This window comes from Massilia sp. LXY-5, from assembly GCF_059801075.1.
This window is the reverse complement of record NZ_JBNNEH010000003.1, coordinates 850,871-908,361: the sequence shown is the minus strand read 5'-3', so window position 1 is coordinate 908,361 and position 57,491 is coordinate 850,871. Positions and strand designations below refer to the sequence as shown.

Here is a 57,491-nt window from a genome sequence, read left to right as displayed (position 1 = left end):
ACCGGCATGAACAAGTCGGTCGCGCTGGCGTCCTGGTACGGCCGGCTGTGGACGGCCGTGTCGCTGGTGGCGCTGATCTGCCTGACCCTCGTGTTCCTGGCCTGGCGCGTGGCGCGCGATACGCGGCAACAGCATGCGCTGATCGCCCGGCTGGAGGCGAGCGAGGCGCGCGCCGGCCGCAGCGCCGGTTACCTGGCGGCGATCTTGAATGCCGTGCGCACGCCGATCTGGGTGCTCGACAGCGCGCGCCGGCTGGTGATGTGGAACGATGCCTTCACCCGCTTCGTCGGGCGCGCGCCGGCGGAGATGGCCGGGCATCTCGAAGGGCAGGTGCTCGACCCGGGCGGCGCGGCCGAGCGCGAGCGGCGCTACGCGCTGGTGATGGGTAGCGGCCGTACCGACGAGGCGCTCGCCACGGTCAGGGACGGCAGCGGCGACGCGCGCAGCGTGATCCAGCAGACCGCGCAGCTGCTGGACGCGTCCGGACAGGTGCAGCTCGTCAACTTGCTGACCGACATCACCGAACGCGAACGGGCCGAGGCCCACCTGGCCTACCTGGCGAACTTCGACGCACTGACCGGGCTGCCGAACCAGAACCATTTCCGCCACCTGCTCGGGGGCGAACTGGCCGATGCCGCCGCCAAGGGCACCCTGCTCGGCACCCTGGTGGTATCGCTGGCGCGCCTGCACGAGATCAGCGACCTGCTCGGCCACGAAGCGGGCGAGGCCGCCCTGCGCGAGGTCGGCGCCCTGTTCCAGTCCCAGCTGCCGCGCGCGGCCGGCGTGGCGCGCATCAAGGGCAACGAGTTCGCCGTGGTCGTGCATGCTCACCACGGACGCGGCGAACTGGAGGAATTCGCGCAAGCGCTGCACCGCCGGCTCTCGAGCGCGCTTACCGTCAACGGCCGCGAGTTTTTCCTCGGCCCGCGCTTCGGCGTCTCGGTCTTCCCCGAAGACGGGCAGACGGCGGACGAATTGTTCCGGCGCGCCGAGAGCGCACGCAACCGCATCGACCTCGAGGGCGACGCCATCCATTTCTTCTCCGAGAGCGCACAGATCGACCTCGACGAGCGCCTGACCGTCGAGGCCCAGCTGCGGCGCGCCCTCGAGCGCGGCGAATTGCGCATGGTGTACCAGCCGAAGGTGGCGCTGGCGTCGGGGCGCATCGTCGGCTTCGAGGCGCTGCTGCGCTGGCGGAACGCGGAACTGGGCGAGATGTCGCCGGTGCGCTTCATTCCGCTGGCGGAACGCACGGGACTGATCGTGCCGATCGGCGCCTGGGTCATGCACGAGACCTGCCGCCAGCTGGCGCGCTGGAACGCGGGCGGGGCGCGGCTGAAGGTGGCACTCAATTTGTCGCCGCGCCAGTTCGACCAGAAGGACCTGGTGCCGATGATGCAGCGCTGCATCGAGGAGACCGGCGTCGATGCCGGCTGCCTGGAATTTGAAATTACGGAAACGGCCCTGATGAGCCGGGAGGTGGAAGTCGACGCCCTGCTGCACGCGATCCGCGCGCTCGGCGTCGAGCTGTCGATCGACGATTTCGGGACCGGCTACTCGAGCCTGGCGGCCTTGAAGCGCTTCCCGGTGCAGCGCCTGAAGATCGACCGCGCCTTCATCCGCGACCTCGGCCGCGACGAGGACAGCGCCGCCATCGTGCGCTCGATCGTCAACCTGGCGCGCAACCTGAAACTGGCAGTGGTGGCCGAAGGCGTCGAGACCGAGGAGCAGCTGGCGATCCTGCGCAGCCTCGCCTGCGACGATTACCAGGGCTTCCTGTTCAGCCGCCCGGTCGAGGCCGACGTGGTGCCGGCGCTGATCGAAGCGAACCGCGCGGTGCTCGCCTGAGCTCCGGCGAGCACGCCCTGCTTGCTTAGAACTCTTCCCAGCCGTCGGCCGCGGTCGTTGCGGCCGCTTCCTTTTGCAGCGGACGCGGCTGCGCGCGAACGGTGGGCGCGGCCGGTTTCGCGAGCTGGGCGCGGGCCGGCGCCTTCGGGGCCGCCGCACGCGCCGGCGCCGCTGCCGGTGCCGCTGCGGGCGCGGTCATGCTGCCTCCGATCCGGAACGCGCCCACCGTGCGCGCCAGCGCAGCCGCTTCGTGCTGCAGCGACTGCGCCGCCGCCGAGGCCTGCTCGACCAGGGCCGCATTCTGCTGGGTGGTCTGGTCCATCTGGACGATCGCTTCGTTGACCTGGGTGATGCCGGCCGTCTGTTCCTGGCTGGCGGCGCTGATCTCGGCCATGATGTCGGTGACGCGGCTGACGCTGGCGACGATTTCCTTCATCGTCGCGCCGGCCTGGTCGACCAGCGCCGAGCCATGCTGCACCTTGCCGACCGAATCGTCGATCAGGCTCTTGATCTCTTTCGCCGCCGCCGCGCTGCGCTGGGCCAGGTTGCGCACTTCGCCCGCCACGACCGCGAAGCCGCGGCCCTGTTCGCCGGCACGTGCGGCTTCGACGGCGGCGTTCAGCGCCAGGATATTCGTCTGGAAGGCGATGCCGTCGATGACGGCGATGATGTCGACGATCTTGCCGGCCGAGGCGTTGATGCCGCCCATGGTCTCGACCACCTGCGCCACGACTTCACCGCCCTTGCCGGCGATCGCCGATGCCGAGCCGGCCAGCGCGTTCGCCTGGCGCGCATTGTCGGCGTTCTGCTTGACCGTCGAGGTCAGCTCTTCCATCGAGGACGCGGTTTCTTCGAGTGAACCGGCCTGCTGCTCGGTACGCGAAGACAGGTCCAGGTTGCCGTCGGCGATCTCGCTCGATGCGGTGGAAATCGTGTCGGTGCCGGCGCGGACCCGGGTGACGATGTCGACCAGCGACCCGTTCATGTCGCGCAGGGCGGCCATCAGGCGGCCGGTTTCGTCATTAGCGCGCACTTCGATGCGCTGGGTCAGGTCGCCCTGGGCCACGGCGCCGGCAATCTTCACTGCCTCTTCCAGCGGACGCACGATGGCGCGCACCAGCAGCCAGCCCAGCCAGGCGGCCATCGCCAGGCCGAACACGAGGCCGGCGAAGCAGACCAGGCGCACCAGCTCCACGACTTCCTGCGAGCGCTTGAAATCCGCGGCGGCGACGTCGGTCTGGATCTTGACCAGGCCGGCCAGATGCTTGCCCATCGGGATGGCCAGGCTGTGCATCGGTCCATTCATGCGGGCGGTGGCGCGGTCGACGTCGCCTTCCTTCAGGGCGGCAACGATCGGCTTCATGGCCTGCTCGAGGAAGCGCGCGCGCGATTCCGCAAATTGTTCGCTCAGCTTCTTCTCGTCGTCGTCCATTTTGGTGAGGGCGTAGGCTTGCCAGGACTTGTCCGCCGCGGCCGTGTTCGCCTCGACCTGCTCCAGGATCGGTGCCGCCGGCGCCCCGGTCGAGATCGCCTTGGCGACCAGGATCTGGTTCAGCATGATCGAGCGCTCCACGTCTTCGAGCTGCGACAGCGCGACCAGGCGGTCGTCGTACATGCTCTTCATGGCGTCGTTCGACTTTTCCAGGTTCAGGATGCCGACGGCAAAACCGGCAATGAGTTCGATCGCGAGGAAGCCGATCACGAAGATCAGGCGGGTCCTGATGGTGAGGTTCTTGAACATGATTCGCTTGCAGTAAGTTGTCGTAGGAGGGCACGCGGCCCTGGTAATTGAATTATAGAAACTTCCGAATCTCTCAGGAAAGAGTATCAACTTTCCGTACGTGATTCCCCGTATTCGTCGTCTGAGGACAACGAAACGATAACAAGCCGGCATGCGCCCTGAACAAAACGGCAAGCCTGTCCGCCTGCGGCGTCGTGCGTTTGCCTATAAAATGCTGTGAATAAATTTCTATCGCGCCCCGCGCATAAAGGCCGTCCATGACTTTGCCCCTGATCCTGAACCTCGTCGTCGCCCTGCTGGTCTGCGCCCTGCTCTACCGCCTGCAGGCGAGCCACGCCTCGTTTACCAGACGCGTGTTCACGGGCCTGGGCCTGGGCGTGCTGCTGGGCGCGGCGCTGCAGGCGGTGTATGGCGCCGGCTCACCCGTCATCAACGCCACCAACGCCTGGCTCGACGTGGTCGGCAGCGGCTACGTGAAGCTGTTGCAGATGATCGTGATTCCCCTGATCATGGTCTCGATCATCGGCGCCATCCTGAAATTGCGCGACGCGGCCTCGCTCGGCAAGATCAGCGCGCTGACGATCGGCATCCTGATCGCCACCACGGCGGTCGCGGCCATGATCGGCATCCTGATGGCCAAGCTGTTCGGCCTGACCGCCGTGGGCCTGACCGCCTCGGCGGCGGAGGTGGCGCGCGGCGAATACCTGCAGGGCTCGCTGTCTACCGCCCAGGACATCTCGCTGCCGAAGATGCTGCTGTCCTTCATTCCGGACAATCCCTTCCTCGACATGACGGGCGCGCGCAAGACCTCGACCATCGCGGTCGTGTTCTTCTCCGTTTTCGTCGGTATCGCCGCGACCGGCATCGCGCAGAAGAAGCCGAACGAATTCGCTTCCTTCAGCCACTTCGTGCACGTCGCCCACACCATCGTGATGCGCATGGTCACCCTGGTGCTGCGCCTGACGCCCTACGGCGTGTTCGCGCTGATGACGAAAGTCGTGGCCGGCTCCAGCCTGCAGGACATCCTCAACCTGCTCGGTTTCGTGCTTGCTTCCTACAGCGCCCTGATCCTGATGTTCTGCGTGCACCTGCTGCTGGTTGCCCTGTCGGGCCTGAATCCGGCGCGCTACCTGAAGAAGATTTTCCCGGTGCTGGCCTTCGCCTTCACCTCGCGTACCAGCGCCGGTTCGATTCCGATGAGCGTGGCGACCCAGACCACGCGCCTGGGCACGCCCGAAGGCATCGCCAACTTCGCCGCCTCCTTCGGCGCCACCATCGGCCAGAACGGCTGCGCCGGCATCTATCCGGCCATGCTGGCGGTGATGATCGCGCCGACGGTCGGCATCGACCCGTGGGCCGCAAGCTTCATCCTGCCCCTGCTGGCCATCGTCGTGTTCGGCTCCATCGGCGTGGCCGGGGTCGGCGGCGGCGCCACCTTCGCGGCCCTGATCGTGCTGTCGGCGCTCGACCTGCCGGTGGCCCTGGCCGGCCTGCTCATTTCGATCGAACCGCTGATCGACATGGGGCGCACCGCACTCAACGTCAGCGGCTCCATCACGGCCGGCACCCTGACCGCGCGGGTACTCGGCGAAACCAATATCGCGGTATTTAATAGCGACGTGGAAACCAATCTGGATAGCGAAGAACAAGCCGCCTAAGGGACAAAAAAAGTTAATAGTTTGCGCACGGAATCGTGCGCGGCCCACTTGCCGAATCTGTCTATGATGATGACATGTCAACATCAACGGCGGGCAGGTAATGGAACAGAAGTGGCCACAGGAAATCTGGCTGATCAGGCATGGGCAAAGCGCGGGCAACGTTGCACGTGATGTCGCCGAAGCCGCTGCCGGGCACGAAATCGACATCGCCGAACGCGACGTAGACGTCCCCCTGTCCGAACTGGGCATCCGCCAGTCCGAGGCCCTCGCCTCCTGGTTCGCAAGCCTGCCGCAACATGAGCGCCCGAACGTCGTCCTGCATTCGCCCTATGTGCGTGCGGCCGAGACCGCCAAGATCCTGATCCGCCGCCTGGAGCGCGAGTCGCTGCTGGCGATTAACGCCGACGAGCGTCTGCGCGAAAAGGAATTCGGCATCCTCGACCGCCTCACCACGCACGGCATCGCCCACAAATATCCCGACCTGTACGCCCAGCGCCAGCACGTCGGCAAATTCTATTTCCGCCCGCCCGGCGGCGAAAGCTGGTGCGACGTCATCCTGCGCCTGCGCAGCGTGCTCGACACGCTCAGCCGCGACTGGTGCCACGAGCGCGTCGTGATCGTTGCCCACCAGGTGATCGTCAACTGCTTCCGCTACCTGATCGAGCGCCTCGACGAAGCGAGCATCCTCGCTTTCGACCGGGCCGGCGACGTCCCGAACTGCTCGGTCACCTCGTATTCCTTCGATCCGATCCAGGGCAAGCACGGCCGGCTGGTCGTGCGGCTCGTGAATTTCGTGGCCCCGCTCGAAAACACCGGCACCCCGGTCACGGTCGGCAAAGACGTGCCGACCGCACCGAAGGCCTGAGGCTCCCACCATGAATGCCATTCACGACGCTCCCGCCGTGCACGAGGTCACCACGCAGCTGCTGCGCGACTGGCCGCTGCCGATGCCCGGTGCCGAGGGGGACAAGGAAGAGCGCGGCCATGTGCTGGTGCTTGGCGGCTCGCGCGAAATGCCGGGTGCCGTGATCCTGGCCGCCACCGCCGCGCTGCGCGCCGGGGCCGGCAAGCTGACGGTGGCCACCGGTGCCAGCGTCGCCCAGCTGGTCGCGCTGGCCATGCCGGAAGCGCGCGTGATCGGCCTGGCCGAAACCGAGGCCGGCGGCTTCCTGCCGGAGGCAATCGCCAGACTCGACCCGCTGGCCGACCGCGTCAACGCCATCCTGATCGGACCGGGCATGCAGGACGAAGCAGCCGCCGCCGAACTGGTGCACGGCCTGCTGGAACGGATGCAAGGGAGTGATACGGCCGTGGTGCTCGACGCCTGCGCCATGGGCACGCTGCTGCATGCGCCGGCCGGCTGGGCGCCGGGCGAAGCCTTCCGCTTCCGGCAGCCGGTGATCGTCACGCCGCACTGCGGCGAGATGGCCCACCTGACCGGCATCGAAAAGGACGACATCGTCTCCGGCCCCGATGCGCGGGCGCTGGCATCAAGCGCGGCCTGGAACGCGGTCGTGGCACTCAAGGGAGCGCGCACCGTGATCGCCTCGCCGCAGGGAGAAATGTGGGAACACGAAGGCGGCAATGTGGGCCTAGCCATTTCCGGCTCGGGCGACACGCTGGCCGGCATCATCGCCGGCCTGGCCGCGCGCGGCGCAACGCTGGAACAGGCCGCCTGCTGGGGCGTGGCCCTGCATGCGCGCGCCGGCGAACGCCTGGCCGAGCGCATGGGCGTGCTCGGCTACCTGGCGCGGGAGATCCCGAACGAGATCCCGGCGCTACTCGAATCTATTGCCGGCCGCGAGGCGGGCAAGTCAAAGGAGCCCTGAACAAAGAGGGCTTCTGCAAAGGCCATCCGGCTGAACGTCGGGGGACCGGATGGACGGGAAACCGTTTGACCGGTATCAAACTCCGCAAGCAGTATCGCGGGACAAAGCAAGAAGGTCACGTTTCGACGAACTGTCGGTAGTCACGACAGTCTAAATTTTTCAGTCGAATTCGTGCACTGAATTGGGGCCGCGTGTTGCGTCGGTTCCCTGGTGGCTCGGCCAATGAACACAAGGGTGCATCGATGGCGATGTTTCCGACAGAGGTTCATGGTCGAGCCGAACTAGCGTCGTTGATCTCCACCGCCTCACCTGGAGACTTCGGCACAAGATAGACGTGAACGAGGAGTGTACACAATGAACGCAATGACCAAAGCACCAAAAATCCTGTTGACCGCAGCCCTGCTGGCATCGATGCTCGGTGCCTGCAAGAAGCACGACACCGCTGGCACCGCCGGCAGTGGCGACACCTCGGCAACCTCGCCGAGCTCGACGTCGGGCACGAGCGGCACCACCGGCACCACCGGCAGCACCGGCACCACGGGTGATACCGGTACCGGCGCAACCGGCACTGGCGCCACCGGCACCGGCGCAGCAGGCACCACCACGACGACGACGACCACGGGTACCGGCACCATGACCGACCAGTCTGGCGCCGGCGCAACCGGCACCACGGGCACGGGCGCAACCGGCACGACCGGCACCTCGGGCACCAGCGGCACGTCGGGCACCACGGGCACCACCACCTCGGGCGGCACCACCGGCAACACCGACTCGTCGGGCACCGGCACCACCGGCACCGGCACCACGGGTACCGGCCGCTAATCGGCTTGTCCGCCCACAAACCGGAGCCCCACAACGCGGGCTCCGCGTTTGCGCCTGGCCGGCGGATTTCAGCCGGCGTTTCGCTGCCGGCGTTCCGCAACAACGCCAGCTTTCGGGCCGGTCCTGCTTCGCCCTTCCGTTTCGCCTTTCGATTTCCCCACGTTGCGCCTTCGCTCTTGTGGTGGCCGTTCGCGCCACGGCCGCGCACCCTGTCGTTGCGCCGCCACCCTTTCCTTCCCTTCCTGCCGCCTGCGCCGCCTTTGCTGTGTCGCTCTGTCAAACAGCGCACAGTGAATCGCACACGGCCCATGACACAATCAAACCCAGTCCCCGCGCCGCCTGCCTTGACGCATGCGGCGGCGGCAAGCCATCGAACAAGGAGTCCCACCATGCACACCATGAATACCCTGCCGAAGATCGTACTGACCGCCGCCTTCCTCGCCGCCGCGCTCGGCGCCTGCACCAAGAAGGACTCCGGCCTCGGCGGCAACGGCGACGCCGCCCACGTGACGAGCCGGACCGAAGGCTCGGGCACCGGCGCGGCCGCCGGCGTGAGCGGCGCCACCGGCAATTCCGGCAACGCCGGCCTGTCGTCCACCGAGTACAACACCAACAACACGCCGCGCACCGTCGGCAACGGCGAGAGCACGAAGGAAACCAGCCTCGGCGCCAGCGGCGGCGCCAGCGGGGTCGACGGCGTCAAGCCGATCGACGGCAGCGGCAACACGACCGGCGGCGCCAATCCGGGCGGCTCGCCGATGCAGGCGGCACCGGCCGCGGGAACGCATACCTCCGGCCACACCGGCAATACCACCGGCACCGGGCCGGCGTCCACCAAGCCGGGCGCGGGCCAGTGAGCGGCAAGCACACGATGCCATAAAAGAAAAGCCTGCTTGCGCAGGCTTTTCTTTTTCCGTCAGGGCGAGTCCCGGAGCGGGAACCGGATCGGCCTTCAGACCCCTTCGGTCACCTTGGCAACCGGCGCCTTCGCCAGCGGCACCGTGGCCGGGCGGCCGCGGCCGGTGGCCTTGTGCACGCCGCGCATGATGACGCGGAAAATCAGGCGCACGAAGACCAGGGTCAGCACCGCTTCCACCAGGGTTGCCAGGAAGGCCGGCAGCGCGTGCCAGCGCTCGGCCCGGCGATGGAACTTGGCCACCATGCGGTCGCGCGCGATCTCGATGCTGTCGTAGAAGGTCGGCACGACCAGCAAGGTCAGGAAGGTCGAGGTGATCGTGCCGCCGATGATGGCGACGGCCAGCGGCTGGTAGAACTTGCCGTCCGGGCCGAGGGCCAGCGCGACCGGCAGCATGCCGGCGATCAGCGCAAAGGTCGTCATCAGGATCGGACGCAGACGCATGCGGCCGGCCTTCATCAGCGCGTCCTCGCGGTCGTAGCCTTCCGCTTCCAGGCCGCGCGCCGCATCGAGCAGCAGGATCGCGTTCTTCGCCACCAGGCCCATCAGCATGATGATGCCGATAAAGCTCATCAGGTTCAGCGTGCCGCCGGTGATCAGGAGGGCCAGCACGACGCCGATCAGGGACAGCGGCAGCGACAGCATCACGCCCAGCGGGGCCGTGAACGAGCCGAACTGCATCACCAGGATCAGGTACATCAGGCCGATGCCGCCGAGCAGCGCGGTGAACATCGCGCCGAACAGTTCCTGCTGGTCCTTGCCCGCGCCGCCCAGCGCCAGGCCATAGCCCGGCGGGAAGTCGAAGGTCTTGGCCAGTTTCATGGCGTCGGCCGTGACTTCGCCGGAGGAGCGCCCCTGCGCGTTGGCCGAGACCGTGATCACGCGCTTGCCGTCCTTGTGCACGATTTCCGACGGACCTTTACCCATGTTGATGCGGGCGATCTGCTCCAGCGGCACCATCATGTTGGTGCCGGCAATCGCGATCGGCAGACGCTCGATGTTCTCGATGTTGACGCGGTCTTCCGGATGCAGGCGCACCGCGACGTCGCGCGTCTCGCCGGTCGGGTCGACCCAGTCGCCCACTTCGATGCCGGCGAAGGCCACGCGCAGCGCGGTGGCGGCGTCGCCGACCGACACGCCCATCGAATTGGCCAGGCCGCGGTCGAGTTCGATCTGCAGCTCGTTCTTCGGATCCTGCTGCGACAGCGTGACGTCGACCGCACCGGGCACCTGGCGCAGCTTGTCCATATAGGCCGTGGTCAGCTCCATGAGCTTGCGCGAGTCGGAACCCGTGAACTCGATCTGCACCGGCTTGCCGCCGCCGTTCAGGTCGTCGAGCACGGTGTACTCGGCGCCCACCAGCTGGGCCACCTTGGTGCGCAGTTCGGCGCCGATCGCGGCCGCCGTACGCTGGCGGGTGTTGCGCTTGCCGATCTCGATATAGATCGAACCGCCGTTCGGACGGATGACGCTGTCGGTGGCGCGGGTTTCCGGGATGGTACGCGCCAGTGCCGCGGCCTGTTCCATCTTGAGCTTGGCGTACTGCAGGCTCGACGAGGCCGGGGTGCGCACGTCGATCATGATCTTGTTGCCGTCGCCCTTGGGCAGGAAGCTGGTGCCGCCGGCCTTGACCTGCAGCCCGATCGCGGCAGCGAAGCTGAGCACGGCAATCGCGCCCATCCAGCGGCGGTGGTGCAGCGCCCAGGCGATGACGTTGCCGTAGCGTGCAGCCTGGCGGTCGAACCAGTCGTTGAAGCGTCCCAGCACCTTCGAGATGCCCTTCTTCGGCGCATGGTGGTGGCCCGGAGGGTCGCCCCAGTAGGCCGACAGCATCGGATCGAGCGTGAACGAGATGCCGAGCGAGACCAGCACCGAGCAGGTGACCGTGAGCGCGAACGGACGGAACCATTCGCCAGCGATGCCCGGCATGAAGGCCACCGGGATGAACACGGCCATGATCGAGAAGGTGGTCGAGGCGACCGCCATGCCGATCTCCGAGGTACCGACCAGTGCCGCCGTGCGGCGGTCGGCGCCGTTTTCCATGTGGCGCACGATGTTTTCCCGCACCACGATGGCGTCGTCGATCAGCACGCCGATCGCCAGCGACAGCCCGAGCAGGGTCATGAAGTTGAGCGTGAAGCCGCACAGCCAGACCGCGATGAAGGCCGCCAGCACCGAGGTCGGCAGCGAGAGCGCCGTGATCAGGGTCGAGCGCCACGAGTTCAGGAAGGCGTACACCACGAACACGGTCAGCACGGCGCCGAACACCAGCGACTCGATCACGTTGTTCAGGCTGCTCTGCGCTTCGTTGCCGCCGTCGCGGGTGATGCTCAGGGTGCTGCCCTTCGGCAGTTCCTTGTTGATCTCCTCGACCAGCTTGCGCACGTCCTTGGCGATCGACACGGTCGAGGCGTCGCGGGTACGGACGATCGAAATACCGACGTTCGGCGCGCCGCTGTGGATCGAGGCGCTGTCGATGTCGGCGAAGCCGTCGCGGATCTCGGCCACCTGGTTCAGGCGCACGATGGTCTCGCCGCTGCGCTTGACGACGACCTGCGAGAAGTCTTCCGGACGCTCGATGCGGCCGATCAGGCGGATGCCCTTCTCGTCGAGGGTGCCGCGCACCTTGCCCACCGGCGCATTCGTGTTCTGGTTGCGCAGGGCGTTGGCCACTTCGCCCACCGAGACGTTGTATTCGCGCAGTTTATCCGCGCGCAGCAGGACCGACAGCTCGCGCCGCAGCGAACCGTTGACGTTGACGGTCGAGACGCCGTTGATCGCACGGAAGCGGTCGGCCAGCACGTCCTCGGCCAGGCGCGACAGTTCGGCATGCGACTGGCCGGTCGAGGACAGCGCCAGCTGCATGATCGGCTGCGAGGCCGGATCGACGCGGCGCAGGATCGGTTCGCGCATTTCCGTCGGCAGCTTGTAGCGCACCGCCGAGATGGCGTTGCGCACGTCGTCCGAGGCTTCGATCAGGTTGCGCTTGAAGTCGAACTGCAGCACCAGCGTGGCGCTACCCTCGTTAGCATACGACTCGACTTCGGTGACGCCCGGTACGCTGAGCATCTGCTTTTCCAGGCGGTTGATGATCTCGCGCTCGCTCGTCTCGGGCGAGGCGCCCGGATACGGGATGTTGACGACGATGACCGGGATCTCGACGTCCGGGTTCTGGTTGACGCGCAGTTTCGACAGGGCCAGCAGGCCCATGGCCATCATGCCCAGGATCAGCACGACCGTCGCGATCGGCTTTTTGACGGAGAAATTGGAGAGGAACATGGCTTAGTTTCCCTCAGTTACTTTTAGCCGGCGCATTGGTGGCGCTGGCGACGGTCTTGCCGGCAACAGGCGCGCTGGCCGCGAAGACGACCTTCTGGCCGTCCTTCAGGTTCGAGCTCGGGTTGCGCAGCACGGTGTCGCCGGCGGCCAGGCCCGCCTTGATCTCGATGTTACCGGTACGCTGGTCGCGCACGCCGGTCTGCAGGTCGACTTTCGACAGCTGGTTGGCCTTGACGCGCCAGGTGTAGGTCTTGTCGCCGGCCTTCACCAGCGCACTCTCGGGCAGCATCAGCACGTTCGAGCTCTCGGCGTCGATGCGGCCTTCCGCATACAGGCCGGCCACGCGCGGCTGTTCGCCGGTCAGGCCGACCAGCACTTCGACCTGGCGCGTGATGTCGTTGGCCGAGGCATCGATGCGGCGCACCACGCCGGTGAACTGCTGGGTGCCGTAGCCGTTGATGTGGTACGAGACCTTCTGGCCGACCTTGATCGTACTGATCTTGTCGGTCGAGACGCGCCCTTCGAAGCGCATGCTGGTCGGATCGATGACTTTCACGAGTTCCTTGCCGACCGTGGCGGTGTCGCCGCTCGAGACCTTGCGGTCGCTGACGATGCCGTCGAACGGCGCACGCACCATCGTGCGCGCGATCTGCTGGCGCGCCAGCGCCGCACGGCTTTTCGCGGCCGACACTTCGCTCAGCGCGGTATTGCGGCGCACTTCGGCTTCGTCCTGGGCCGCGGCCGAGGTCATGCCCGAGGCACGCAGGGTTTTCAGGCGCTCGAGCTGGCGATTCGCCTGGTCAAGGGCCTGGCCGGCCGCGCGCACGGCGGCGTCGGCGGAGACCAGGGTGTCGCGGATCGCCGTCTCGTCGAGTTTCACCAGCAGGTCGCCGCGCTTCACCGGCTCGCCATTTTCCTTGAGTACCTGCAATACCACGGCCGACACCTCGGCGCGCAGGTCGGCGCGCCGTTCCGGCTGGATCGAGCCCGTGATCACAGGACCGGAGGCCAGCGCATCGCTCGAGACCGTCAGCAGGTCCTGCGGGGCGACCAGCAGCTGGCTCGGCCGGGTGTCCTTCTGGTTGGCGCCGGCGACCGCCTTGTCGTCGGGCTTGGCCGGATCCTTGGCCTCCTTGCTGCAAGCGGCCAGGGCGGACGCGATGGCAAGGACAAGTAGAGTGTTACGCAGCATTGAGGAATCTCCCGAATTGGACCGACGACGTATTTATAAAATTTAGATGAAACCTGTCAGCGCGCAGTATCCCGGAGGCGGCCCCACCCGTCAATTGAGGATCCCGTCCGTTGCTATTTTGGATGGATGAACTGCGAAATGCTGCGACGAACTGCAGACGCTCACGATTAAACGCCCGACCGGCAGCGATATGGCGCCCTGGTTGACATCCGTCGTCCCCGTGGGGACGACCCAGGGCACCGCCCCGGACTGGAACGCTGATTACCCGCCGAACAAATTGAACACGAGGAAACCCATGCCGATGCCGGTGGCGATGCCGCCGCAGATCTCGACCAGGGTATGTCCCATGCGTTCGCGCAGGGTGGTGTGATCCGCGGCACCGGCGGCGAGGCGGTTGATGGCGGCAGCCTGGCGGCCCACGTGCTGGCGCAGGCTGTTGGCGTCGATCATCACGATGAAGCAGAGCGTCACGGCGACGCCGAAGGCCGGGTGGCCGATCCCCTCGCGCAGTGCGATCAGGGTCGCCATGCTGGTGACGACCGAGCTATGGTTGCTCGGAAAACCGCCATTCCCGACGAGGTTGAAGGCCCAGCGCCGCTGGCGCGCGCTGTTGATCAGGAATTTGATGGGGCCGACGATCAGCCAGGTCAGGAAGGGGGTGATGAGGTAAGCGTAGTCCATGGAATCCTTGTCGCTAGATAAGTGCATATGCCGGCCGGAATTATCGCAGAAGCAATGCTCTACGGCGAACTGCGCTGCGCCACAGCACCCCGGCTGCGGTTAAGATACTGAAAACTGTGGCATTTCAACCAATATTAGAATTTCGGGGAAACCAATATGCGTCATTTCAGGCTGTCGTTTGCCGTTACCGTGGTGCTGATGTGCCTGTCGGGCTGGTGGGGTTACCAGCACGGCGGCACGGCCGGGCTGGTCAACGCCTTGTGGATCACGGCGGTACTCGGGGTGCTCGAGGTCTCCCTGTCCTTCGACAACGCAGTCGTCAACGCGTCGGTACTGCGCCACTGGAACGAATTCTGGCGCAAGCTCTTCCTCACCGTCGGTATCGTCGTCGCCGTGTTCGGCATGCGCCTGCTGTTCCCGCTCGTGATCGTCTCGGTGGCGACCGGCCTCGGCCTGCTCGACGTCTGGGACATGGCGATCCAGACTCCGCAGGAATATTCGCGCCACCTGACCGAGCACCATGCGGAAGTGTCGGCCTTCGGCGGCGCCTTCCTGCTGCTGGTCTTCCTGAACTTCCTGTTCGACGAAGAAAAGGAGCTGCACTGGCTCGGCTGGATCGAGCAAAAGGTGGGCCAGTACGGTTCCGAAGGCCTGGCCATCCTGCTGACCCTGCTCGCCGTGTTCGGCGCCATGAGCCTGATGCCCGAACAGCGCAAGCTGGCGGTGCTCGTTTCCGGCGTGGTCGGGGTACTGGTGTATGTCGGCGTCGACTGGATCAGCGGCCTGCTCGAGGAAGAGGAAGAAGATCCGACCATCGGCAAGATGATTTCCCAGGGCAGCATCGGCGGTTTCCTGTACCTGGAAGTACTGGACGCCTCGTTCTCCTTCGATGGCGTGATCGGGGCCTTCGCGATCACCAATGACGTCGTCATCATCATGCTGGGCCTGGCGATCGGCGCGATGTTCGTGCGCTCGCTGACCGTGTTCCTGGTCTACAAGGGCACGCTGCAGGAATTCGTCTACCTCGAGCACGGCGCCCACTACGCGATCGGCATCCTGGCGCTGATCATGTTCGCCAGCGTGCATTACGAGATTCCGGAATGGTTCACGGGACTGTCCGGGGTGGCCTTCATCCTGGTCTCGCTGTGGTCCTCGATCCGGCACCGCAGGCGCGTCGCGCTGGAAGAAGCGCACGACAGGGCCGAGATCGCCTGATCGGCGCCCCTCCCCCTTAAGCGGTACTTAAAAGGCGGGGCCGGTGTGCCCTGCCATTTTGACAATCGAGGCGTGCGTGGCAGAATGGGGCCGACCGCGCCGCTGAGCGCCCCTTTTACCTGACCGAACCGGAAATCATGCCGAAAGCCCTGCCGCAACGCGCCATCGCCATCCTGCTGTCCCTCGTCGCCGCCCTGGTCGTGATCGGCGGGCTGTACACCTGGTTCACGCTGACCTGGTCGTACTCTGAGGGCACGCGCGCCGGCTACCTGCAGAAATTCTCGAAAAAGGGCTGGCTGTGCAAGACCTGGGAAGGCGAAATCCTGCTTTCGAGCATGCCAGGTGCGATTCCCGAGCGTTTCGCCTTCACCGTGCGCGACGATGCGCTGGTGCGGAAACTGCAATCGACCATGGGCCAGCGCGTCGAGATCGGCTACAAGCAGCACAAGGGCGTGCCGACCAGCTGCTTCGGCGAGACCGAGTATTTCGTGAATGAGGTCAACACCGGACCGGCTTCGCCGGTAGCGCCGAGCGACGCGCCGAACGTGGCGCGCTGATGCGTCAATCGTAGGGTGGGCGGGGGACCCGCCCGATGAAACCGTGGGCGAGGCCATTGGCCTCGCTCCCCCCCTACTCGCTGGACTTCCTCTGGTTCATGATCACCTCGGCCAGCCGTGCAGCGGCCTGCTGTGCCGATGGCATGTTCTTGAGCCGCCCCAGCACTTCGCGCGTAATGTTTTCCGAGGCCGTACGCTGACGCGCTTCGGCCTTGCGCTCGTTGACGGCGTCCTCGGTGGCCGACAGCTCGGCCGCCTGCTCTTCCAGCCGTTTCGTTTCCAGGGCCAGGAGCTCGCGCCGGGCGTCGGCCATCTGCTGGGTAGTGGCGGCCGTGCGGCGCTGCATTTCGGCGTGGGCCTGGGCGTGTTCCAGCAGGGCGCGCTGGGCGTCGCGCTTTTCCAGTGCGGCCTGCGCCGCTGCGGACTCGGCCTGCTCCTGCTCGCGCGCCAGGCGCGCCGCTTCTTCCTCGGCCTCGCAGCGCACGCGTGCGGCCAGCGCGGTTTCTTCTTCGGATGCGAGGCGCGCCGCCGCCGCCGCGTTGGCGCGCGTGTCGAAATCGAGCTGCTGGCGCTGCGCCGCCAGTTTCTGTTCGGCCAGCGCCAGCGCTTCGGCCGCGGCCGCGGCCGCCTCGCGTTCGGCCTCGAGCGCCGCTTCGGTTGCCGCCAGGCGCGCCTGTTCGGTGGCGGCCCGCTCGGCCTGCATGCGCGCCAGTTCGCTTGCTGCAAGCGCCTCGGCCTGGGCGGCGGCAGCGGCGGCTTCTTCGCTCGCTGCCGCTTCAAGCAGGCGCGCAGTCTCGGCCCGTTGCGCTTCCAGTGCCGCCTGCGCGGCCCCGGCAGCGCGCCGCTCGGCCTCCACGCCCTCGTGCAAGGACGCCATCTGCCCCGCTTCGGCCTCGGCACGGGCGTTGGCGGCCTCGCTCAGGGCACGTTCGGCCTGCAAGGTTTCCTGCGCCTGCGCCAGCGCTGCGCTTTCGGCGTCGAGGCGGGCACGCTCGGCGGCAGCCAGTTCGAGGGCTTCCGCGGCGCGGCGTTCGGCCAGCTCGGCTGCGGCCTGTTCGTGTTCGAGGGCGGCGCTCGCCTGCGCCACCTCGGCTTCCTGCGCCGCGTTGGTCCTGGCCCGGGCATCGGCCGCGGCTTGCGCCAGCATCGCGCGTTCGGCGGCCAGCGCACGTTCGCGCTCCTGCTCGCGCGCATCCTGCTCGGCCGCCGCTGCCGCCAGGCGGTCGGCCTCGGCGCGCGCCCGGGCGTGTTCGGCGGCCTCCGATTCGGCCTGCAGGCGGGCTTCGACCTGCATGCCCGCTTCGTGTTCGGCTTCGGCGCGGGCCAGCGCGACTTCGCGCAGCTTGCGGTCGGCCTCGATCCGCGCTTCGGTCGCGGCGGCGATGCGGGCCTCGGCCTCGCGCCGCGCTTCGGCGGTGGCGGCGGCGCTTTGCTCCAGGCGTTCGCGGTGGATCGCGGCGTCGCGCAGTTCCTTCTCCAGCTGCAATCTGGCACGCAGGGTGTCGGCGGCGATCCGGGCCGAGTCGGCCTGGGACTGGGCGATCGATGCGCGTTCGTGTTCGACGTGGGCCAGGGCGCGCGCTTCTTCCAGCGCGCGTGCCTCGGCGGTGGCGCGGGCAAAGGCCGAGCTGAGGGCGACCTGGTCGGCGCGCTCGCGCTGCAGGGCCAGTTCCAGCGCCTCGGCTTCGACCTGGGCCAGTTTTTCGGCGGTCTGGCGCGCGGCCTTTTCGGCCCGCTCGCGCTCGCGCGCCAGCACGGCGACCCGGGCGTCGGCGCTGGCGCTATGCAGCACTTCTACGCGCGCGGCCTGGACGGCGGCGACGCGCTCGGCCGCCTGGCGCCGCGCTTCCTCGGTCTGCACCAGCAGCGCTTCGGCCGCCTGCGCGGCTTCCTGCGCCATCGTGGCCTCGGCTTCGATCTGTTCGGCGGCGCGGCGGCGCGCTTCCTCGGCCGCGCGCGAGCGCGCCTCGACCGCGAGGCGCCCTTCGGTGTCGGCCTGCACCCGCGCGCGCAGCTCGGCCGTCTCGAGGCGCATCGCCTCCAGCCGTTCGTTCGAGGCCTGGGCGGCGGCCTTCAGGGTTTCCAGGCGATCGCGGTTGAGTTCGATGACTTCTTCCGAGGCCTGGGCATTGGCCAGCGCAGCGGCCGCGGCGGCGGCGTCGAGCGCGGCGCGCTCCTCGGCCAGCGAGCGGGCGCGCGCTTCGGCATGGGCGCGCGTCTCGGCGGCCACATTCGCCTTTGCCTCGGCTTCCACACGGGCGATGCCTTCCTTGATCGCCATCTTCTCGACGGCGCCGCGGTCGGCCGCCGGCACCGCCGGGATGACCGGGGTGGCCTTCCCTGCAGGCAGGTCGATCGTGAAGTCGGTATCGTCGTGTGGTACTGGTTCCATGGTGGTTCTCTGATCTACAGGCATTGCGAAGCGCGCATCTGCATTATCAGGCAAACCCGACAATCACGGCACGCCGAACTGCGCGATCAAATGGGCGCAATTCCCCGCTTAGACCGGCCAGAGCGGCGGCTCATCCATTAACGCGACCTGCTCGCGCAGCTCGAGGATCCGGTCCTGCCAGTAGCGTTGCGTGTTAAACCAGGGGAAAGCCGCCGGGAAAGCGGGGTCGTCCCAGCGCATCGCCAGCCAGCCGGCGTAATGGATCAGGCGCAGGGTGCGCAGGGCTTCGACCAGGTACAACTGGCGCGGGTCGAAATCGCAGAAGTCCTCGTAGCCGGCCAACACGTCGCTCATCTGGCGCACCATGTCGATGCGCTCGCCCGAGAGCAGCATCCACAAATCCTGGATCGCCGGCCCCATGCGGCTGTCGTCGAAGTCGACGAAATGGGGGCCGTCGCCGGTCCAGAGCACGTTGCCGCCATGGCAGTCGCCGTGCAGGCGCAGCAGGGGCAGGCTGCCGGCCCGCTCGTAGCAGCGCGCCACGCCGGCCAGCGCCTGTTCGACCACGCTGGCATAAGTGGCGCGCAGCTCGGGCGGAATGAAGTCGTGCCTGACGAGATACTCGAAGGGCTCGCGCCCGAAGGTGCGTGGATTGAGCTCGGGCCGCAGCGCATACGGTTTCACTGCGCCCACGGCGTGGATGCGGCCGATGAAGCGCCCCATCCATTCCAGGGTGTCCGGATCGCCCAGCTCCGGCGCCCGTCCGCCGCGGCGCGGGAAGACGGCGAAGCGGAAGCCGTCGAACTCATGCAGGGTGCGCCCATCGATGGTCATGGCCGGCACCACCGGGATTTCGTGCTCGACGAGTTCGGCCACGAACGCGTGCTCTTCCAGGATGGCCGCATCGCTCCAGCGCCCGGGGCGATAAAATTTGACCACCACCGGCTCGCCCTCGTCGCGCCCTACCTGGTAGACGCGGTTTTCATAGCTGTTCAGGGCCAGCAGGCGGCCGTCGCCGTGCAGGCCGACGCTGTCGACGGCGTCGAGCACGCGTGCCGGATCGAGGCGGGAGAACGGGTGCGCCGCATTTGTGTCGGAAGAAATAGACTCGTTGTGCATATCGTCATTGTACGGCGCGGCGCGTTATTTCGTATGCCTGGCGCCCGAGAGGCGTTAAACTGCCGGACTTCACAGAAAAGAGCACCCCATGCAACTCGAACAGCCCCTCACCGAAAAAGAATTCGACGAACTCGACCAGTTCCTCCTCTCCGAGCGCAGCCCGGAAGACGCGATGACGATGGACACCCTGCACGGCTACCTGACCGCGATCGCGATCGGCCCGGAAACCATCATGCCGGCCGAATGGCTGCCGCGCGTCTGGGGCCAGGAAGAAGGCGCCGCGCCGAAGTGGAAGAACGCGAAGGAAGAAGAACGCATCATCAACCTGATCATGCGCTTCATGAACGAAGTCCTGATCACCTTCGAAGTCGCACCCAAGGAATTCGAGCCGCTCTACTGCGAGCACGAGCACAAGGGCCAGACCTTGATCGATGCCGAAGCCTGGTGCTGGGGCTTCTGGGAAGGCATGGAATTGCGTCCGGGCTCCTGGGAGCCGATCTGGAAATCCGAAGTCGCCGAACTGATGCGCCCGCTCTATCTGCTCGGCGCCGACGAGATCGAGGAAGCCGAACTGCCGCTGGTCGAAGACCCGGTCAAGGCACATCATCTCGCGCTCGAGATCGAGGCGAACCTGCCGGCGATCTACAAATATTGGTTGCCGCTGCGCAAGGCTGCGGTGGAAACGGTGCGCCACGAGACACCGAAGGTCGGCCGCAATGACGACTGCCCTTGCGGCAGCGGCAAGAAGTTCAAGAAGTGCTGCGGCGCGGAGACGACGTGACGACATAAACCGGGGCAACCCGGTTTTTTTTCGCGAATCGTCCGGGTTTACACGCAGGCACGCCCGTTTTGCGCCGCAACATCGCGTGCGCGGCCGCCGGGCGCGTATGATCGTTTCTTTCTTTTTCGACCAGACTCCCATCCGATGAACGCGCCCTTGCCTGCCCGTACCGACCTTGATCGCCTTGCGGTGCTGAACGCCTACGGCATCCTCGATACGCCCCCGGAACGCGCGTTCGACGACATCGTCCGCCTCGTGGGCCAGCTGCTCGAGGCGCCGATCGTCGCCGTCAACCTGCTGGCCGAGGGCCGCCAGTGGTTCAAGTCGGAGATCGGGCTCGGCACGCGCGAGATGCCGCTGGACGACTCGATCTGCAAGTTCGCGCTGCTCCAGCAGGGCCGGATGGTGGTGCCCGATACCCGCCTCGATGCCCGCTTCAATTGCAACCCGCTGGTGACGGGCGCGCCGGGACTGCGTTTCTATGCCGGCGAATTGCTCACCACTCCCGAGGGCGTGGCGCTCGGCACCCTGTGCGTACTCGACCTGGAACCGCGCCCTCAGGGCTTGACGGCGCAGCAGGAAGCCGTGCTGGAAACGATGGCGCACCAGGTGATGCGCCTGATCGAACTGCACAAGGCCTTGAGCGACCAGCAACGGCTGCTGGAGCAGCAGCAGGCGATTCAGGAAGAACTGCAGCGCGAGCGCGAAGCATTGCGCGACAGCCAGGCGCAGGCGCTGGCGGTGGCCGGCCAGGCCGAGCGCGAACGCCGGCGCCTGGACGCCCTGCTGCAGGCGGCGCCGGTCGGCATCATCGTCGCCGAAGCGGGCGGCGCCGTGGTGCACGTGAATGCGGAAAACCGCCGCATCTGGGGTGCGCATCCGATGTCGCGCGACATCGCCGCCTACGCCGAATGGAAAGGCTGGTGGGCCGACGGCTCGGCGCGGCACGGACAGCGCCTGCGCGAGGACGAATGGGCAATGAGCCGTGCGCTGGCCGGCGAGGACGCGCCGCGCCACGTGATCGAGATCGAGTCCTTCGACAGGCCCGGCGTGCGCCGCATCATGCTCAATTCCGGCGCGCCGATCCGTAACGAGACCGGCGAGATCGTCGGCGCGGTGGTGGCGCAGATGGACGTCACCGAACGCGTGAAGGCCGAGGAAGCGCTGCGCCAGGCCGACCAGAAGAAGGACGAATTCCTGGCCATGCTGGCGCACGAGCTGCGCAACCCGCTGGCGCCGATCACCTCGGCCGCGGCGATCCTCTCGAACCACGCGGTCGATGTGGCGACGGTGCGCCGTACCAGCGCCATCATCGCGCGCCAGGCGAAGCACATGACCGGCCTGATCGACGACCTGCTCGACGTGTCGCGGGTGACGCGCGGCCGGGTCGACCTGACGACCGCGGAACTGGACATCAAGGACATCATCGCCGACGCCATCGAGCAGGTGCGTCCGCTCGTCGAGAAGCACCAGCACCGGCTGCTGCTGCAGCTGGCGCCCGCCCCTGCCATCGTGCTGGGCGACCGCAAGCGCCTGGTGCAGGTGATGACGAATCTCCTCAGCAATGCCGCGAAATACACGCCGCATGGCGGAGCGATCGACGTGCTGCTGGAGTCGGGATGCGGTGAACTCGCGGTCACGGTGCGCGACAACGGCATCGGCATGACGCCGGAACTGATCGCCGACGCGTTTGAACTCTTCTCGCAGGGGAAACGCGGGCTGGACCGCAGCCAGGGCGGCCTCGGGATCGGACTGGCACTCGTCAAAAGCCTGCTGCAACTGCACGGCGGCACGGTGAGCGTGCATAGCGAAGGGCCGGACCGCGGCAGCAGTTTCGTGGTGCGCCTGCCCGCCGTGGCGCGCAGTGCGGAAGCGGCTGCGGGGACGCCGGCACTGCCGGCCGGCGCGGCGCCGGGGCTGCTGCGCATCGGCATCGTCGACGACAACGAGGATGCGGCGGCGACGCTGTCGATGTTCCTGCAAGCCTACGGCCACGAGGTCTCGATCGCGCACTGCGCAGAACACGCCCTGGAGCTGCTGCCCGCCTTTGCGCCCGATGTCTGCCTGCTCGACATCGGCCTGCCGGAGATGAGCGGCTTCGAGCTGGCGCGCGCCCTGCGCTCACAGCCGTCCCTGCGCAGCGCGGTGCTGGTCGCGATCACCGGCTATGCCCAGGAAAAGGATCGCCAGGAAGCGCGCGGCGCTGGCTTCGACGACCTGTTCGCCAAGCCGGTCGACCTCGGCGCCCTGAACGCCCTGCTGACCCGGGTCGCGCAGCACAGGCCGCGCTGATGAGCGGCTGAGGTTCCTGAACAGGGCCGGTCTAGGCAGCCGCTTCCAGCCGCTCCTCGCACAGCGCGGCCAGCAGGTCGGACTGGCTGACGAGCCCCACCATCGCCCCGTCCCGATCGATGATGGCCACCTGGTGATAGCCGCCGTCGCGCAGCAGCGGCACCAGTTGCGCCAGCGGCGCGCCGGCGTCGAGCGCGACCACGCGCTGGCGCATGGCGTCGGCCACGCGCAGCGCGGCGCCCGGCACCAGTTGGCGCAGGCGCGCGCCCCAGCCGGTGTGGCGCAGCAGGTCTTCCTGGGCGATGACGCCGCGCAGGTGGCGCGTTTCGTCGAGCACCGGCAGCGACTGCAGGCGGTAGCGCAGCAGCAGTTCGCGCGCGTGCTCGAGGGTGTCGTTCGGCGCGGCGAAGACGATGTGGGTCGACATCAGTTCGGCGCAGGTGCGTTCGTTGAAATGACGGTGCAGCGCGAGCTGGCGCGCGTCGTCGACGATCGCCAGCAGGTCGTCGCGGCTGACGTCGAGCACCTCGCCATAGCGCGCCAGCGCCGCTTCCAGGTCGGTCTCGGTAATGCCGAGGCGCGCACCCGGCGCCGGGTCGCCGGTGGCGTGGACATTCCGGTCGGCCGCATGCTGGGCGTGCGGATAGCGTCGTCCGGTGAGGTTGTTGTAGAGCAGCGCCGCGATGACGATGATGATCGAATTCAGCGCCACCGGGCTGAGGGCGAACAGGAAGCCCGCCTCGTGCACGGCCTGCCCGCCGAGGACCGTCGTCAGGGCCACCGCACCGCCGGGCGGATGCAGGCAGCGCAGCGCGAACATGGTGCCGATCGCCAGCGCGCCGGCCAGCGGCGCGGCCAGCAGCCAGTCGGGAACGAGCTGGACGCAGGCGACCCCGATCAGGGCCGACACGGTATTGCCGCCGACCACAGACCAGGGCTGGGCCAGCGGACTGGAGGGCACGCAGAACAGCAGCACGGCCGAGGCGCCCATCGGGGCGATCAGGTAAGCCGCAAGGTCCGGGGCCAGCATGTGGGAGGCCAGCGCGGTCACGAACAGGCCGATGCAGGCGCCGATGCCGGCACGCACGCGCTCGGTGTTGCCGGCAGGGAGAGGCTGCGGCAGGAAGCCGTGCAGCCATTGGGTGAAGGTGGCGCGCATAAAGATGAAACCGCGTTGAAACAGGCAAAGACTGCAATTACACCACAAGGACTCCTGCCCTGCAGGCGCGGCCGTACTTCCGGCCCCTCGGCACGGACTGCCGCGTCGTCAATTTCGTCAATGCGCGTCAACGCACGGACGGGAATATTTTCATCTGCGACCCTGATCGTCAGTAATCACGGGCGGCGCGCCGCGCTGCATGATTAAAAATTGACGAAAAGGAGTCTTTCATGAAAAAAGCCCTGCCATTGACGCTGCTCGCCGGCGCTGCCCTGCTCGCCACCAGCGCCTGGGCCAAAGACGCGGCCAAGCCGCCGAAAGCCGAACCGCACATGCAGAAGGTGCTCGACGCCCACGCGGCGCTGAACCCGAAACCGATCGAGACGCTCACGCCGGAAGAAGCGCGCAAGCAGCCGACCCCGGCCGATGCGGTGAAAAAAGTCCTGACCGACATGAAGAAACCGACCGCGCCGGAACCGGGCGTGACGGTCAAGACGATGACGGTCGGCAGTGGCGCCGCCGGCTTCCCGGTCCATATCTACACCCCGGAGGGCAAGGGCCCGTTCCCGGTCATGATGTATTACCACGGCGGCGGCTTCGTGATCGCCGACACCAAGGTCTACGACGCCAGCCCGCGCGCCCTGGCGAAGATGGCGAACGCAATCATGGTTGCGGTCGACTACCGCCAGGCGCCCGAACACCCCTTCCCGGCCGCGCCGGACGATGCCTTCGCGGCTTACCAGTGGACGCTCGAACACGCGAAGGAATTCAACGGCGACCCGACGCGTGTGGCGGTCGGCGGCGAGAGCGCCGGCGGCAACCTGGCGACCGTGGTCTCGATGATGGCGCGCGACAAGAAGGTCGCCCTGCCCGTGCACCAGCTGCTGGTGTATCCGGTCGTGAACGACGACATGAACACGCCCTCCTACCAGAAGAACGCGAACGCCAGGCCGCTCAACAAGGCGATGATGGGCTGGTTCTTCAAGCACTACCAGGGTGACCCGAAGAGCCCGTATGCGCTGCCGATGAAGGCGGACTCGCTGAAAGGCCTGCCACCGGCGACCATCATCGCGGCCGAGATCGACCCGCTGCTGTCCGAAGGCAAGGCGTATGCGGACAAGCTGAAGAAGGATGGCGTCGCGGTGAGCTACAAGGAATACACGGGCGTGACGCACGAGTTCTTCGGCATGGGGGCGGTGGTGCCGAAGGCGAAGGAAGCGGAGCAGTTTGCGGCGGACGCGTTGAAGAAGGCGTTTGCCGCGAAGAAGTGATCGCCCCGGCGTGAATGGCGCAGCGCGCGGCGTCCCGGCGCCCGCGCGCTGCCGGCTCTTGCATGCCCTCCCCTGCCTTGATGTACGATATGTAAGCCTGTCATTTCGACCATCACTTCACCTACGGAGAACGAATGAAACACACCGCCCTGTCCCTGCTCATGGCCGCCCTGGTCGCTACCCCCGCCTTCGCCGCCGCGCCGATGGCGAAAACCCAGGCGCCCGGCTATTACCGCATGATGCTGGGCGACTTCGAAATCACGCCGCTGTCCGACGGCACGGTCGACCTGCCGGTCGACAAGCTGCTGACGCAAAAGGCCGACAAGACCAATGCGGCGCTGGCGAAAGCCCACCTGAAGGCCCCGCTCGAGACCTCGGACAACGCTTACCTGATCAATACCGGCAGCAAGCTGATCCTGGTCGACACGGGCGCCGGCATCCTCTTCGGGCCGACCCTCGGCAAGCTCCAGGCAAGCCTGAAGGCGGCCGGCTACACGCCGGAACAGGTCGACGAAATCTACCTGACGCATATGCACAGCGACCACCTGGGCGGCCTCCTGGTCACGAAGGGCACGCCGGCTTTCCCGAACGCGGTCGTGCGCGCAGCCAAGGCGGAAGCCGACGAATGGCTGAGCCAGGCGAAGATGGACAAGGCAAAGGAAGACGACAAGGGTTCCTACCATAATGCGATGGCCGCGCTCGACCCCTACGTCAAGGCCGGCAAGTTCAAGACCTTCGAGGGCGACGTCGAGCTCGCGCCCGGCATCCGCGCCCAGGGCGGGCATGGCCATACGCCGGGCCACACGACCTATGTCGTCACGAGCGGCGGCCGGAAGATGGTCATGATCGGCGACCTGATCCACGTGGGCGCGGTGCAGTTCGAGGACCCGGCGGTGACGATCGGCTTCGACGGCGACCAGAAGGCGGCAGCGGCGGCGCGCAAAAAGCTGTTCGATGCGGCGGCCAGGGATGGGGCGCTGATCGGTGGCGCGCACCTGCAGTTCCCGGGCGTGGGCTATCTGCGCACCGAGGGCAAGGGGTACCGCTATATCCCGGTCAACTACACCCGCATGCCATAAACTGTAGGGTGGGCTCCGCCCACGCGGTCGTACCTTTGCATACCACGACGCTTCCAGAAGCCATTGCGGTTTGCACAGGCCGTACCGCGTGGGCGGAGCCCACCCTACAAAATCAGGCGCTCTTCAGGTGCGTGGCCCGGCGCACCGTGGCCAGCACCGCGTTTAACGCGTCCAGATCCACCGGCTTGACCAGGTGATGGCTGAAACCCGCCTCCAGCGCCGCCCTGCGGTCGCTCTCCTGCCCATAACCCGACACCGCGATCAGCACGCTGTGTGCCGTCTCCGGCTGCGCCCGCAGGCGGCGCGCCAGTTCGTTGCCGTCGATGTCGGGCAGGCCGATGTCGAGCAGGCAGGCGTCGGGCCGGGCGCTGCGTGCCAGTTCCAGCGCGCGCAGCGATTCGTGTTCGATGTAGACCGCGTGGCCGGCTGCTTCGAGCAGCATCGCCAGCGTCGTGGCGGCATCGACATTGTCGTCCACCACCAGCAGGGTCAGTCCCGTCGCGCCGGCGGCGCCCGTTCCCGGCGCCGGCTGGCTGGCCGCCGCCTTCGCCGCCAGCGGCAGCGTCACGGTGAAGGTACTGCCCTGCCCCAGGCCCGGACTGGCGCAGGTGACGCTGCCGCCGTGCAGCTCGACCAGGTTGCGCACCAGCGCCAGGCCCAGGCCGAGGCCGCCCTGGGAGCGGTCGGAGCTGCGCTTGGCCTGGGCAAACAGGTCGAAGGCGCGTTCGGTCAGTTCGCGTTCCATGCCGATGCCGTCGTCGCGCACGGCCAGCACCAGTTTGCCCCCGTCCGCCCCGGCATCCACCTCGATCGCGCCGTCCTCGGGCGTGTACTTGACTGCGTTGCCCAGCAAATTCGACAGCACCTGCACCAGGCGCGCGCGGTCGCCCTCGGCCACCAGCGGCTGCGCCGGCACATGCAGGGCCAGGCGCTGGCGCCGCGCCGCCAGCTGCGGGCGCACCTGTTCCACGGCTTCGTCGACGATGGCGCGCACGTCCAGCAGGGTCCGATCGAGTTCGATCAGGCCGCGCGTGACGCGCGAGACGTCCAGCAGGTCGTCGACCAGGCGCGTCATGTGGCGCACCTGGCGCCCGATGATGGCGCTGCTCTGGCGCACCCGGGTTTCGTTGAGCGCGCCCATGTCGAGCAGCATGGCGGCTGCGCTGATCGGCGCCAGCGGATTGCGCAGTTCGTGCGCCAGCATGGCCAGGAACTCGTCCTTGCGCTGGTCGGCCATCTTCAGGCCTTCCTCGGCCAGCTTGCGGTCGGTGATGTCGCGGAAGAACACGGCGATGCCGCCGTCCTGGGTCGGAAAGGCGCGGACCTCGTTCCAGCCCCCGCGCCCATCGGTGTCGGACAGCCGGTGGTCGACCGCGCCGGCCGCGCGCGTTTCCATCGTCCGGTGCAGCATGGCGGCGACCTCGGTACCGGCCACTTCGGGGAACAGGGCCCAGTAGTTGCGGCCGATGACCTGCTCCGCCGCCATCCGGCAGATGCGCAGGCCTTCGGCATTCATGGTGGCGATGGTCCAGTCGGCAGCCATCAGTCCGAAGCCCTCGGCAATGGTATCGAAGATGTAGCGGCTGCGGTCGCGCTCGGCCCGCAGCTCGGCCTGGGCGCGCGCCGTTTCCAATGCGGCCCAGGTGCGTTCGGCCGTCGCGCGCGTGAAGCGCACCTCGGCGTCGCGCCAGTGACCGGGCTGGGCGCGGTTCAGGCTGAGGAAGCCGGCCAGGCGGCCGCCGCGCATCAGCGGCACGGTCAGCACGGCCGCCGCCCCTTCCGCGCGGAAGAGCGCGCGGCAATCGCTGCAGCGCGGATCGGTCTCGACATCGTCGACGACGAAGGTTTCGCCGGCACGCGTGAGCGCGGCGATCGTCGGGCCGAAGCCGTCGAGCGGGTACACCGCGCGCGACAGTTCGTGGGCGCCGCCGGCGTTCCACTGGTGGCGCACGGTAAATGCGCGGCCCGCGTCGTCCACCTCGGCATAGGTGGCACGGCTCAGTCCCAGCTCCTCGCCCAGCAGGGCACTGGCCGTGGCCAGCACCTCGTCGGGCGTGCCCAGCGGGTGCAGGGCATCCGAGAGCTTCAGCTCGAGCGCGGCGCGCCGTTCGGACTGGACCCGGCTGGTCGTTTCCATGACCGTGCAATACATGCCGGCCACGCGCCCCGCGCCGTCGTGCAGCGGCGAATACGAGAAGGTGAAATAGCCCTGTTCCGGAAAGCCCTGGCGGTGGATCACCAGCGGCAGGTCTTCGTGGAAGGCGGATTTGTTCGACAGTGCGCGGTCGATGATCGGCACCAGGTCGGTCCAGATCTCGGCCCAGATCTGCCGGAAGGGCTGGGCCAGCGCGGCCGGATGCTTGGCGCCGAGGATGACCGCATAGGCATCGTTGTAGAAGAAGCGCAGGTCCGGCCCCCAGGCCACGAACATCGGAAAGGCGGAATTGAGCGACATGCCGACGGCGGTCACCAGTTCCGGCGGCCAGGTGTCGGGGTGTCCGAGCGGACAGCTGCGCCAGTCGTGCGCGGCATACAGCGCGCGCACGCCCGTCAGTGGGGTGCTTGGGTCGTTGGGGAGGAAGCCGGGCATACCCCGATTGTCCCACAGTCAGACAATTGCCGGAGCATAACTAGCTCCGGCTCGTGGCGCCGATTACAGCCTGCGCATTACAGCTTGCGCATTACAGCTTAATGAAATGCTCGCGGTAGTACTTCAGCTCTTCGACCGACTCGATGATGTCGGCCAGCGCCGTGTGTTTCTGGTGCTTCTTGAAACCGGACGCCAGTTCCGGCTTCCAGCGGCGGCACAGTTCCTTCAGCGTCGACACGTCCAGGTTGCGGTAGTGGAAAAAGGCTTCCAGCTTCGGCATGCCGCGCGCCATGAAGCGGCGGTCCTGGCAGATGGTGTTGCCGCACATCGGCGATTTGTTCGCCGGGACGAAATTCTTCAGGAAGGCGATCAGCGCCACTTCGGCGTCGGCTTCGGTCACGGTCGAGGCGCGCACGCGGTCGATCAGGCCGGACTTGCCGTGGGTGCCCTTGTTCCAGTTGTCCATCTTGTCGAGCGTTTCGTCCGACTGGTGGATCGCGAAGACAGGCCCTTCGGCCAGCACGTTCAGGTGCATGTCGGTGACGACGACGGCGACCTCGATGATGCGGTCGGTGTCCGGGTCGAGCCCGGTCATTTCCATATCGACCCAGACCAGGTTCATGTCGTTGGGACGCTGGGCGGTGGAGGAGACTGCGGAATCGGTTGGGTGTGACATAATTCTCTCTTTGCCTAATCAATCCTGCATTTTCTCACAGGCACTGAATGTCTTCACTCGCGTTTTCGGTTTTGTTCGTCGTTTTCTTCGTGCTCACGCTCGGGCTGCGCTTCTGGCTGGCCAACCGCCAGATCCGCCACGTGCTGCGCCACCGCGCCAGCGTGCCCGCGGAGTTCGCCCCCAAGGTCTCGCTCGAGACCCACCAGAAGGCGGCCGACTACACGGTCGCGAAAACCCGCTTCGGCATTGCCGCCCTGCTCTGGGGCGGCCTGACCCTGGTCGGCTTCACCCTGCTCGGCGGCCTGCAGGCCCTGTCGACTGCGCTGCTGCACGTCGCCGGTCCGGGAATGCTACATCAACTCCTGCTGGTGGCCGCGTTCGCGATCCTCACGGGCCTGCTCGACCTGCCCTTCGACTGGTACCGCCAGTTCGTGCTGGAACAGCGTTTCGGCTTCAACAAGATGAGCGTCAGGCTGTGGCTCGCCGACATGGTGAAAGGCGCGCTGGTGGGCATGGTGATCGGCCTGCCGCTGGTGTGGGTTGTACTGAAACTGATGGAATCGGCCGGTTCGCTCTGGTGGTTCTGGACCTGGCTGGTCTGGAGCGGCTTCCAACTGCTGATGATGGTGCTGTACCCGAGCGTGATCGCGCCGCTGTTCAATAAATTCACGCCGCTCGCCGACGAAGGCCTCAAATCGCGCATCGAGGGCCTGATGGCGCGCGTCGGCTTCGCCTCGAAGGGGCTGTTCGTGATGGACGGCAGCCGCCGCAGCGCCCACGGCAACGCCTATTTCTCCGGCTTCGGCGCGGCCAAGCGCATCGTCTTCTTCGACACCCTGATCGAGCGCCTGGCCCCGCACGAGATCGAAGCGGTGCTGGCGCATGAACTGGGCCATTTCAAACTGCGCCACATCGTCAAGCGCATCGTCGTCATGTTCGCGCTGTCGCTGGCCTTCCTGGCCCTGCTCGGCTACCTGAAAGAGCAAGCCTGGTTCTACACGGGACTGGGCGTGACGCCGATGCTGCAGGCGCCGAACGACGCCATGGCCCTGCTGCTGTTCGTGCTGGTGCTGCCGATCTTTACCTTCGTCTTCGGCCCGCTGAATGCGATCACCTCGCGCAAGCACGAGTTCGAGGCGGATGCCTTTGCGGCGAAGCACAGCGATGCGACGCACCTGGTCTCGGCCCTGGTCAAGATGTATGAAGACAATGCCTCGACGCTGACGCCCGACCCGCTGCACTCGGCGTTTTATGACTCGCACCCGCCGGCATCGGTACGGATCGCCCATTTGAACGGAGCGGCCGCATGACGCTGCGCGAACGCCATTGCACCCACGGCGCGCCGGCCCTCGAGGCCAGCGAGCTGCCCGCCCTGCTGGCGCAGGTACCCGACTGGCAAGTCGAGGACAAGCGCCTCGTGCGCAGCTTCGCCTTCACGGACTACCACGAGACCATCGAATTCGTGAACGCGCTGGCCTGGATGATCCACGCCGAAAACCACCATCCGGACCTGACGGTGCGCTACCGCCACTGCATCGTCGCCTGGACCACCCATTCGGCGGGCAATGCGGTATCGCTGAACGACATCATCTGCGCTGCGAAAGCCGACGCAATCTACGAAGAACGGACAGGCGCGTGAGCAAAGACAAGAAAATAGACACTACGCTGAGCGGCACCATCATCGCGGCGCACGGGCGCCATTACCTGGCCGACGTGAACGGCGAAAAATTCCAGTGCGTCACGCGCGGCAAGAAGACGAATGTGGCCGTCGGCGACGTCGTGCACCTGGTGCAGACCTCGAACGACCAGGCCGTCATCGAAAAGATCGCCGAGCGCACGACCCTGCTCTACCGCTCGGACCAGTACAAATCGAAGCTGCTGGCGGCGAACATCTCGCGCCTGTTCATCGTGATCGCGACCGAACCAGGTTTCGCGGACGACCTGGTATCGCGTTCGCTGGTGGCGGCCGAGGCGGCCGGCATCGAGGCCCACCTGATCCTGAATAAAACCGACGTCGCAGACCTGCTGCCGCGCGCGCGCGAACGCGCCGGCGTGTATGCGGCGCTCGGCTATCCGGTGCACGAGGTATCGGCGCGCACCAATCCCGAGCATGCGCTGGCCGTGCTGCGGCCCTTGCTGGCCGGGCAATCCTCGATCTTCATCGGCCAGTCGGGCATGGGCAAGTCCTCGCTGATCAATTTGCTGGTACCGGACGCCGACATCGCCGTGCGCGAAATCTCGGCCGCCCTCGACACCGGCAAGCACACCACGACCTTCACGCGGCTCTACTGGTTGCCGGACGGCGCGGCGATCATCGATTCGCCCGGCTTCCAGGAATTCGGCCTGTACCACCTCTCCGAGGGCATGCTGGAGCGGGCCTTCGTCGAGTTCAAGCCCTACCTGGGCGGCTGCAAGTACTACAACTGCCGCCACCTGGCCGAGCCGCAGTGCGCCGTGCTGACGGCCGTCGCCGAAGGCAAGATCGCGAAACACCGCCACGAGCTGTATGCCCAGCTGTTGCACGAGTCGGCGCAGACGCTGTATTGATCGGCGGCGGGCCTGCTTTCCCAAAAATCAAGCAAAACCCTTATAATCAAGGGGATACTCTCTTCCCAGAACACGATATGCCAGGCTCCAAAGCGATCAAGCACTTCCTGCAGTTCTCCGATTTCTCGCTCGACGAATTCGAATACGTGATCGAGCGTGCGAAGGTCATCAAGCGCAAGTTCAAGGCCTACGAGGTGTACCACCCGCTGGTCGACCGCACCCTGGTGATGGTGTTCGAGAAGAGTTCCACCCGCACGCGCCTGTCGTTCGAAGCCGGCATGCACCAGCTGGGCGGCGCCGCGATCTACCTGAACACGCGCGACAGCCAGCTGGGACGCGGCGAGCCGGTCGAGGACGCGGGCCAGGTGATGAGCCGCATGTGCGACATCATCATGGTGCGCACCTTCGGCCAGGAGATCATCGAGCGCTTCGCCGCCAATTCGCGGGTGCCGGTGATCAACGGCCTGACCAACGAACACCACCCCTGCCAGGTGCTGGCCGACATCTTCACCTTCTACGAGCACCGCGGCCCGATCGCCGGCAAGACCGTGGCCTGGATCGGCGACGCCAACAACATGCTGTACTCCTGGCTACAGGCGGCCGAAGTGTTCGGCTTCCACCTGAACGTCTCGACCCCGAAGGGCTACGACATCGACCCGAGCCTGGTCTCGACGCAGCGCTACACCTTCTTCGACAATCCGTCGGACGCCTGCGAAGGCGCGCACCTGGTCAACACCGACGTCTGGACCAGCATGGGCTACGAAAAGGAAAACGCAGAAAGACTGAAAGCGTTTGACGGCTTCATCGTCGACGCCGCCAAGATGGGGCGCGCGTCCCCGGACGCGGTCTTCATGCACTGCCTGCCGGCCCACCGCGGCGAGGAAGTCGCGGCCGAAGTCATCGACGGTCCACAGTCGGTGGTCTGGGACGAAGCGGAAAACCGCCTGCACGTGCAGAAGGCCCTGATCGAATACCTGCTGCTTGGCAAAATCCAGGACAACTGAACATTTTTAAGCACCACCCTTTGTTTGATCGTCGGTCCGCAAGGACCGGCTGACCACTTCAATCCCACCTCTCCTCCACACTGGAACTTCCATGAGCGACATCAAAAAAGTAGTGCTGGCCTACTCCGGCGGCCTCGACACCTCCGTCATCCTGAAATGGCTGCAAGACAATTACGGCTGCGAGATCGTCACCTTCACCGCCGACCTCGGCCAGGGCGAAGAACTCGAGCCGGCGCGCGCCAAGGCCATCAAGTTCGGCATCAAGCCTGAAAACATCTACATCGACGACGTGCGCGAGGAATTCACGCGCGACTTCGTGTTCCCGATGTTCCGCGCGAACACCGTCTACGAAGGCGAATACCTGCTGGGCACCTCGATCGCGCGTCCGCTGATCGCGAAACGCCTGATCGAGATCGCCAACGAAACCGGCGCCGACGCCGTCTCGCACGGCGCGACCGGCAAGGGCAACGACCAGGTGCGCTTCGAGCTGGGCGCCTATGCGCTCAAGCCGGACGTCAAGATCATCGCCCCATGGCGCGAATGGGACCTGCTGTCGCGCGAAAAGCTGCTGAAATACGCGGAAGACGCCGGCATCGCGGTCGACATGAAGCACAAGAACGGCGGCGCGCCCTACTCGATGGACGCCAACCTGCTGCACATCTCCTTCGAAGGCCGCCATCTGGAAAACCCGAGTGCCGAAGCCGAGGAATCGATGTGGCGCTGGACGGTGAGCCCGGAGCAGGCGCCGAACGAAGCCGAATACCTCGACATCGAATACGAGCGCGGCGACATCGTCGCCCTGAACGGCAAGCGCATGACGCCGGCCGCAGTGCTGACCGAGCTGAACCGCCTGGGCGGCAAGCACGGCATCGGCCGGCTGGACCTGGTGGAAAACCGTTACGTCGGCATGAAGTCGCGCGGCTGCTACGAAACCCCAGGCGGCACCATCATGCTGCGCGCCCACCGCGCGATCGAATCGATCACGCTGGACCGCGAAGTGGCGCACCTGAAGGACGACCTGATGCCGCGCTACGCCAGCCTGATTTATAACGGCTACTGGTGGGCGCCGGAACGCGTCGCGCTGCAGACGCTGATCGACCACACCCAGGCCACCGTCAACGGCTGGGTCCGCGTGAAGCTCTATAAAGGCAATGTGATCGTCGTCGCGCGCGATTCGAAGACCGATTCGCTGTTCGACATGAACATCGCTACTTTTGATGAAGACGGCGGCGCCTACAACCAGGCGGATGCGGGCGGCTTCATCAAGCTCAATGCGCTGCGCATGCGCATCGCGGCCAAGGCACGGGCCAAGCGCGGGCAGTAAGCCATCGCGCTCGATGAAAAGCCGCCTGCGGGCGGCTTTTTTCGTTAACCGGCGCGTAACGTAGGGTGGGCACTCGTGCCCACGCGGTAACACGCCAGAATCTCGTTCCGGACGATCTTGCACACATGGTGATCATCCGTCTGTAACATCGGGGGCGCTTCGACCATCATTCGGCGTACCGCGTGGGCTCGAGAGCCTACCCTACGTTACGCTGCCGCCAACGACGCTTTCACACGTCGCGTAAATCCGCGAGCGGCTGCTTTCCGAATTGATCGGCCAACAAATAATCCACCAGCTTGCGCGCACACTCGTCCGGCCTGGCCAGCGCCCCCTCCTGCTTGAGCTGCACGAAACGCTCCTTCATCGGAAAACGCGACTCCGGCGTGGCCCGGATTTCGGCCTGCATGCCGGTATCGATCACGCCCGGCGCCAGGCTGGTGCAGCGCACGGACGGGTCGCCGTCCTGCAGCACGGCTTCGGCATGGCGGTCGAGGGCGGCCTTGGTGGCGCAGTAGACGCTCCAGCCGGGATAGGCATTCCTGCCCGCCCCGCTCGACACGTGGAGAATGCGCCGCTCGCCGGTACTTGCCTGCACCACGCTTGCGGCCAGCGCCAGCGGCGCGGCCACGTTCAGCGTCACCGCGCGCAGCGCAGCCAGCGGATCCTGTTCGGCCAGCGGGCCGACCGGGGCGACGACGCCGGCATTGTTCACCAGCAGCGTGGTCTCGGCGTCCGCCAGCCAGTCGCGCAGCATCGTGCCCGCCACGAAGCTGGCCAGCGCCGCGCCATCGGACAGGTCGACTTCGATTTCGGTGAGCAGCGGCGACGCCGCCGCGGCGGCCCGGCTGCGCGCCAGGCCGAGCACCGGAATCCCGCGTTCGATCAGCTCGGCGGCGATGGCGGCGCCGAGACCCTTGGTGTGGCCGGTGACGATGGCTTTCATGCGGATCTCCTCCAGAATGGGAGCCCAAGCATACTCGAAGGCGTGACACGCGCCCAGACCGTTGTAAGCGGACACTCGAAATAGACTAAATGCAACAATTCGTGAAGGGCTCGGGGTAGAATGAGACCGCCCTGTCCACCCCGCTTCGCCACCTCAGCCAAACCGATGCCCACCGCACCTGCCATTGCGCCACTGAACAGCCCTTGCCGCGTCCTGCTGGTCGGCGCACCGCCCTTTGCCGGCGCGCTGCGCGAAATGCTGGCGGGCGCCGACGACATCGAACTGATGCTGACCGATGCCGCCCAGGCGCTGGAGCAGGCGGCGACGCTGCGCCCGGCCGTGCTGGTGCGCGCGCTGGGCGGACGCGACGACAGCGGCGACTTCATCCGTGCCTGCCGGGCGCATGCGGCCCTGAACGCGCTGCCCCTGGTCGTCCTTGCCCCCAACGCCGATAACGCCGGGCGCGACGCCGCCTTCGCCGCCGGCGCCAGCGATTACCTGGCCGAATTGCCGACCCGGACCGAACTGCTGGCGCGCCTGCGCTACCACGCCTCGGCCAGCCAGGCCCTGCTCGAACGCGACGATGCCCTGCGCCGCCTCGTCGAGACCCAGGCGCTGCTGGCCCGCGCGCAGGGCGAACTCGACCGCATCGACGGCGTCGACGGCCTGACCGGCATCCCGAACCGGCGCCGCTTCGAGCAGGTCGCGCAAGGCGAATGGCAGCGCGCGCGCCGCAACGGCCAGCCGCTTTCCCTGCTCGTATGCGATGTCGACAGTTTTGGTTATTTCAATCACCGCCTCGGGCGCGAAGCGGGCGACCTCTGCCTGCGCAAGATGGCGGGCGTGCTCACCGGTCAGCTGAAGCGTCCGTCGGACCTCGCCGCGCGCTACGACGGCAAGCAGTTCGCGATCCTGCTGCCCGACACCAGCCTCGATGGCGCGGTGCAGGTGGCCGAATCCTGCCGCGCGGCGCTCGAGCGCCTGGCGCTGTCGCATCCCTTGCCGGAGCGGCGCATCGTGACGATGTCGGTCGGTGTGGCCTCGACCGTGCCGTCCGAAGAAGGCATGTTCGACGATGTCCTGGTGCGGGCCGGCGAAGCCGTGCAGGCGGCCAAGTCCCGTGGCCGCAACCGGGTCGCGGCTTTCCGGGCCTAGATAAAGACCGGTTCCGGCTCCAGCTCGACGCCGAACCGTTCCAGCACATCCTGCTGGATCGCGCGCGCCAGCGCCATGACGTCGGCCCCGGTTGCCCCGCCATTGTTCACCAGCACCAGCGCCTGCTTCGGGTAGACGCCGGCCGCGCCCATGTTTTTCCCCTTCCAGCCGCACTGGTCGATGAGCCAGCCCGCCGCCAGCTTTTCGCTGCCGTCCGGCTGCGCGTGGTGCACCAGTTGGGGGAAACTCTCCAGCAGCGCGCGGCACCGGGCGCCGGGCACCACCGGATTCTTGAAGAAGCTGCCGGCGTTGCCGATCTCGGCCGGGTCGGGCAGCTTGCGGCGCCGGATCGCGACGACGGTGTCGCTCACCTGGCGCGGCGTCGGGGCATCGATGCCCGCCGCTGCCACTGCCTGGGCCAGTTCGGCGTAGCGCAGGTTCGGCCGCCAGTCCCGCGGCAGGGCGAAGGTGACGTCCAGCACCACCAGGTTGGCGCCGCCGGCGTGCTTGAACACACTGTCGCGGTAGCCGAAACGGCAGTCCTGCCCGGTGAGGGTACGCCGCTCCCCCGTCGCCAGGTCGAAGACGGTCAGCGAGTGAAACACATCCTTGATCTCGAGGCCATACGCCCCGATATTCTGGATCGGTGCCGCGCCCACGGTGCCGGGAATGAGGGACAGGTTTTCGAGGCCGCCCAGGCCCTGGTCCAGCGTGTACTGCACGAAGGCATGCCAGTTTTCGCCGGCGCCGGCGCGCACCAGGGTCTTGCCGTCCTCTTCGCCGATGACCTCGCGGCCTTCGATGGCCATGTGCAGCACCAAGGCCTCGACGTCGCGCGTGAGCAGCACGTTGCTGCCGCCGCCGAGGACGAAACAAGGCAGGCCCGTGCCGGCGCTGTCGCCGCGCAGGCCGTCGAGCTGGTCCGCATGCGTGACGCGCAGGTAGCGGCGGGCACGCGCCGGGAGGCCGAAGGTATTGAAGGCTTGCAGCGAAACGTCGTGTTCGATCGGGAGGGTATTGAGCATGGGTCAGGACGGTCGAGGGCGAAAACCGGTCGATTATAGAGGCAAATATCGTAGCGACCCCAGCCTTGTCGGGTTAAAACGGTCGTTCTATTCGTGCTTGTCCGTTAAAATACTGCCACTTATAAATTCAGCAGCAACATCATAAAAGGAAAACTGCGATGCCATCGTTTGACGTGGTCTGCGAAGCAGACATGGTTGAAGTAAAGAACGCCGTCGAGCAATCGAACAAGGAAATCACCACCCGCTTCGACTTCAAGGGCAGCTCCGCCAAGGTCGAGCAGAAGGAAAAGGAATTGACGCTGTTCGCCGATTCCGATTTCCAGCTGAGCCAGGTGAAGGACGTGCTCGTCAACAAAATGACCAAGCGTAAGGTCGACGTCCGCTTCCTCGACGAGGAAAAAGTGGAAAAGATCGGCGGCGACAAGGTCAAGCAGCTGATCAAGGTGCGCAACGGCATCGAGACCGAGGACGCCAAGAAAATCACCAAGGCGATCAAGGAAAGCAAGATGAAGGTGCAGGCCAGCATCCAGGGCGAAACCGTGCGCGTCACCGGCGCCAAGCGCGACGACCTGCAGGCCGCGATGGCCCTGCTGCGCAAGGACATCCAGGACCTGCCGCTCGCGTTCAACAACTTCCGCGATTAATGGACGCCGCCAGGGCATGCCCCGGCCTTCCCTCGCCGCATGCCTCGCGCTACCCCCTTTTTGCTTGGGGTAGAATTGAGGCTGCACAAACTCGCTCGCCCCGCCTCGCTTTTCGAGCAAGAGCACACTGGTAGCAACTTCGGTAGTCTAAGGATAGCAATGAAACGTGTTGATGATTTCCGCCTGCGTCTGGGCAACAAGGAATATGTGCCCATCATGATTGGCGGAATGGGCGTGGACATTTCGACCTCCGAGCTCGCGCTGGAAGCGGCGCGCCTGGGCGGCATCGGCCACATCTCGGACGCGATGGTGCAGGACGTCTCGGACCGCAAGTTCGATACGACCTTCGTCAAGGACAAGACCAAGCTCTACAAGTTCAACATCAACAACATGGACAAGGCGGTGGTGCAGTTCGACCTCGAACGCCTGGCCGAAGCGACGCGCCTGCACGTGGGCGCGACCATGGCGGCGAAGAAGGGCGATGGCCTGATCTTCGTGAACTGCATGGAAAAGCTGACCATGAACGCGCCCAAGGAAACCCTGCGCACGCGCCTGGCCTCGGCACTCGACGCCGGCATCGACGGCATCACCATGTCGGCCGGCCTGCACCTCGGTTCCTTCGAACTGATCAAGGACCACCCGCGCTTCCGTGAAGCCAAGCTCGGCATCATCGTGTCCTCGGTGCGCGCGCTGCAGCTGTTCCTGCGCAAGGTCGCCAAACTCAACCGCCCGCCCGATTTCATCATCGTCGAGGGACCGCTGGCCGGCGGCCACCTGGGCTTCGGTTTCGACTGGAAGAATTACGACCTGCACCTGATCATCGACGAAATCCTCGCCTACATGCGCGCGGAAAACATCGACATCCCGCTGATCGCGGCCGGCGGCGTGTTCACCGGTTCGGATGCGGTCTCGTTCCTGGAAAAAGGCGTGGGCGGCGTGCAGGTGGCGACCCGCTTCACCGTCACCCAGGAATGCGGCATGCCCGACAGCGTCAAGCAGGAATACTTCCGCGCCAGCGAGGAAGACATCATCGTCAACGGCATCTCGCCGACCGGCTATCCGATGCGCATGCTGAAAAGCACGCCGGCCATCGGTTCCGGCATCCGCCCGGGCTGCGAATCCTACGGCTACCTGCTGGACGCCACCGGCAACTGCGCCTACATCAATTCGTACAACCGCGAAGTGCTGGCCAATCCAGACGTGAAAAACCCGCCGGTGATGGACAAGACCTGCCTGTGCACGCACATGCGCAACTATAACTGCTGGACTTGCGGCCATTACACCTACCGCCTGAAGGACACGACCCACAAACTGGCCAACGGCGATTACCAGATCCTGAGCGCCGAGCACGTGTTCAAGGACTATCAGTTCAGCGTGAACAACGAGATCGCGCTGCCGGAAAAACAGGAGAGCGCGGCCGCCTGAGCACGCCTCCTGTCCCCTTCGCAAAAAGCCACGCTCAGCCGTGGCTTTTTGTTTTTGAACAAGGGCGACAAAAGGTGGGGAACAGGAGTACGCTCGGGTAGTCCAACTGAGGTTGCCCACAACGAAAGGCGCTCAGCATGACCATGCCCATACCGACTGCCAACGCCGCCTTCCTGATCGACGAAGCGGGCATCATCACGGCATGGAACAAGGCGTGCGAGCAGCTGCTCGGCTTTCCCGCGCGCGAGGCCATCGGCCAATCCTTCGGCTCCCTGCTCGTCGGCATCGATCCCGGGGATATGACCGCGCGCTGGCGCGGCCTGGCCGAAGACCACGGCCACACCAACCGGGTCGTCCTGCGCCATGCCGACGGTACGACGGTCAAGGCGGACCTCGCCATCCTGCCGCAGGCCGGCCTCGATGGCGTCGACCGGGCCTGGGTGGCCGCCATCGACAACGTCCACAACGATGCCATGCCCGACGCGGTGCTGGTCGGGCGCATGCCGCTGGCGACGATCATCGACGTCTTGCCGGGCACCTTCTATGCACTCAACCGCGAAGGCCGCTTCCTGCTCTGGAACCGTAACCATGAGCGGATGACCGAGTACAGCTCGGAAGAAATGGGCGCGACCAATGCGCTCGAACTGTTCGATCTGCCCACCCGTCCCCTGATCGCCGAGAGTATCCGCCGCGTGTTCGAGGAAGGCGAGGAAGTCACGATCGAAGCCGATGTCGTCGCGCGCAGCGGACGCGAAACGCCGATGCTGCTGTGCGGCGCGCGCGTGGATTGCGACGGCGGCCGTTACCTGTTCGGCATGGGCATGGACATCACGGCCAGGCGCGAGCAGGAACGCGCACTGCGCCTGCGCGAGCGCGCCCTGCACGCGGCCAGCAACGGCATCGTCATCACCGGCATCGACGGCGGCAACTGCCCGATCGAATACGTCAATCCGGCCTTCGAGCGCATCACCGGCTACAGCGCGATCGAAGTCGTCGGGCGCGATTCGCGCTTCATGGCGGCGCCCGGGATGGACAACAATGAGCGCCAGCAGGTGCGCGAGGCAATCGCCGCGCGGCGGCCGGTGAACGTCGTGTTTCGCAACATGCGCAAGGACGGCGAGCTGTTCTGGAACGACCTGTCCATCACGCCGGTACAGGGCGAACATGGCGAAACGACACATTTCATCGGCGTCATCATGGACGTCACGGCCACCAAGCAGCGCACCGCCCACCTCGAGCACGAGGTCAACCACGACCCGCTCACCGGCCTGGCCAACCGCAACCTGATGTGGGACCGGCTGGAGCAGGCGCTGCACCTGTCGCAGCGCCAGAAGTCGATGGTCGGCATCGTCCTGATCGACCTGAACAACTTCAAGAACATCAACGACAGCTTCGGCCACGAGGCCGGCGACGTGGTGCTGAAGGTGGTCGCGCGCCGCCTGCAGGCCTCGGTGCGCGAGATCGACACGGTGGCGCGATTGTCCGGCGACGAATTCGTGCTGGTGCTGGTGAACCAGCCCACGCTGCGCTTCACGCTGCGCATGATCGAGCGCCTGCGCCAGAGCCTGACCCAGCCCGTCTCGTTCATGCACAAGGAAATCGCCGTCGGCGCCAGCCTCGGGGTCGCGGTCTACCCGCACGACGGCATCACCGCGCCCGATCTGGTGCGCTCCGCGGATGTCGCCATGTACCACGCCAAGGCCACCGGCCGCAACGAAATCTATTTCTTTTCGAACGATATGAAGTCGAGCAGCGAGGCGCGGGCGCGGCTCGATTCCGGCATGTCGCACGCGATCGAACGGAGCGAGCTGTTCATGCTGTACCAGCCCTGCATCGACGCGAAGAGCGGCCGGGTCTCCTGCTTCGAGGCGCTGCTGCGCTGGCGCCACCCCGAGCACGGGGTCCTGCTGCCCTCCTCTTTTCTCTCGGAAGCCGAGGAAAACGGCCGCATCGTCGAGTTCGGGGCCTGGGTGCTCGACCAGGCCTGCGCCTTCCTGCACGACCTGAAACAGCTGGGCATCACCGACGTGCCGGTGACGGTGAACGTCACGGCGCGCGAGTACGGGCAGCAGGATTTCGTATCGGGCATCGCCTCGCGCCTGAAAGCCTGGGAGCTGGCGCCGGACCTCCTTCAGATCGAACTGCGCGAGGAAACCGTGATCCGCAATCCGGGCCAGGTACGCGACCTGGCCGCCCAGCTGCGCCAGCTCGGCCTGACGCTGTCGATCGACGAATTCGGCCAGGGCATGACCGACCTCGGCTTCCTGCGCGAACTGTCCGTGGGCCAGCTGAAACTGGCAAAGGAAGCGGTGCGCGCGATTGCCGACGGGCCCGAAGGCGAAGGCGGGACGATGGCGCGCACGCTCATCGACATCGGGCACAATCTGCGCATGCCGGTGATCGGCGAGGCGGTCGAGACGCGGGCGCAGCTGGACTTCCTGACCGCGCATGGATGCGAGGTGCTGCAGGGTTTATTGCTGAGCGAGCCGGTGCTGCCGGAGGCGGCGCGCAACCTGGTGCGCGATCGGATGCCGGCGTGACGGTTATGCGACGGTTATGGGGCTGTTGCCTGTTCGGCTATCGGTGTTCCGAATCCGCGTGGGCTCAAGAGCCCACCCTACGGTCTCCACTGCCGGCCGTAGGGTGGGCATTCATGCCCACGCGGATTCAACGCACCGATAACGGAACAGGCAACAGCCCCACCCCGCCCGCACACCTTACCCTTCGCTCGTGATCCGCTGGACCAAGGCCCCCAGCACATCCTCCGCCATCGCGTTATCCACCTGGCAGGTCCCCGCATTCTCATGCCCGCCCCCGCCGTACTCCAGCATCAGCGCACCGATATTCGTCCTGGAGGTCCGGTTCAGAATCGATTTACCTGTCGCAAACACCGTGTTCTGGTTTTTCAGCCCCCACAGCACGTGGATCGAGATATTCGTCTCCGGGAACAGCGCATAGATGATGAAACGGTTGCCGGCGTAAATCGTCTGCTCCTCGCGCAGGTCGAGCACCACCAGGTTGCCGTGCACGCGGGCGCAGCGCCGGATCTGTTCCTTGCACAGGTTGCTGTGCTCGAAATACAGCCTGGTGCGCTCCTGCACGTCGGGCAGCGCCATGATCTCGTCGATCGAATGCTGCCGGCAGGCCTCGATCAGTTCCATCATGAGCTGGTAGTTCGAGATGCGGAAATCGCGGAAGCGGCCGAGGCCGGTACGGGCGTCCATCAGGAAGTTGAGCAGGTTCCAGCCGGCCGGTTCCAGCACTTCCTCGCGCGAAAAGCGGGCGCTGTCGCCCTTGTCGACCGCCGCCATCATGTCGCGCCAGGCCACGGGGAACACTTTCTCGCCGCCGTAGTAATCCCAGACCACGCGCGCCGCCGACGGCGCCTCGGGCTGGATCACGTGATTCGGGCGCGTGCCGCGGTTGCGGATGGTCTCGGACAGGTGATGGTCGAAGGCCAGGTGGGCCCCGGCGACATAGGGCAGGTTGGTCGTGATGTCGCGCTTGGTGATCGCAATTTTGCCGTCCTGCATGTCCTTCGGATGGACAAACAGGATGTCGTCGATCAGGTTCAGGTGCTTGAGCAGGACTGCGCAGACCAGTCCATCGAAGTCGCTGCGGGTGACGAGGCGAAACTGTGCAAGAACGGCGGACATCGGCGTACCCTTTCGTCGAATGGTTGACTTTCAATACGGCAATCGTTTTCAAATCATACCGTGCAAAGTTTCCGATTTTTATTTTTTATTGAAGGGTTTGGGGGGCGACAAGGCGGCACCGGCACCGCCTTCTGCATTCCACGCCCCGCATCCTGCAGGCTGTCGCAAAGCACGCGCGGTGTCGCCGGCTGCGGGGTAAAGTTGCAACATTCCAACAATCCGAAAGCCGGACCCTGCCATTTGCACATGGCAAAACGGCACCGGGCGGCAGGGACGCGGTACACTCGCTCCCGCCCACGAATCGAAGACAAGACCCGACATGCAAGCGCGCAGCTCCTCCCACCATTATTTTTCCGGCATCCTGTCGTCGCTCTACCGCGCCTTCGATGCCGTCGCCACCTGGGTTACCCAGCTGTCGTGGTGGAAATTCTTCCTGTTCGCCGCGCTGACCCTGATCGCCGGCGCCATCCTCCAGGAAGAACTGTTTTCCGGCGGAGAGGTCGAGATCGCCGCGGCCGAGCGCGCCGCGCGCAAGGACCAGCCCAGCATCCTGATCGACGACAGCGGCATCCATTTCAACCCGCGCAACAAGCCGAAAGCCGGCAGTCCGGAGGGCCCTGCGGCCGCGCACCCGTCCGTGCCGCCCGCGCCGCCCGCGCCCGAGGCGCCCGGCGCTCCGGCTGCGCCGGGAGCGCCGGGAGCGCCCGACCCTGCCCCGGCGCCCGACCTGGCCCTGCCGAAAGGCGCCCATCCGGGCAGCGACTCGGTCCACATCGAACTGCCGCCGCAGATCGCCGAAGAGTTGTCGGTGGCGATCGAAGGCGCCGTCGACGATGCGGCAGAGGCGAAAGTGTCGCGTTATCACAAACAGGCCTCGACCTGGTTCAACAGCTTCGTGCTGCTGCTGGTCATGGCCCTGTTCGGGGTCAAGGCGCTGATGGGTGGCAAGAAGCGCGCTGAATTGCAAACCCAGTCCGCGAATGCCGCCGCCGAGCGCGAGTCGATGCAGCGCCAGCTGTCCGAGGCGCGCATGCAGATGATGCAGGCCCAGGTCGAGCCGCACTTCCTGTTCAACACGCTCGCCTCGGTCGAACACCTGATCGAGACCAACCCGCCGCGCGCCTCGGCCATGCAGCGCAGCCTGATCCAGTACCTGCGCGCGGTGCTGCCGCAGATGCGCGACAACACCCTGGTGACCAACCTCGGGCGCGAAGTCGACATGGTCACTGCCTACCTGAACCTGCTCAAGATGCGGATGGAAGAACGCCTGACGGTCGACATGCGCATCCCCGACGGCCTGCGCAGCGCCGCCTTCCCGCCGATGATGCTGCAGTCGATGGTCGAAAATGCGATCAAGCACGGCCTGGAATGCAAGCCCGAGGGCGGCACCCTGAAAATCGTGGCCGACGTCGCCGACAACAAATTGCGCGTCACCGTCACCGACGACGGCGTCGGTTTCGGGGTCGTGCCGAGCACCGGTACGGGCCTCGGCCTGCCGACCATCCGCGAGCGCCTGCGCTTGCTGCATGGCGAGTCCGGCCAGCTGCACATCGCCGCCAACAGCCCGAGCGGCGTGATCGCGATGGTCGAGGTGCCGTACCAGGTTTCGCGCTGAGCAGGTTTCCCGCTGGGGCATCGATGTCCTTGCCTGCCGCCCCGTTTCGTTGAATAATTGTCACTTCCTCTTTCCGCCAGGACCACGACCATGCCGACCGCGATTATTGCCGATGATGAAAGACTGATGCGCGACCAGCTGCGCATGCGCCTGGAGCAGGTGTGGCCGGAACTGGAGATCGTGGGCGAGGCGAAAAATGGCGAAGAAGCGGTCGAACTGGTCGGACAGCACAAGCCCGATCTGACCTTCCTCGACATCCGCATGCCGGGCAAGACCGGCATGGAAGCGGCACGCGAAATCGGCGACCGCAGCCAGATCGTGTTCGTCACCGCCTACGACCAGTACGCGGTCGAAGCCTTCGAGCGCGGCGCCGTCGATTACGTGCTGAAACCTTCCGAACCGGAGCGCCTGAAGGTCACGGTCGAACGCCTCAAAGCGCGCCTGGACAAGCCGGGCGCGGTGGTGAACGACAGCGTCACCGCGATGCTGTCGCAACTGGCGGAAAAGATCGCCGCACCCAAGCCGAAGCACCTGCAGTGGATCCAGGCCAGCATCGGCCAGGATTTGCGCATGATCCCGGTCGAGGACATCCTGTTCTTTCGCTCCGACGAAAAATACACCTGCGTGCAGACGGCCACATTCGAGGCGCTCATTCGCAAGCCGGTGCGTGACCTGGCCGACGAACTCGATCCAGCCCTGTTCTGGCAGATCCACCGCGCCACGCTGGTCAACGTCAACGCCATCGAAGGCGTGACGCGCGACATCCGCGGGCGCCACCTTGTGCTGGTCAAGGGGCGCCCGGAAAAGCTGGAAGTGAGCCGTAGCTTTTTACATCTGTTCAAGCAAATGTAAGGCCGCCCCCGTTCCGGGCCGGCGCTCCGTTCAGGACAATCGGTCGCGGCGGACGATGCGGCGAATTGCCCCGCATCCGGCAAGTCCGAGAGCCATCAAGGCAAACGAGCCTGGCTCCGGGACGTCCGCCGAAGGCACTGGCGTCGCGGCCGAAATCGATGCAAACGCCGAGCCGGTGGTACAGCAGGCGTCAGTCACGAACAGACTGAAGGTATGGGTGCCGGCAGACAGGAAAAGATTGTCGAAAAAGGCAGTGTAGTAGCTCGTCGCCTCCGACCCACGGGTATCGCTGCCGAGGTTACCGGAGCTCGGGGTCAAACGCACGCTGTCGAGCTCGACAGCGAAAGCATCTCCGGGAACAAAAGCGTCCCTCACGGAAAAATTAACGGTGGAGTCATTGCCAACCGTAATAAAGATATTGTTTCCCGGAGTGTTATCAATAATGATGACCGGGGTATATTGGCTGGCATCGGGAACTCCCGTGAACGTGAACATCAGGTCCTTAGCGCCGGTACTTGGGTCGACGACAATATCCGCGTGCGCTGCAGAAGCAAACAAACAAATTAGCGCCGCAACAAGATTCTTTTTCAGCATTTCTCTTGTATCCCTTCAATAATTGTTGGAATTGGTGCCTTGCCGTTTTAGCAAGTCGCGTGCCAATTAAATTTCCTCTTTCCAATCAAATGCTTAGAGGAATCGATAATTTCGTGGCGGCGACACTGTAAATATTGCCGACATCGCAATGTGAATTTTCGAGGCGAAATAATTATTGGCCGCGAAACAGTCTCTTGCCCTGCTGAGCGATCCATTGATCCTGCAGCGGCCCCAGTAGCTCCGGTACCAGCAGCGCTTGTGCCGGCTCAAGCAGACTGGCGAGCGCCCGCCGTATCGTAGCGTTTGGTCCGCATGCGCGGACGATAACGCAGGCATACCCGGCAGGCATACCCACATGAAACAACAGCGCAGTGCGCGCCCGTTCGTGCGCGGCCTGGCGATGTTCGCGCTCGGCTGGTTCGGCGGCCGCTGGCTGGCCCGTGTCGACGCCGACAGCGCCGTCGATGCGCCGGCGCGCCACAGCCGGCGCGTCGTCCACAACGCCGGCGAAGCGATCATCGCGGCCGACGAGACGAGCCGCATCGTGCTCGCCAATCCGGCGGCGGCGGCCATGTTCGGGGTCACCACCCAGCAGATGCAGGGCAGCCCGCTGTCGCGCTTCATCCGGGCACCGGCCGCCGACGTCGAATCGCCGCTCGAGTATTTCCAGGCCGACGGCCGCGCCGGGCGCCGCGGTACCGATTACGCCGGCATCGGCCTGCGCGCCAATGGCGAGCCCTTCGCCATCGAAGGTTCGCTCGCCGATACCCTGCAGGACGGCCACACCGTCTACACCATCATCCTGCGCGACGTGTCCGAGCGCCAGCGGGTGCAGCGCAAGCTCGCGCGCTCGCACGACCAGTTGCGCCAGCTGTCCGCCGCGCTGCAGACCATTCGCGAGGAAGAGCGCACCCACATCGCGCGCGAGCTGCACGACGACCTCGGCCAATTGCTGGCCTCGCTGCGCATGGACCTCACCTTGCTGCGCACCGAGTGCGGCGCTTCGCCGAACCTCGGGCGCCTGATCGACGGCATGGACGGCAACCTGCTCACGGCGATTACCTCGCTGCGCCGCATCGCCACCAACCTGCGTCCGCGCGCCCTGGACGAGGGCGGGCTGTATTTCGCCCTGCAGGGCTTGCGCGAGGATTTCACGCTGCGCCACGGCATCGCCTGCGAACTGCTGGCCGACGAAGCCGAGCTGCGCCTCGACGACCAGGCCAGCACGGCGATCTTCCGCATCATCCAGGAGGCGCTCACCAACATCGCCCGCCACGCCGGCGCCAGCCTGGTAACGATGAACCTGTACCGCATCAACAGCGAACTGCTGGTCACGATCCGCGACGACGGCCGCGGCATCAGCGAGGAAGACATGGAAAAGGCCGAATCGCTGGGCCTGGTCGGCATGCGCGAACGGGTGTGGGGACTCAAGGGCGAGATCACCATCAGCGCCGACGAGCCGCCCGGCACCCGGATCGACATCGTGCTGCCGGTGGCGGACCATACCGTTTAGGACTTGTTGTTTTCGAATATCAACCTGTCATGAAGTAGAAATATTGCCCCGATAAGATGCGCTGGACCCTGAGTTTGCCAACTCAGTCCTTCGTCACCTTATTGGAGATCTTCATGCAATACAAAGCCCTGGCCGCCGCGCTGATCACGACCCTTCCGCTGTTCGCGCATGCGCAGACCAACGTCACCGTCTACGGCATCATGGACGCGGCCGTCGCCGTCGAGGACACCGACGCACCGGGCGAAAAGCGCCGCACCGTCATCAACTCGGGCAACCAGTCGAGCAGCCGCCTGGGCTTCCGCGGCACCGAAGACCTGGGCAATGGCCTGAAGGCAATCTTCAACATCGAAGCCGGCGTGTCGCTCGACACCGGCGCCGCGGACTCGGCCCTGTTCGGCCGCCGCTCGGTGGTCGGCCTGCAAGGCAACTTCGGCCAGCTGACCGTGGGCCGGGAATACAGCCCGATCGCGTCGATCGCCGCCGCCACCGACGCGCTCGGCCAGGGCTTCTACGGCAGCAACCTGTCGGCCTTCACCACCAACCGCCTGACGCGCCGCTTGAGCAATTCCGTGAACTTCAAGAGCGCCCCGATGGCAGGCTTCAGCGTGCTGGCTGCGTACTCGGCCGGGGAGCGCACGACCGACGGTCCGAACGGCAACCTGCTGGGCGTGGCGCTGGAATATGCGAACGGCCCGTTCTACGTCGGCGCCGGCTACCACCGGCTGGAGCGTGTTGCGATCAGTGACGACCGCGAACTCGCGCTCGGCGCCGGCGTCAAGCTGGGCGACTTCGACATCAAGGCCAATTACCTGGCGGCCGACCAGGCCGGCGCCAACAACAAGTTCGAGCAGATCAACCTGGGCGGTGTCTACACCATGGGTTCGAACAAGTTCTACGCGAACCTGCAGCGCAACGAAATCGATAATGGCGCCCGCGGCAACGCCTGGTCCCTGGCCTACAGCTACGCGCTGAGCAAGCGCACCAACCTGTACACCGCCTACGGCTCGATGCGCAACAACGATCGCGGCGTGTTCGGCCTGAACTCGTCGTCGAACAACGTGACGCCGGTGGCGACCGCGCTGGGTGCGGACCCGACCGCGTTCACGGTGGGTGTGCGTCACGCGTTCTGATTGGCGTAACCTGAAATGAAAAACGCGCGTGATTCACGCGCGTTTTTTATGCCACCGTCAGTTGCGCAACGTATGGGGTCATGGAGGCCAATGGCCTCCATGACCCCATACGTTACACCACGCTCCGGCTTACTTCAGGCGGCAGGTCAATATCCAGAAAAACTCGATCCGCTCGATCTTGATCTCCTTGCCGACATTGCCCAGGCGCTTACGTAACGCGCTGTCCGACTGGTAACTCTTCGGCAGCTCGAAACGCTCGCCTTCCGGCGCCGTCAGGATCTCGTAGGTCGTCCCGTCCGCATCCGTGCGCGCAATGGTTTCGCTGAAACCTTCGACGAAGGAATCGTCCAGGATCACCAGCAGCACATCCTTGCCCAGGCGCTTCTTGAGCGTCGCCAGCAGCTGTTCCTGCTCTTTTTTGTTCAGGTGCGACCACAGGAAGCTGACCAGTACCGCCGTGAATTTGCCGATGTCTTCCGGCAGGTCGAGGGCGTCGGCAACGCGGAAGGTTACTTTGCCTTCGGGCATGCCGCGCTCGCGGGCGATGTCGACCAGGTTCGCGTTGATGTCCACCGCCAGCACCGATTGCGCCGACTCGGCCGCCACTTCGGTCCAGAAACCGGTGCCGCAGCCCAGTTCCAGCACCGTATGCCCGGCAAGCACGTTGCCGAGGTGGATGCTCATGTCGTCGATGTCTTCATCCATGTCCGGCTCGAGGTATTTGTCCTCGACGGCCTCGCCCAGCAGGGCGTAATACTTTGCTACTTGTTGATTGCTCATGTTTTTCTCTGACTCTTACAGCTCGTAGTTTTCTCCGCCGCGCATTGCGGCTTCGACCATCTTGCGGTTCAGGCTCGGGGCCAGCAGCTCGATGAAGGTATAAATATAACTGCGCAGGTAAGCGCCCTGCTTCACCGCCACCCGCGACACGTTCATGCCGAACAGGTGGCCGACGGGAATCGTGCGCAGGTTGCGGTCGCGCTCGGCATCGAAGGCCATGCCGGCGATGATGCCCACGCCCATGCCAAGCTCGACATAGGTCTTGATGACGTCGGCGTCGATCGCTTCCAGCAGCACATCCGGCTTCAGTTCGCGCAGGTTGAAGGCGTGGTCGATCTTGCTGCGGCCGGCGAAGGCGGCATCATAAGTGATCAGGGGGTAACCGGCGATCTCTTCCAGCGAAATCGCCTTCGAGCGCAGCAGCTCGTGTTCCGGCGGCACCACGATCACGTGTTCCCACTGGTAGCAGGGCAAGGTCACCAGGCCGTCGATCGCCGCGATCGCTTCGGTGGCGATCGCCAGGTCGGCCTGGCCCGTTTTCACCATGTCGGCGATCTGCTTCGGATTGCCTTGCAACAGGGACAGGCGCACCTTCGGGTACTTCGCCATGAAGGCCTGCACCACTTTCGGCAGCATGTAGCGCGCCTGGGTGTGCGTGGTGGCAATGGTGAAGCTGCCGCTGTCGTGGGCCGCGTATTCCTTGCCGATGCGTTTCAGGCTTTCGATTTCCTGCATGATCAGCTCGACCGACTCCAGCACCAGCCGGCCCGGCTCGGTCAGGCCGCGGATGCGCTTGCCGTGGCGGGTGAAGATGTCGACGCCCAGCTCTTCCTCGAGCTCGATGATGGCTTTCGACACCCCCGGCTGCGACGTGAACAAGGCCTTGGCGGCGTCGGTGAGGTTGTAGTTCTGGCGCACGGCTTCGCGCACGAAACGCAGTTGGTGAAGGTTCATTCCTGTTGTTATGTGATGGTGTAAATGCCAATCCGTATTTTATGCGATTGCTTATGCCACTACCGTATATAAGCAAATAAATTGTCAGTCGTTTGGAATAAAGCTGCTGGGGTTTACCATGCGAGCTAGCTTACCGGGCCCATACCCCGATTTCCTCCAGGACAATTATGTACCGTTACGATCAATACGACCATCTCATCGTCCGCGAGCGCATTGCGCAATACCGCGACCAGGTTGCCCGCCGCCTGAACGACGAGTTGACCGAAGAAGAATTCCTGCCGCTGCGCCTGCAAAACGGCCTGTACATGCAGCGCCATGCTTACATGTTGCGCATCGCGGTTCCCTACGGCCTGCTGTCGACCGCCCAGATGCGCATGTTCGCGCACATCGCGCGCAAGTACGACCGCGGCTACGGCCACTTCACGACGCGCCAGAACATCCAGTTCAACTGGATCGAGCTGGAGCAGACCCCGGACATCCTGACCGACCTGGCTTCGGTGGAAATGCACGCGATCCAGACCTCGGGCAATTGCATCCGCAACATTACGACCGACGAATTCGCCGGCGTGGCGGCCGACGAGATCATGGATCCGCGTCCGTTCGCCGAGATCCTGCGCCAGTGGAGCACCTTCCACCCCGAGTTCATCGCCCTGCCCCGCAAGTTCAAGGTCGCGATCAACGGCGCCGTGGAAGACCGCGCCGCGATCGCGATCCACGACATCGGCCTGACCCTGGTGAAGAACGAGGACGGCGAAGTCGGCTTCCGCTTCATGGCCGGCGGCGGCATGGGCCGTACGCCGATCATCGGCAGCGTGATCCGCGAATTCCTGCCCTGGCAGCACCTGCTGACCTATACCGAAGCCGTGATGCGCGTGTACAACTCGTACGGCCGCCGCGACAACAAGTACAAGGCCCGCATCAAGATCCTGCTGAAGGCCCTGGGCGTCGAGGAATTCTCGCGCCTGGTCGAGGAAGAGTGGCAAGACCTGAAGGATGGTCCGGAAACGCTGAGCCGCGAGGAATACGACCGCGTCGCCGCCTATTTCGAGGCGCCCGCCTACGCTACCCTGGACGACAGCAATCCCTTGCTGGCGCACCCAGACAACAAGGCTTTCGGTAACTGGCTCAACCGCAACGTCAAGCCGCACAAGGTGCCGGGCTATGCCTCGGTCGTGCTGTCGCTGAAGAAGACCGGCGTGCCGCCGGGCGACGCGACCGCCGAGCAGATCGACTTCGTCGCCGACCTGGCCGATAAATTCAGCTTCGGCGAACTGCGCGTGACGCACGAGCAGAACCTGGTGCTGGCGGATGTGAAGCAATCGGACCTGTTCGAAGTCTGGACACTGGCGAAATCGAAAGGCCTGGCGACGCCAAACATCGGCCTGCTGACCGACATCATTTCCTGCCCGGGCGGCGACTTCTGCTCGCTGGCGAATGCGAAATCGATCCCGATCGCGGCGGCCATCGCCGAGCGTTTCGACAACCTCGACTTCCAGCACGACATCGGCGACATCGAACTGAACATCTCGGGCTGCATCAATGCCTGCGGCCACCACCACGTCGGTTCGATCGGCGTGCTGGGTGTCGACAAGGACGGCAGCGAGTGGTACCAGGTCTCGATCGGCGGCGCCCAGGGCAAGGATGCGGCGATCGGCAAGATCATCGGCCCGTCGTTCTCCGGCGGCCAGATGCCGGAAGTGATCGACCGCCTGCTGCAGGTGTATGTGCAGAACCGCTTCGAAGGCGAGCGTTTCGTCGAAACGGCGCAGCGCCTGGGCATCGCACCATTCAAGGAACACGTATACGCCACGCCGATTTCCAAGGGCGAACTGGTTGGGGAAGACCATGCTTGAAGTAGTTCACGAACAAATCATCCGCGGCCGCGAAGTCGTCGCCGACGACTGGCGCGTGCTGCGCCTCGAAGAAAACGAGACGCCGGAAGGCGTGGTCGTCCCTGAAGGCAAGGTCATCGTGCCGCTGTCCGTCTGGCTGGCGCAAAAAGAGACGCTGTCGCAGCGCGCCGAACTCGGTGTCTGGATCGCCGCCGACGAGCGCTTCGAAGCCCTCAAGGGCGATGCGGACCGCTTTGCCGTGATCGCCGTCGACTTCCCGAAGTTCAGCGACGGCCGCGGCTATTCGATCGCCTTCAATGTGCGCAAGCGCCTCGGCTACACCGGCGAACTGCGCGCCATCGGCGACGTCCTGCGCGACCAGCTGTTCTCGATGTCGCGCGTCGGCTTCAATGCCTATGCGACGCGCAAGGACCGGTCGATCCATGACGCGCTGAAGGGCCTGACCGTGTTTTCCGAAACCTACCAAGCCTCGGTCGACCAGCCGCTGCCGCTGTTCCGCCGCAAGGAACGCGACGTGCCGCTCGAACACAGCGACGTCGGCGCCGGCATCTGAGGACACAGACCATGAGCGACCTCGCTACCCGCGTATCGGATACGCAGGCCATCCTGGCGCGCATCGCGGCCGAGTTCACGCCGGCCGTGTTCGCCTCCAGCCTGGCAGCCGAAGACATGGTGCTGACCGACCTGATCCTGCGTGCGAAGCTGCCGATCGGCATCTTCTCACTGGAAACGGGCCGCCTGCCGAAGGAAACCCTGGCCGTGCTGGACGCCGTCAAGGAGACCTATGGTGTCGACATCGCCCTGTTCCGCCCGGACCCGGCGGCAGTCGACCGGTATGTCACGCAAAACGGCCTGAACGCCTTCTACGACAGCGTCGAGATGCGCAAGGAGTGCTGCCGCATCCGCAAGGTCGAGCCGCTCGGCCATGCGCTGGCCGGCAAGAAGGCCTGGATCACGGGCCAGCGCCGTGCACAGTCGAGCACGCGTGCCGAGCTGGCGGTGCAGGAAGACGATCCGGCGCACGGCATGGCCAAATTCAATCCGCTGGCGGACTGGAGCGAGGCCGAGGTCTGGGAGTACATCCGCGCCAACAATGTGCCGTACAACGCCCTGCACGACCGCGGTTATCCGTCGATCGGCTGCGAACCCTGCACCCGTGCCATCCAGCCGGGCGAGGACGTGCGCGCCGGACGCTGGTGGTGGGAAAACGCCGACTCGAAGGAATGCGGCCTGCACGTGGTCGACGGCAAACTGATCCGAATTAAATCCGTGGCAGCTTGAGCCACACACGAACACAAGGCAAACATGAGCAACCTCCTGGACAACGCCGGCATCCTCGCCACCGTCAATGCGCGCCACCTCGACGCGCTCGAATCGGAAGCGATCCACATCCTGCGCGAAGTGGCGGCCGAATGCACGAATCCCGCCCTGCTGTTCTCGGGCGGCAAGGACTCGGTCGTGCTGCTGCGCCTGGCCGAAAAGGCTTTCCGCCCCGGCAAATTCCCCTTCCCGCTGGTGCATATCGACACCGGCCATAACTTCGACGAAGTCATCTCCTTCCGCGATGCGCGCGTCGCCGAACTGGGCGAGCGCCTGATCGTCGGCTCGGTCGAGGAATCGATTCGTAAAGGCACGGTGCGCCTGCGCAATCCGCAGACCGATTCGCGCAATGCGGCCCAGGCCGTGACCCTGCTGGAAACGATCGCCGAACACGGTTTCGACGCCTGCATCGGCGGCGCCCGCCGCGACGAGGAAAAGGCGCGTGCGAAAGAGCGCATCTTCTCCTTCCGCGACGAATTCGGCCAATGGGACCCGAAGGCCCAGCGCCCGGAACTGTGGGACCTGTATAACACCCGCGTCCACCCGGGCGAAAACATGCGCGTGTTCCCGATCTCGAACTGGACCGAACTCGACGTGTGGCAGTACATCGCCCGCGAAAAGCTGGCCCTGCCGTCGATCTATTTCGCGCACCAGCGCGAGGTGATTCCACGTAACGGCCTGCTTGTGCCGCTGACCCCGCTCACGCCGGCAAAAGAAGGCGAAACGGTGGAAACGCAAACGGTGCGCTTCCGTACCGTCGGCGACATCAGCTGCACCTGCCCGGTCTCCTCCGATGCCGGCACGGTCGAGGCGATCATCGCCGAAACGGCCGTCACGCAAGTGACCGAACGCGGCGCCACCCGGATGGACGACCAGACCTCCGAAGCCTCGATGGAAAAACGCAAGAAGCAAGGATATTTCTGATGAATGCCATGACCGAGAATCTTACTCAACACAGCCTGCTGCGCTTCATCACCGCCGGTTCCGTCGACGACGGCAAGAGCACCCTGATCGGCCGCCTGCTGTTCGACAGCAAGGGCATCTTCGCGGACCAGTTGGCCGCCGTCTCGCGCTCGAAGCACAAGCGCACCGTGGGCGACACGATCGACCTGTCGCTGCTGACCGACGGCCTCGAAGCCGAGCGCGAGCAAGGCATCACGATCGACGTCGCCTACCGATACTTTGCGACGCCGAAGCGCAAGTTCATCATCGCCGACACCCCGGGCCACGAGCAGTACACCCGCAACATGGTGACCGGCGCCTCGACCGCCGACGCCGTCATCATCCTGGTCGACGTCTCGAAGGTGAAGCTGCATGAGGACGGCAAGGTCGACCTGCTGATCCAGACCAAGCGCCACTCGACCATCGCCAAGCTGCTGCAGATCGAGCACGTGATCGTCGCCGTCAACAAGATGGACCTGGTCAAGTACGACCAGGTTGTCTATGACCGCATCGTCGCCGCGTACCAGGAGTTTGCCGATTCGCTGGGCCTGAAGGACGTCACCGCGATCCCGCTGTCGGCGCTGGCCGGCGACAACGTGGTCGAAGCATCAAGCAACATGGACTGGTACACCGGCCCGACCCTGATCGAGCTGCTCGAGTCGCTCTCGGTCTATGACGAAGCACACGACGCGCCCTTCCGCTTCCCGGTGCAGCTGGTGGCCCGCCACAACGGCCACGAAGCGAACGACTTCCGCGGCTACATGGGCCGCATCGAGTCGGGCAAGGTCTCGGTCGGCGACAAGCTGGTCGTACAGCCATCGGGCCAGAGCGCGACGGTCAAGGAAATCCTGACTTTCGACGGTTCGCTCACGAGCGCGAATGTCGGCCAGTCGGTGACGCTGCTATTGGAAGAGTACCTGGACATCTCGCGCGGCGATACCCTCGCCGGCGCCGAGGCGCCTGCGACCCTGCTCAAGCAGGTGGTGGCCGACGTGTGCTGGATGTCGGACGAGCCGCTCGACCTGCGCCGCAAGTACTGGATCAAGCACGGCACGCGCCAGACGGCCGCCAAGGTGACCAAGGTCGACTCCATCCTCGACATCAACACCCAGCAACGCCATGCGGCCGAGGGCCTGAAGCTGAACGACATCGCGCGCATCGCTTTGTCCGTCCAGCAGCCGCTGGCGGCCGACGCCTACGACGACATCCGCGCTACCGGCGCTTTCATCCTGATCGACGAAGTCACGCACCAGACCGTTGCGGCGGGTATGATCCGCTTGGGCGAATAAGGGAGGATTTCGATGGCGGTAAAGGGCAAGGTCTATCTGATTGGCGCCGGGCCCGGCGCCGCCGACTTGATCACCGTGCGCGGCGCACGCCTGCTGGGGCAGGCCGACGTCGTGCTCTACGACGCGCTGGTGACGCCCGAGATGCTCGCGCTCTGCGGGCAAGCCGAGCTGATTTCGGTCGGCAAACGCTCGGGCCAGCGCTCGGTCGCCCAGGAGGCGATCAACGCCCTGCTGGTCGACTGCGCCTTCAAATTCGCCACCGTCGTGCGCCTGAAAGGGGGCGACCCGATGCTGTTCGGGCGCGCCGACGAGGAATTGCGTGCCCTCGAGGCCGAGGGAATCGAGGTCGAGGTCATCCCCGGCATCACCACCGCGGTGGCCGCGGCCGCCGCCACCAAACAACCGCTGACCAAGCGCGGCGTCGCCCGCAGCGTCGCCTTCTTCACCTCCAGCACCGGTCCGGACCAGCCGGAACATACCGCCCTGCCCCACACCGACACGATGGTCCAGTACATGGGCGGACGCGAAGCCGCGGCCACCGCCGAACGCCTGCTGGCGCAGGGGCGGCGCGCCGACACGCCGGTGGTGGTGGTGGAAAACTGCAGCCGGGTCGACGAGCGCATCGAACGCCTGACACTGACCGACCTCGCGCGCGGGCTGGAAGCGGCCCACGGTCCGGTGCTGGTGATGATCGGCGAGGCGCTGCGCCTGCGCGTGCACCAGCCGGCGCTGGCTTCGACTTCCCTGGCACAGGACGCCTGAGGCCCTTCAGGCCCGGTCGTATTCCTCGATTTGCCCCAGCAGCCGGTCGGCTGCCGCATGGGTATCCGCATTCACCTGGTTCAGGCGCGCGATCGCCGTTTCCAGTCGCGCTCCGGCGCGCCCCGCACATTCGCGGCTGTGCCAGCGCGCCAGGTCGCGGCGCATGGCCGTCAGGTCTTCCTTCAATTCTCCCAACATGCGCCGCAGGCTGCGGTCGGCGTCGACCATGCCGGGAATGCTGCCGGCGTGCAGGCGGCCCGACAGGGTCGCGATCCTGGCGCCGATGGCGGCGATCCGGCGCGCGGTGGCGTCGATGTGGCGCGCGCAGCGGGTCTGCGCGAACAGGCCGCCCGGCAGGCGCAAGCCGGACGCCGCCCGGCCTGCGCGCGGGCGCAGGAGCGTTATGAGGGCCTGTCTGACGAAGGATGGGAGCATGGAGCGGCGTGGAGTGGATGAGTGAACGCGGCTTGAAATGCCCGAGCAGTGTGGGCGGCTTCGCAGGGGCTGTCAAACCGGCCGGCGGCACTGCGAGCTGATGTGAAACAAGCATTCGTGCATTCGCCCCGATTGTTGGCACCGCGTCAAGGAAATCGCCCTCCGCGGCAAATGGCCACCTGCCCTGCATGATCGCGGCGACTCGGGTAAGCTCTTCCCACATGCATTTTCGACACGGGCGCATGGCGTCCCTCACCCATCCATCGAGGAGAATCGAATGACCGACAAACCGAGCTATGTACCGCCCAAGGTATGGACCCCGCCGCAATCGAACGGCGGCATGTTCGCCAACATCAACCGCCCGGTCGCGGGACCGACGCACGAGGCCGAACTACCGGTCGGCAAGCATCCGCTGCAACTGTATTCGCTGGCCACGCCGAACGGCCAGAAGGTCACGATCATGCTCGAGGAGCTGCTCGCCGCCGGTTATCGAGAGGCGGAGTACGACGCCTGGCTGATCAAGATTAACGAAGGGGCGCAGTTCTCGAGCGGCTTCGTCGAGGTGAACCCGAACTCGAAGATCCCGGCGCTGCTGGACCGCAGCGGCGACCAGCCGGTGCGCGTCTTCGAAT

At 65.6% G+C, this 57,491-nt stretch carries 48 protein-coding genes (2 of these 48 running past the window's edge); 32 read left to right on the top strand and 16 right to left on the bottom strand.

The genetic code is table 11. The features are described from left to right. Positions 1–1,848, top strand: partial view of a bifunctional diguanylate cyclase/phosphodiesterase gene (locus tag ACI48I_RS12990; RefSeq protein WP_498574411.1) — the 3' portion only. 834 nt of this gene lie to the left of the window's left edge; only the last 1,848 of its 2,682 coding nucleotides appear in the window; the start codon falls outside the window, past its left edge; it ends in the stop codon at positions 1,846–1,848. A gap of 25 nt (positions 1,849–1,873) precedes the next feature. Here ACI48I_RS12990 and ACI48I_RS12985 read toward each other — a convergent pair whose 3' ends face one another. Next, positions 1,874–3,589, bottom strand: a complete 1,716-nt coding sequence (locus tag ACI48I_RS12985; RefSeq protein ID WP_498574410.1) for a methyl-accepting chemotaxis protein — start codon at positions 3,587–3,589, stop codon at positions 1,874–1,876. Between the two features lie 257 nt (positions 3,590–3,846). Between ACI48I_RS12985 and ACI48I_RS12980 the strand changes: the two genes are divergently transcribed. From ACI48I_RS12980 to ACI48I_RS12960, 5 genes are all read left to right on the top strand, one after another. Beyond that, the gene (locus ACI48I_RS12980) at positions 3,847–5,247 is read left to right on the top strand and encodes an L-cystine transporter (protein WP_498574409.1); all 1,401 of its coding nucleotides are present in this window, start codon (positions 3,847–3,849) and stop codon (positions 5,245–5,247) included. A 100-nt stretch (positions 5,248–5,347) separates the two neighbouring features. Beyond that, entirely contained in the window at positions 5,348–6,112 is a 765-nt protein-coding gene (locus ACI48I_RS12975; RefSeq protein ID WP_193686519.1) for a histidine phosphatase family protein, read from the top strand. Positions 6,113–6,122: 10 nt separating this feature from the next. Then, positions 6,123–7,076 (top strand): NAD(P)H-hydrate dehydratase, encoded by a 954-nt coding sequence (locus ACI48I_RS12970; RefSeq protein ID WP_498574408.1) that lies wholly within the window; start codon positions 6,123–6,125, stop codon positions 7,074–7,076. Between the two features lie 354 nt (positions 7,077–7,430). Beyond that, entirely contained in the window at positions 7,431–7,898 is a 468-nt protein-coding gene (locus ACI48I_RS12965; protein WP_498574407.1) for a hypothetical protein, read from the top strand. Positions 7,899–8,287: 389 nt separating this feature from the next. Continuing rightward, entirely contained in the window at positions 8,288–8,755 is a 468-nt protein-coding gene (locus ACI48I_RS12960; protein WP_498574406.1) for a hypothetical protein, read from the top strand. A 95-nt stretch (positions 8,756–8,850) separates the two neighbouring features. On the opposite strand, the gene ACI48I_RS12955 is transcribed toward ACI48I_RS12960, so the two are convergent. From ACI48I_RS12955 to ACI48I_RS12945, 3 genes are all read right to left on the bottom strand, one after another. Next, positions 8,851–12,093, bottom strand: coding sequence for an efflux RND transporter permease subunit (locus tag ACI48I_RS12955; RefSeq protein ID WP_498574405.1), 3,243 nt, complete (start codon positions 12,091–12,093; stop codon positions 8,851–8,853). Between the two features lie 13 nt (positions 12,094–12,106). Next, positions 12,107–13,285 (bottom strand): efflux RND transporter periplasmic adaptor subunit, encoded by a 1,179-nt coding sequence (locus ACI48I_RS12950; RefSeq protein WP_193686523.1) that lies wholly within the window; start codon positions 13,283–13,285, stop codon positions 12,107–12,109. 261 nt (positions 13,286–13,546) lie between these two features. Beyond that, positions 13,547–13,966, bottom strand: a complete 420-nt coding sequence (locus ACI48I_RS12945) for a divergent PAP2 family protein (RefSeq protein WP_193686524.1) — start codon at positions 13,964–13,966, stop codon at positions 13,547–13,549. Positions 13,967–14,122: 156 nt separating this feature from the next. Here ACI48I_RS12945 and ACI48I_RS12940 point away from each other — a divergent pair, with 156 nt between their 5' ends. After that, positions 14,123–15,181 carry a DUF475 domain-containing protein gene (locus ACI48I_RS12940; protein ID WP_193686525.1) on the top strand — a complete coding sequence of 353 codons (1,059 nt, stop codon included), beginning with the start codon at positions 14,123–14,125 and terminating at the stop codon, positions 15,179–15,181. Between the two features lie 137 nt (positions 15,182–15,318). Next, positions 15,319–15,738 carry a DUF8785 domain-containing protein gene (locus tag ACI48I_RS12935; RefSeq protein ID WP_193686526.1) on the top strand — a complete coding sequence of 140 codons (420 nt, stop codon included), beginning with the start codon at positions 15,319–15,321 and terminating at the stop codon, positions 15,736–15,738. A gap of 73 nt (positions 15,739–15,811) precedes the next feature. Here ACI48I_RS12935 and ACI48I_RS12930 read toward each other — a convergent pair whose 3' ends face one another. Both ACI48I_RS12930 and ACI48I_RS12925 read right to left on the bottom strand, forming a co-directional pair. Continuing rightward, positions 15,812–18,130, bottom strand: coding sequence for a coiled-coil domain-containing protein (locus ACI48I_RS12930; RefSeq protein ID WP_498574404.1), 2,319 nt, complete (start codon positions 18,128–18,130; stop codon positions 15,812–15,814). A 108-nt stretch (positions 18,131–18,238) separates the two neighbouring features. After that, the gene (locus ACI48I_RS12925) at positions 18,239–19,249 is read right to left on the bottom strand and encodes a serine/threonine protein kinase (RefSeq protein WP_193686528.1); all 1,011 of its coding nucleotides are present in this window, start codon (positions 19,247–19,249) and stop codon (positions 18,239–18,241) included. Between the two features lie 88 nt (positions 19,250–19,337). On the opposite strand from ACI48I_RS12925, the gene ACI48I_RS12920 reads away from it, so the two are divergent. Both ACI48I_RS12920 and ACI48I_RS12915 read left to right on the top strand, forming a co-directional pair. Beyond that, a complete protein-coding gene (locus ACI48I_RS12920) occupies positions 19,338–20,030 on the top strand; it encodes a UPF0149 family protein (protein WP_193686529.1) in 693 nt (230 codons plus the stop codon). 144 nt (positions 20,031–20,174) lie between these two features. Then, positions 20,175–22,322, top strand: a complete 2,148-nt coding sequence (locus ACI48I_RS12915; protein ID WP_498574403.1) for an ATP-binding protein — start codon at positions 20,175–20,177, stop codon at positions 22,320–22,322. Between the two features lie 31 nt (positions 22,323–22,353). Here ACI48I_RS12915 and ACI48I_RS12910 read toward each other — a convergent pair whose 3' ends face one another. Next, positions 22,354–23,481 carry an HPP family protein gene (locus ACI48I_RS12910; protein WP_498574402.1) on the bottom strand — a complete coding sequence of 376 codons (1,128 nt, stop codon included), beginning with the start codon at positions 23,479–23,481 and terminating at the stop codon, positions 22,354–22,356. A gap of 230 nt (positions 23,482–23,711) precedes the next feature. On the opposite strand from ACI48I_RS12910, the gene ACI48I_RS12905 reads away from it, so the two are divergent. Both ACI48I_RS12905 and ACI48I_RS12900 read left to right on the top strand, forming a co-directional pair. Then, a complete protein-coding gene (locus ACI48I_RS12905; protein WP_498574401.1) occupies positions 23,712–24,752 on the top strand; it encodes an alpha/beta hydrolase in 1,041 nt (346 codons plus the stop codon). Positions 24,753–24,886: 134 nt separating this feature from the next. Continuing rightward, positions 24,887–25,831 (top strand): MBL fold metallo-hydrolase, encoded by a 945-nt coding sequence (locus ACI48I_RS12900; RefSeq protein ID WP_498574400.1) that lies wholly within the window; start codon positions 24,887–24,889, stop codon positions 25,829–25,831. A gap of 112 nt (positions 25,832–25,943) precedes the next feature. On the opposite strand, the gene ACI48I_RS12895 is transcribed toward ACI48I_RS12900, so the two are convergent. After that, entirely contained in the window at positions 25,944–28,421 is a 2,478-nt protein-coding gene (locus ACI48I_RS12895; RefSeq protein ID WP_498574399.1) for a hybrid sensor histidine kinase/response regulator, read from the bottom strand. Between the two features lie 91 nt (positions 28,422–28,512). Next, complete coding sequence (gene orn / locus ACI48I_RS12890) at positions 28,513–29,097, bottom strand: oligoribonuclease (RefSeq protein ID WP_227496533.1); 585 nt, start codon at positions 29,095–29,097, stop codon at positions 28,513–28,515. 47 nt (positions 29,098–29,144) lie between these two features. Here orn and ACI48I_RS12885 point away from each other — a divergent pair, with 47 nt between their 5' ends. The 5 genes from ACI48I_RS12885 to ACI48I_RS12865 all read left to right on the top strand — a co-directional run bounded on the left by ACI48I_RS12885 (position 29,145) and on the right by ACI48I_RS12865 (position 33,972). Next, on the top strand, positions 29,145–30,407 hold the full coding sequence (locus ACI48I_RS12885; RefSeq protein ID WP_498574398.1) for a M48 family metallopeptidase: 1,263 nt from the start codon (positions 29,145–29,147) through the stop codon (positions 30,405–30,407). Continuing rightward, positions 30,404–30,736, top strand: a complete 333-nt coding sequence (locus ACI48I_RS12880) for a 4a-hydroxytetrahydrobiopterin dehydratase (protein WP_193686536.1) — start codon at positions 30,404–30,406, stop codon at positions 30,734–30,736. The genes ACI48I_RS12885 and ACI48I_RS12880 overlap by 4 nt, the downstream gene beginning before the upstream one ends. Continuing rightward, positions 30,733–31,644, top strand: coding sequence for a ribosome small subunit-dependent GTPase A (gene rsgA, locus ACI48I_RS12875; protein ID WP_193686537.1), 912 nt, complete (start codon positions 30,733–30,735; stop codon positions 31,642–31,644). Before ACI48I_RS12880 ends, rsgA begins: the two co-directional genes overlap by 4 nt. 77 nt (positions 31,645–31,721) lie before the next feature. After that, on the top strand, positions 31,722–32,648 hold the full coding sequence (gene argF, locus ACI48I_RS12870) for an ornithine carbamoyltransferase (protein ID WP_193686538.1): 927 nt from the start codon (positions 31,722–31,724) through the stop codon (positions 32,646–32,648). Between the two features lie 91 nt (positions 32,649–32,739). After that, on the top strand, positions 32,740–33,972 hold the full coding sequence (locus tag ACI48I_RS12865) for an argininosuccinate synthase (RefSeq protein ID WP_193686539.1): 1,233 nt from the start codon (positions 32,740–32,742) through the stop codon (positions 33,970–33,972). A 229-nt stretch (positions 33,973–34,201) separates the two neighbouring features. Here the strand turns inward: ACI48I_RS12865 and ACI48I_RS12860 are convergent, their stop codons facing one another. Beyond that, complete coding sequence (locus tag ACI48I_RS12860; RefSeq protein WP_498574397.1) at positions 34,202–34,915, bottom strand: SDR family oxidoreductase; 714 nt, start codon at positions 34,913–34,915, stop codon at positions 34,202–34,204. A 165-nt stretch (positions 34,916–35,080) separates the two neighbouring features. Here ACI48I_RS12860 and ACI48I_RS12855 point away from each other — a divergent pair, with 165 nt between their 5' ends. Then, positions 35,081–36,070 (top strand): diguanylate cyclase domain-containing protein, encoded by a 990-nt coding sequence (locus ACI48I_RS12855; RefSeq protein WP_498574396.1) that lies wholly within the window; start codon positions 35,081–35,083, stop codon positions 36,068–36,070. Here the strand turns inward: ACI48I_RS12855 and murB are convergent. Then, positions 36,067–37,095: a UDP-N-acetylmuramate dehydrogenase gene (gene murB, locus ACI48I_RS12850; protein WP_498574395.1), complete on the bottom strand. Its 1,029-nt coding sequence runs from the start codon at positions 37,093–37,095 to the stop codon at positions 36,067–36,069. The genes ACI48I_RS12855 and murB overlap by 4 nt on opposite strands. A 158-nt stretch (positions 37,096–37,253) precedes the next feature. Between murB and ACI48I_RS12845 the strand changes: the two genes are divergently transcribed. The 3 genes from ACI48I_RS12845 to ACI48I_RS12835 all read left to right on the top strand — a co-directional run bounded on the left by ACI48I_RS12845 (position 37,254) and on the right by ACI48I_RS12835 (position 41,704). Next, positions 37,254–37,739: a YajQ family cyclic di-GMP-binding protein gene (locus ACI48I_RS12845; protein WP_193686543.1), complete on the top strand. Its 486-nt coding sequence runs from the start codon at positions 37,254–37,256 to the stop codon at positions 37,737–37,739. 159 nt (positions 37,740–37,898) lie between these two features. Beyond that, positions 37,899–39,164, top strand: a complete 1,266-nt coding sequence (locus ACI48I_RS12840) for a nitronate monooxygenase (RefSeq protein WP_193686544.1) — start codon at positions 37,899–37,901, stop codon at positions 39,162–39,164. Positions 39,165–39,301: 137 nt separating this feature from the next. Beyond that, complete coding sequence (locus ACI48I_RS12835; protein ID WP_498574394.1) at positions 39,302–41,704, top strand: sensor domain-containing protein; 2,403 nt, start codon at positions 39,302–39,304, stop codon at positions 41,702–41,704. A gap of 177 nt (positions 41,705–41,881) precedes the next feature. Here the strand turns inward: ACI48I_RS12835 and ACI48I_RS12830 are convergent, their stop codons facing one another. Beyond that, positions 41,882–42,820: an exopolyphosphatase gene (locus tag ACI48I_RS12830; RefSeq protein WP_498574393.1), complete on the bottom strand. Its 939-nt coding sequence runs from the start codon at positions 42,818–42,820 to the stop codon at positions 41,882–41,884. A 319-nt stretch (positions 42,821–43,139) separates the two neighbouring features. On the opposite strand from ACI48I_RS12830, the gene ACI48I_RS12825 reads away from it, so the two are divergent. Then, positions 43,140–44,435, top strand: coding sequence for a sensor histidine kinase (locus ACI48I_RS12825; RefSeq protein ID WP_498574392.1), 1,296 nt, complete (start codon positions 43,140–43,142; stop codon positions 44,433–44,435). Positions 44,436–44,525: 90 nt separating this feature from the next. Next, the gene (locus tag ACI48I_RS12820) at positions 44,526–45,287 is read left to right on the top strand and encodes a LytR/AlgR family response regulator transcription factor (protein ID WP_193686548.1); all 762 of its coding nucleotides are present in this window, start codon (positions 44,526–44,528) and stop codon (positions 45,285–45,287) included. A gap of 30 nt (positions 45,288–45,317) precedes the next feature. Here the strand turns inward: ACI48I_RS12820 and ACI48I_RS12815 are convergent, their stop codons facing one another. Further along, on the bottom strand, positions 45,318–45,881 hold the full coding sequence (locus ACI48I_RS12815) for a PEP-CTERM sorting domain-containing protein (protein WP_498574391.1): 564 nt from the start codon (positions 45,879–45,881) through the stop codon (positions 45,318–45,320). 355 nt (positions 45,882–46,236) lie between these two features. Here ACI48I_RS12815 and ACI48I_RS12810 point away from each other — a divergent pair, with 355 nt between their 5' ends. Together ACI48I_RS12810 and ACI48I_RS12805 are read left to right on the top strand one after the other, a co-directional pair. Next, positions 46,237–47,394, top strand: a complete 1,158-nt coding sequence (locus ACI48I_RS12810; RefSeq protein WP_498574390.1) for a PAS domain-containing sensor histidine kinase — start codon at positions 46,237–46,239, stop codon at positions 47,392–47,394. Between the two features lie 113 nt (positions 47,395–47,507). Further along, positions 47,508–48,524, top strand: a complete 1,017-nt coding sequence (locus tag ACI48I_RS12805) for a porin (RefSeq protein ID WP_193686549.1) — start codon at positions 47,508–47,510, stop codon at positions 48,522–48,524. Positions 48,525–48,653: 129 nt separating this feature from the next. On the opposite strand, the gene ACI48I_RS12800 is transcribed toward ACI48I_RS12805, so the two are convergent. Both ACI48I_RS12800 and ACI48I_RS12795 read right to left on the bottom strand, forming a co-directional pair. Further along, on the bottom strand, positions 48,654–49,304 hold the full coding sequence (locus tag ACI48I_RS12800; protein WP_193686550.1) for a class I SAM-dependent methyltransferase: 651 nt from the start codon (positions 49,302–49,304) through the stop codon (positions 48,654–48,656). A gap of 15 nt (positions 49,305–49,319) precedes the next feature. Beyond that, positions 49,320–50,258, bottom strand: coding sequence for a CysB family HTH-type transcriptional regulator (locus tag ACI48I_RS12795; RefSeq protein ID WP_193686551.1), 939 nt, complete (start codon positions 50,256–50,258; stop codon positions 49,320–49,322). 167 nt (positions 50,259–50,425) lie between these two features. Here ACI48I_RS12795 and ACI48I_RS12790 point away from each other — a divergent pair, with 167 nt between their 5' ends. The 6 genes from ACI48I_RS12790 to cobA are packed head-to-tail and all read left to right on the top strand — an operon-like array spanning position 50,426 to position 56,424. Continuing rightward, entirely contained in the window at positions 50,426–52,111 is a 1,686-nt protein-coding gene (locus tag ACI48I_RS12790) for a nitrite/sulfite reductase (protein ID WP_193686552.1), read from the top strand. Further along, positions 52,104–52,664 carry a DUF934 domain-containing protein gene (locus ACI48I_RS12785; protein WP_193686553.1) on the top strand — a complete coding sequence of 187 codons (561 nt, stop codon included), beginning with the start codon at positions 52,104–52,106 and terminating at the stop codon, positions 52,662–52,664. Before ACI48I_RS12790 ends, ACI48I_RS12785 begins: the two co-directional genes overlap by 8 nt. Before the next feature lie 11 nt (positions 52,665–52,675). Next, a complete protein-coding gene (locus ACI48I_RS12780) occupies positions 52,676–53,392 on the top strand; it encodes a phosphoadenylyl-sulfate reductase (RefSeq protein ID WP_193686554.1) in 717 nt (238 codons plus the stop codon). 24 nt (positions 53,393–53,416) lie between these two features. After that, positions 53,417–54,355, top strand: a complete 939-nt coding sequence (gene cysD / locus ACI48I_RS12775) for a sulfate adenylyltransferase subunit CysD (RefSeq protein ID WP_193686555.1) — start codon at positions 53,417–53,419, stop codon at positions 54,353–54,355. Next, positions 54,355–55,662 carry a sulfate adenylyltransferase subunit 1 gene (locus ACI48I_RS12770; RefSeq protein WP_193686556.1) on the top strand — a complete coding sequence of 436 codons (1,308 nt, stop codon included), beginning with the start codon at positions 54,355–54,357 and terminating at the stop codon, positions 55,660–55,662. Before cysD ends, ACI48I_RS12770 begins: the two co-directional genes overlap by 1 nt. A 12-nt stretch (positions 55,663–55,674) precedes the next feature. After that, entirely contained in the window at positions 55,675–56,424 is a 750-nt protein-coding gene (gene cobA / locus ACI48I_RS12765; protein ID WP_498574389.1) for a uroporphyrinogen-III C-methyltransferase, read from the top strand. 6 nt (positions 56,425–56,430) lie between these two features. Here the strand turns inward: cobA and ACI48I_RS12760 are convergent, their stop codons facing one another. Beyond that, on the bottom strand, positions 56,431–56,859 hold the full coding sequence (locus ACI48I_RS12760) for a hypothetical protein (protein WP_498574388.1): 429 nt from the start codon (positions 56,857–56,859) through the stop codon (positions 56,431–56,433). Positions 56,860–57,136: 277 nt separating this feature from the next. On the opposite strand from ACI48I_RS12760, the gene yghU reads away from it, so the two are divergent. Further along, positions 57,137–57,491, top strand: partial view of a glutathione-dependent disulfide-bond oxidoreductase gene (yghU, locus tag ACI48I_RS12755; RefSeq protein WP_498574387.1) — the 5' portion only. 488 nt of this gene lie beyond the right edge of the window; only the first 355 of its 843 coding nucleotides appear in the window; its start codon is at positions 57,137–57,139; its stop codon lies off the right edge, out of view.

Coding starts and splice junctions, on each gene's coding strand:
- ACI48I_RS12985 (WP_498574410.1), bottom strand. CDS start 3,589: ATGTTCAAGAACCTCACCATCAGGACCCGCCTGATCTTCGTGATCGGC.
- ACI48I_RS12980 (WP_498574409.1), top strand. CDS start 3,847: ATGACTTTGCCCCTGATCCTGAACCTCGTCGTCGCCCTGCTGGTCTGC.
- ACI48I_RS12975 (WP_193686519.1), top strand. CDS start 5,348: ATGGAACAGAAGTGGCCACAGGAAATCTGGCTGATCAGGCATGGGCAA.
- ACI48I_RS12970 (WP_498574408.1), top strand. CDS start 6,123: ATGAATGCCATTCACGACGCTCCCGCCGTGCACGAGGTCACCACGCAG.
- ACI48I_RS12965 (WP_498574407.1), top strand. CDS start 7,431: ATGAACGCAATGACCAAAGCACCAAAAATCCTGTTGACCGCAGCCCTG.
- ACI48I_RS12960 (WP_498574406.1), top strand. CDS start 8,288: ATGCACACCATGAATACCCTGCCGAAGATCGTACTGACCGCCGCCTTC.
- ACI48I_RS12955 (WP_498574405.1), bottom strand. CDS start 12,093: ATGTTCCTCTCCAATTTCTCCGTCAAAAAGCCGATCGCGACGGTCGTG.
- ACI48I_RS12950 (WP_193686523.1), bottom strand. CDS start 13,285: ATGCTGCGTAACACTCTACTTGTCCTTGCCATCGCGTCCGCCCTGGCC.
- ACI48I_RS12945 (WP_193686524.1), bottom strand. CDS start 13,966: ATGGACTACGCTTACCTCATCACCCCCTTCCTGACCTGGCTGATCGTC.
- ACI48I_RS12940 (WP_193686525.1), top strand. CDS start 14,123: ATGCGTCATTTCAGGCTGTCGTTTGCCGTTACCGTGGTGCTGATGTGC.
- ACI48I_RS12935 (WP_193686526.1), top strand. CDS start 15,319: ATGCCGAAAGCCCTGCCGCAACGCGCCATCGCCATCCTGCTGTCCCTC.
- ACI48I_RS12930 (WP_498574404.1), bottom strand. CDS start 18,130: ATGGAACCAGTACCACACGACGATACCGACTTCACGATCGACCTGCCT.
- ACI48I_RS12925 (WP_193686528.1), bottom strand. CDS start 19,249: ATGCACAACGAGTCTATTTCTTCCGACACAAATGCGGCGCACCCGTTC.
- ACI48I_RS12920 (WP_193686529.1), top strand. CDS start 19,338: ATGCAACTCGAACAGCCCCTCACCGAAAAAGAATTCGACGAACTCGAC.
- ACI48I_RS12915 (WP_498574403.1), top strand. CDS start 20,175: ATGAACGCGCCCTTGCCTGCCCGTACCGACCTTGATCGCCTTGCGGTG.
- ACI48I_RS12910 (WP_498574402.1), bottom strand. CDS start 23,481: ATGCGCGCCACCTTCACCCAATGGCTGCACGGCTTCCTGCCGCAGCCT.
- ACI48I_RS12905 (WP_498574401.1), top strand. CDS start 23,712: ATGAAAAAAGCCCTGCCATTGACGCTGCTCGCCGGCGCTGCCCTGCTC.
- ACI48I_RS12900 (WP_498574400.1), top strand. CDS start 24,887: ATGAAACACACCGCCCTGTCCCTGCTCATGGCCGCCCTGGTCGCTACC.
- ACI48I_RS12895 (WP_498574399.1), bottom strand. CDS start 28,421: ATGCCCGGCTTCCTCCCCAACGACCCAAGCACCCCACTGACGGGCGTG.
- orn (WP_227496533.1), bottom strand. CDS start 29,097: ATGTCACACCCAACCGATTCCGCAGTCTCCTCCACCGCCCAGCGTCCC.
- ACI48I_RS12885 (WP_498574398.1), top strand. CDS start 29,145: ATGTCTTCACTCGCGTTTTCGGTTTTGTTCGTCGTTTTCTTCGTGCTC.
- ACI48I_RS12880 (WP_193686536.1), top strand. CDS start 30,404: ATGACGCTGCGCGAACGCCATTGCACCCACGGCGCGCCGGCCCTCGAG.
- argF (WP_193686538.1), top strand. CDS start 31,722: ATGCCAGGCTCCAAAGCGATCAAGCACTTCCTGCAGTTCTCCGATTTC.
- ACI48I_RS12865 (WP_193686539.1), top strand. CDS start 32,740: ATGAGCGACATCAAAAAAGTAGTGCTGGCCTACTCCGGCGGCCTCGAC.
- ACI48I_RS12860 (WP_498574397.1), bottom strand. CDS start 34,915: ATGAAAGCCATCGTCACCGGCCACACCAAGGGTCTCGGCGCCGCCATC.
- ACI48I_RS12855 (WP_498574396.1), top strand. CDS start 35,081: ATGCCCACCGCACCTGCCATTGCGCCACTGAACAGCCCTTGCCGCGTC.
- murB (WP_498574395.1), bottom strand. CDS start 37,095: ATGCTCAATACCCTCCCGATCGAACACGACGTTTCGCTGCAAGCCTTC.
- ACI48I_RS12845 (WP_193686543.1), top strand. CDS start 37,254: ATGCCATCGTTTGACGTGGTCTGCGAAGCAGACATGGTTGAAGTAAAG.
- ACI48I_RS12840 (WP_193686544.1), top strand. CDS start 37,899: ATGAAACGTGTTGATGATTTCCGCCTGCGTCTGGGCAACAAGGAATAT.
- ACI48I_RS12835 (WP_498574394.1), top strand. CDS start 39,302: ATGACCATGCCCATACCGACTGCCAACGCCGCCTTCCTGATCGACGAA.
- ACI48I_RS12830 (WP_498574393.1), bottom strand. CDS start 42,820: ATGTCCGCCGTTCTTGCACAGTTTCGCCTCGTCACCCGCAGCGACTTC.
- ACI48I_RS12825 (WP_498574392.1), top strand. CDS start 43,140: ATGCAAGCGCGCAGCTCCTCCCACCATTATTTTTCCGGCATCCTGTCG.
- ACI48I_RS12820 (WP_193686548.1), top strand. CDS start 44,526: ATGCCGACCGCGATTATTGCCGATGATGAAAGACTGATGCGCGACCAG.
- ACI48I_RS12815 (WP_498574391.1), bottom strand. CDS start 45,881: ATGCTGAAAAAGAATCTTGTTGCGGCGCTAATTTGTTTGTTTGCTTCT.
- ACI48I_RS12810 (WP_498574390.1), top strand. CDS start 46,237: ATGAAACAACAGCGCAGTGCGCGCCCGTTCGTGCGCGGCCTGGCGATG.
- ACI48I_RS12805 (WP_193686549.1), top strand. CDS start 47,508: ATGCAATACAAAGCCCTGGCCGCCGCGCTGATCACGACCCTTCCGCTG.
- ACI48I_RS12800 (WP_193686550.1), bottom strand. CDS start 49,304: ATGAGCAATCAACAAGTAGCAAAGTATTACGCCCTGCTGGGCGAGGCC.
- ACI48I_RS12795 (WP_193686551.1), bottom strand. CDS start 50,258: ATGAACCTTCACCAACTGCGTTTCGTGCGCGAAGCCGTGCGCCAGAAC.
- ACI48I_RS12790 (WP_193686552.1), top strand. CDS start 50,426: ATGTACCGTTACGATCAATACGACCATCTCATCGTCCGCGAGCGCATT.
- ACI48I_RS12785 (WP_193686553.1), top strand. CDS start 52,104: ATGCTTGAAGTAGTTCACGAACAAATCATCCGCGGCCGCGAAGTCGTC.
- ACI48I_RS12780 (WP_193686554.1), top strand. CDS start 52,676: ATGAGCGACCTCGCTACCCGCGTATCGGATACGCAGGCCATCCTGGCG.
- cysD (WP_193686555.1), top strand. CDS start 53,417: ATGAGCAACCTCCTGGACAACGCCGGCATCCTCGCCACCGTCAATGCG.
- ACI48I_RS12770 (WP_193686556.1), top strand. CDS start 54,355: ATGAATGCCATGACCGAGAATCTTACTCAACACAGCCTGCTGCGCTTC.
- cobA (WP_498574389.1), top strand. CDS start 55,675: ATGGCGGTAAAGGGCAAGGTCTATCTGATTGGCGCCGGGCCCGGCGCC.
- ACI48I_RS12760 (WP_498574388.1), bottom strand. CDS start 56,859: ATGCTCCCATCCTTCGTCAGACAGGCCCTCATAACGCTCCTGCGCCCG.